The sequence below is a fragment of the Parabacteroides distasonis genome (assembly GCF_004793765.1).
Lineage (GTDB): Bacteria > Bacteroidota > Bacteroidia > Bacteroidales > Tannerellaceae > Parabacteroides > Parabacteroides distasonis_A.
In genome coordinates, this window is record NZ_SRYM01000027.1 from 1 (window position 1) to 50864 (window position 50864).

The following is a 50864-nucleotide window of genomic DNA, read 5'->3' on the forward strand; positions in this document are numbered from 1 at the left end:
ACACTCTGATGTTGAAACTTTATGCAAAAATATAACGATTAAATAATATACAATGGAAACAGGATCATTGCGGATAAGTGATATACGGCCGGATTTTATCTATATGATGGAACAAGCCGTGAAAGCCCCATCGGGGCATAATACCCAACCTTGGTTGTTTCGTGTGCAAAAGGATAGGATACAGATTCTTCCGGATATGAGTAAGTCCCTTCCGGCCGTAGATCCGGATAACCGTGAGTTATTTATTAGCTTAGGATGCGCCACCGAGAATCTTTGCATTGCGGCTGAGGCAAAAGGATATGCTCCGCTACCGGTTTTTTCAGGATCGGGGGAGATCACCGTGCTCTTGTCGGAGGCATCGATGATTAAAGAGACGAGTGGGCTTATCGAGGAAATTTCGGTCAGACAGACGAATCGAGGCATATATTCCGGGGAAATGATTCCATCGGATCAATTGAGCTATTTGAGGAATACGCCTTTGGAGGAAAATATCAGTCTGTATTTGTGGTCGAAAGGAGAGTGGGAGTTTGATACGCTTTCTTCTTATATATTTGCCGGGAATAACCGGCAAATGAACGATCATCTGTTTAAACGAGAGCTGAAATCATGGATGCGTTTTAATAAGAATCATGTACGAGCTACATCGGATGGCCTGAGTTATGCGGTGTTCGGGGCGCCGAACCTTCCCCGTCTTATCTCAGAGACAATCATGGGAAGTGTCTTGAAAGCCGGCATACAAAATAGGGGAGACAAGAAGAAGCTGGACTCTTCTTCTCATTTAGCCTTGTTCGCCTTACGGACAAATACGCTACCGGAATGGTTTGCGCTAGGCCGGAGTTTGCAACGTTTTCTTTTGAGAGCTACGGAAAAGAATATTGCTTTCGCCTTTTTGAACCAGCCTTGTGAGGTGCGTGATCTTTCCAGTTTACTGGCGAAAGACTTGTCTTTTGCCAGCGAGATTCCAGCCTTGATCCTCCGTCTAGGATACGCCAAGCAGAAGATGCCATACTCTCCCCGAAAGTCTTGGCGTGAAAGGATGGTTCCGTAGTGGTTAAGTCAGATAGCGAGTACCTTTGTTCATGTTAGCCTGCACGGGATATGCCCTACTTTAATGGTCTCGAAACTGGTAAAGAACGTATGGTGATCTATGGACATATCTACGCCCAGCAAGAAGAATGGGATGAATATGGCATTTCCTACGAACTCGACACGATTTATCAAGGGTGAGCTTTGCGGAATAGGGTGATTTAGGGCTAGTCCGGGCAAGAACGCCCCGATGATCGCTTCCATACCCGTTGCTTGACCTAGGAAAGATCTCGAAATACCATCGTCATCTTTCCGTTATAATTTGAAACAAAAATGATAAGAATTTACGAAGATTGCAGCGTTTTCGTAAACATTGCATCTTTTTTTATAGATAACAATAAATGTATCAGTTTTATAAGTTAAAGTATATGTAAATCTTAGTTCATTTGTATGAACTAGTTATATTTGTACATACATTGCATTGAGTTTATTGTTATAAAACTAAAAAGCGTTTAAACCCTTTGCGTAAAAGGGCGTCAAACATGAAAAGAGAAAAATATTTATTTAATGTAGAGGAGAAACAAATATGAAACCCATGAAATTGACATCTTTAGTGATGATGCTTCTGATTGCGTTTAGTGCTGCGGCTCAGGAGGAGTTCTTTGATGATGTGTATTTCTCTTCCAAAAACAAGAAAAAGAAAGAACAGGTTGAAGAGAAAAAGGTTGTTCAGCCGAAACAGAAGCCTGAAACTCTGGTTGCGGCAGCCAAGAGCCAAGCTTCTTCGGACAGCCGGGATGTGGATGAATATAACCGTCGTTATACATCAGTCGAGGTGGAGGAGCCTTATCGTGAGGATGATTCCGTCCTCTATGAGGATAGCGGTGAGAACGAGTCTTCTTCCGAACGTCGTTCGGATACTGAATATACGGAACGTATCATTCGTTATCATTCGCCGAGTAAGATTACGATCGCCGGAGCGGATCAGGTGGATTTGTATCTGAGTGACGGATATTATGCTTACGGCTATGATACGGATTACTCGAACGGTAATGCGAATGTGAATTTTAATATCAATATCGGCAACGGTTGGGGCTCGCCTTGGTATACGGGGTGGTACGATCCTTGGTTCTATAGCTATAGCCCTTGGTGGACTTATTCCCCTCGCTTCTATGGTCCGTCTTGGGGATTCGGTTGGGGCTGGGGAGGCTTTTATGCCGGTTATTATAGTCCGTGGTACGATCCATGGTATGGCCCATCTTGGGGCTGGGGTGGAGGCTATTGGGGTGGCCATTGGGGACATCACCATCATTACTATCCCGGTTACTACTCGACTCCAAGTAGACATTATTCAAACGGACGTTCCTCTTATCGAGATAATCGCTCTTATGCGAGTGGCAGAGGTTCCGGTTATACAGGTGGGCGGAGCAGTGGCTCTTCTTCCTTGAGAAATTCCAGATCGACTACAAGACCTTCGTCTTCAAGTTCCTTGAGCAATGGACGTGCGGGATCTACCCGTAGGGAATCTGCTATTTCCTCTGGTGCGGGACGTCGTTCCTCTTCTTCTGTTAGAAATTCGGCAACGACAAGAAGTAGCTCGGGCATAAGTAATAGCTCGGCGAGAACAAGGATTTCCAGAAGTAGTTCTGGAGCCGCATCTTCTTCCGGACGTCAATATTCAGCTCCGGTAACACGTTCTTCTTCCAGAAGCAGTAGCGATTTCTCAAATAGTCGCTCTTCTTCCAGTCAATTTAGAAGTTCCTCTCCTTCTCGTAGTAGTTCGGTAGGTTCTTCTTCCGGTAGCTTCGGTGGAGGTCGTTCTAGTGGAGGCTCTGTTGGTGGCGGAGGTGGCCGTGCCGGTGGGGGTCGCAGGTAAAAGTGTTAGGTTGATAAAATTAGAGATACGATGAAAAGGATAGGAATTATAATGTCGGTGCTTGCCCTGTGTGGCGGCACCGCTTTTTCGCAGTCACAGTTGGATGCCTTTAAGTATTCCCAGACGGAGTTGAATGGTACGGCTCGTTATTTAGGAATGGGTGGTGCTTTTGGTGCGTTAGGTGGTGATATTTCCGCTATGAATACGAACCCGGCAGGCTTGGCGATTTATAAAAGCTCGGAGGTGGTTACGACATTGAGTTTGTCTTCGGCCTCCGCGAAGACCGATTGGCTTGGTTCGAAGGTGGACAACAGCCGTACGAAGGTGAGTTTCGATAATATCGCTTACGTAGGATATTTCCCGACAGCGAATGATGAGGGTATCGTGAGCTGGAACGTTGGTTTCTCTTATAATCGCTTGAAGAATTATAACCGGAACTATACGATGGCTACAGGAGGTGATTTGAATACTTCTCTTTCTGATTATGTGGCCATGCGTGCGGCAGGAATGCCTAGCGGACTGTTGGGGGAGGGTAAAGACTATAACCCTTATAATAACCAAGACTTAGGTGATTGGCTATCTATTCTAGGATACAATGCCGGTTATATGGATTCATATAACGATAATGATAAAGAGTATTATAGTGCGTTCGGGGATAAAGATGCGGATGGGCAATGGAGTTCGTATTTATTGCAAGGAGGTCAATTAAAAGTTTCAGAGCGAGGTTCCGTGGATCAATATGACTTGGCTTTCGGTATAAATATATCGGAACTTGTGATGCTTGGCGCTACGGTTGCGATTACGGATCTGAACTATAGATATCAGTCATCGTATGATGAGGAATTTACGAACGGCAATAATTTATACTTAGATAATTACTTGGATACGGATGGTACCGGGTATTCATTTAATGTGGGTGCCATTGTTCGTCCCGCCGATTTTCTTCGCTTGGGTGTGGCTTATAATTCTCCTACATGGTATAAGATGACAGATCGCTATTATGGTGAGGCCGGTTCTTATCTGACCTTTATGGATAAAGGGGAGATGAAGGAGCGTAAACTGGATGCGACTACTCCTAATAATGCTTATTATGACTATGAATTCCGTTCTCCGGATAAATGGATCTTTAGTGCCGCCGCAATCTTGGGTACGACCGCTTTGATAAGCATTGATTACGAGTTGATGAATTATAAGAATATGCGTATGTATCAAACGGATGGTAGCAGTAACGTGTATACTAACCAAGATATAACGGATAATTTCAAATCAATGAATACGATCCGTGTAGGTGCGGAGGTAAAGGTTACTCCTCAATTTGCCGTAAGAGCAGGTGTCGCCTACAGCGATAGTCCGATCAAGGATAAACTGAAGAATGGAGGGAAAGAGGTCTTTACGGTTGGTACGATTCCTAATTATACGATCGATAAAGGGGTCATGAATTATACGGTAGGTATCGGTTATCGCTTTACCCCGAACTTCTATACGGACTTGGCTTGTGTATTCCGTACGCATAAGGAAGATGTTTATGCGTTCTCTAATATGTTTGCGGGAGATGATCCGAAGCCATTCCTCGAAGCCCAACCCGCCACGATGAAAACAAACACGACTCGTGTAGCTTTGACATTGGGATACAAGTTCTAATATACATATATTTTAGATCAGTAAAGTCCCCTGTTCGTACGTTAAAGGTGCGGGCAGGGGACATTCTTTTTATAATTTGAAATAAAATGTTTGTTGGTTTAAAATATTTTTCGTTCTTTTGCTTTCATAAATAACATTGTATAACAGTTAAACCCCATCGCCTATAGCATAAACATTACTCGAATAAACTAAAAATGTGAAAGTAATGAAGACTTTAAAAATGATGACCGACGAGGAATTGGTTGTCCTTTATGCAGAAGGTAATAATGCCGCTTTCGATATTTTATTAAATCGATACAAAAGTAGCATTCATTCTTACATTTATTTCATAGTACGTAACAAAGAACTTACGGAGGATATCTTTCAAGAGACGTTCGTGAAGGTTATCATGACTATAAAGCAAGGTCGTTATACTGAGAACGGCAAGTTTAAGGCATGGATTACTCGTATTGCCCATAACTTGATTATCGATAATTTCCGTCAGGAACGTAGCGAGAACACGATCTCGAATGATGAGGTAGAAATCGACTTATTTAATAATATCAAGCTTTGCGATGGTACGATAGAGGATAATATCGTGCGTCATCAAGTATTGTCTGATGTGAAGAAATTGGTAAAGCATTTGCCGGATAGCCAGCGTGAGGTTTTGGAGATGCGTTACTATCAAGATCTTAGTTTCAAGGAAATCGCCGATATCACGGGGGTTAGTATTAATACGGCCTTGGGGCGCATGCGTTATGCGATCTTGAATATGCGCCGTATGGCCGATGAGAACCGTATCGAGCTATCTATGGTGTAAAATAATTTTCTTTCCATGCAATAAGTCTTAGGTCCCTACGTTTTATTAGCAAACAAGATAAAAATAAAGGTGCCTATGAGGAAGTTTTCTACGCAATGCATGGATGATTTGGAGAAAAAAGTGAAAAGTGCCCCGGAGGTAAAAAGTTCGCCTCGAAAGCAAACGATGGATTTCTTGAAACAGTTTGCGAGGGTTTATCAAGCGGAACCGGCCGTATGTCCGGAGCTCTGTGGGTATGTGTTGAACTAAGAATTACGGAAAGAGAATCTATATTATTAGGTTCTCTTTCTTTTTTTGTGTATTTTTGCGAAAACAAAAGACAAGATTATGAAGCATTTGGTAGCACCTTCCCTGCTTTCCGCTAATTTTTTGGATTTGCGGAAGGAGGTGGAGATGATAAATAAAAGTGACGCCGATTGGTTGCATCTGGATATTATGGATGGGGTATTCGTTCCGAATATCTCGTTTGGTTTCCCGGTACTTAACGCATTAAAGCCTATGTGCCAGAAGCCGATGGATGTGCACTTGATGATCGTGGAGCCCCAGAAGTTTATCCCTGAAGTGGCGGCTACGGGAGCCTATATGATGAACGTGCATTATGAGGCATGTACCCATTTGCATCGGACGGTAGCGGCTATTAAGGAAACGGGCATGAAAGCGGGTGTCACCTTGAATCCGCATACGCCCATCTGCTTATTGGAAGATATAATCCAAGATGTGGACATGGTTCTATTGATGTCCGTGAATCCGGGATTTGGTGGTCAACGCTTCATTGAGTATTCAGTAGATAAAGTAGCCCGTTTACGGGAAATGATAGACCAGAAGGGACTGAATACATGGATCGAGGTAGATGGTGGGGTGAATTTAGAGACGGGAAAGCGTTTGGTTGACGCAGGTGCCGATGTCTTAGTCGCCGGCAATTTCGTGTTCAAATCTTCAGATCCGATACAAACAATTAAAGACTTGAAAGCTTTGTAGAACACATTAATATATCACCAAAACCTAACTATCATGATTGAGGAAATACAAAAGCGGCCTTTTGTACGGCCGCTTTTTTTATGGATAACCGGAATTTTATGCTATGCGTTTTTACCTACCTCTTTGCTCTTATATGTTTTAGGGGTTTTATCTGCTCTGATTTTTCTTTTTCTGGGGTTCTCGTGTGGGAGAGCGCATGCGGAGTTGCGATACGATTCCCGTTGGATATGGGGAGCTATAGTCTCTGTTTTGATTGTATGTTTGGCGGTTGAGGTCTGTTGGTATAGTGACCGGCGTATAGCGCTTGTAAATGAGCCTGATTCTTCTTTAGGTTTATTGGCTAGCGAGGCCCAATATTCTTTGGTAAATACGTTTGATCGCTTACGCTTGTCTGATGAGGAGAAATCTATTTTGGCTACATTGACATTGGGATATAAGAAAGCGATGAGCCGGGATACGAAAAAGCGCTTCTCTTTGGCGGGCGTGTCTCATATATTAGCGGTGAGCGGTTTTCATGTTGCCGTGATTTGTGGATTCTTATCTTTCTTTTGCTCGTTTATGCCAAGATGGGGGATAGGACGTTGGGTTCGTTATATCATTCTGGTGGGAAATCTTTGGGGGTTTGTCTTTATCACAGGATTAGCGCCCACGGCGGTACGGGCAGCCTTGATGCTATCTTTATATTTAACGGGAAGGGCGCTTAGGCGTGTTACGGATGGATATAATACATTGGCCGCCGCCGCTTTCTGTATGCTGGCCTATGATCCGTATTACCTGTTTGATATTGGTTTTCAGTTAAGCTATTTGGCTGTGTTTTTTATTTTATTCCTAGTGCCTCGTTTCAAGGAATGGATAGTGGTGAGAAATCCTTTATTGGCCATGCCTTGGGAATGGATTACGGTGTCTATAGCTGCGCAGATAGGGACTGCTTTGCTCTGTTTTTATTATTTTGGACAATTTTCGACAGTTTTCTTGTTTACGAATCTACCGGTCACTCTCTTGGCTATGTTTTTGATTCCTTTTGCCTTTTTGTGGTTAGGCTATCCGGTGGATTTCTATGGATATGACTGGATACAGAAGATCGTAGAAGGGCTGGTTCATGGCATGGTAAGGGTGGTGGACGTGTTTAGCGTTATGCCTTATGCGACGATTACGGGTCGTTTTAGCTTCTTTGAGATGCTAGGAGGTTATGGGTTTCTTGTTTTATGCTTGATATATATGAAGATACGGGAACCAAAAGTTTTGTTGGCCGCCTTAACCCTTTTGTTAATAATATCAGTAAAGATCCTTATTGAACTTTTTTGATAGCCGGAAACTAAAAAAGTCGTACCTTTGGGGTGAAAACAAAAAGATTATATGATCACTAAAATCATTCAAGAAGAGAAGATTCAGAAAGCCAAAAAATACGTAGAGAAAGGCGAGAGTTTTGTTATCGTGACGCATGTCTCACCAGACGGCGACGCATTAGGTTCATCCCTAGGTTTATATCATTTCCTATCCGCTTACGGCAAGGATAATGTAGTGGTAGTGGTACCGAACGCATTTCCCTCTTTTTATAGATGGATGCCGGGCGCTAAGGATGTCGTGATACATGAGAAATATCCGGATTTCGCCGAGAAATTGATCAAGGAAGCGGATGTTATTTTCTGCCTCGATTTCAATGAACCCAAACGTATCGAGAAACTGGCTCCGGCGGTGATCGCCTCGGAAGGCCGCAAGGTGATGATCGATCATCATTTGAACCCCGCAGATTTTTGTCGTGTGACGATGTCGTATCCGGAGATGTCTTCTACCAGTGAGATGATCTTCCGTTTTATTTGTCGTATGGGGATGTTCGATTTATTGAATCGGGATGCCGCCGCTTGTATCTATACGGGTATGATGACGGATACGGGATCGTTCACCTATAATTCGAATAAACCGGAGATTTATACGATCGTCAGCGAATTGATCAAGAAGGGGATTGATAAGGATTTGATCTATCGTAAGGTGAATCAGGTCTATTCCGAGTGCCGTTTACGTATGATGGGATATGTGTTGTATGAGAAGATGAGGGTTTATCCGGAACAACAGGCGGCTCTTATCACGTTATCGAAAGAGGAACTGGATCGTTTTCAGTACCAGACTGGAGATACGGAAGGCTTCGTGAACTTGCCGTTAAGCATAGAGAACGTAAGCTTTAGTGTCTTTATTCGTGAGGACAGCGATTATATAAAGGTATCGCTTCGCTCCGTGGGCGATTTCCCTTGCAACCAGTTTGCCTCTATTTATTTCAACGGGGGTGGACATAAAAATGCGTCCGGAGGTGAGTTCTATGGCTCTTTATCTGAGGCCGTAGCCGTGTTTGAGAAAGGTTTACAGGAATTTAATCCTAATAAATCAGAAGATTTAGGCAAACATGCGTAAGGTTTGACGAAGATTATTTACATTTGCGATTCATTCAATTAAAGACTAACAAATGAAGAAAGGTTTTAATATCCTGTTGATTCTGTGTGCCGCATTAGTTGCTATCTCTTGTAGCAAGACAAAGTCGTACACGGATATGTTGAAAGATGAGAAAAAGGCAATCGAGCGTTTGATCGATGAAAATGATTTTGAGATTTTGGACGATTTCCCTAAAGATAGCATCTTCAAGGAGAATCAATTCGTTAAATTGGAGAATGGTGTTTATTTGAATATCATAGATAAAGGAAGCGACCAAAGAGCTGTGCAATACAAGACGAAGATATTGTACCGTTGTAATATGCGCTTTTTTATGAATGCTGATACAGTTATTGGTAATTACGGGCCACATAGTAATGGAACCTTTCCTTATCCTTCAAATGGGATAAATAGTGTACCATTTACATATGGGGAGTATTCAAGTAGTAGTATGTATGAGCTGTCATATTCTTTTGTAAGTGAGGGAATACAGGAGCCCTTGAAATATGTAGGAGATAGGGCGAAAGTGAAGATAATAGTTCCCTTTAAGCGGGGAACCTATTATGACCAGTCGAAAGGTTTGCCTGTATATTATGAAATTCTAGAATATATATTTGAAGAGAATTTGTAATCAATGTTGATTTAAATTTTATGATTATGAAAAGAACTTATTATTGTTTGTTAGGATTTGTTTTAATCTTGTGTTTATCTTTAATCTCGTGTGATAATGCTATTGACTCTATGTGTCAGCAGGAATCTTCTTCTGTGGAAAAACTTGATATAGAAGTTGCAGGTGCCCATTCAATGTTGAAATTTATTTATAATGGTGTGTTGTATACATCGGAGTGTAGAATGGAAGGTGATTCAACGATCATTTTGGACGAAGAAGTGAAGCGAGTTGCAGACCAAATGGCTTTATTGCCAGAATTGTCTGCTTATGTAAATGGAGATGGTTTGATGGAATATTTTGATAATAGTTTTATTGCGGAATCATATTTAGGTAACCCTATTATATCTGCGATTAGTAGCGGTTCAATGGATGGGTGGTACCAAATACATGGTGCTACTGCTACTTTATATGATGACACAGATTATCGTGATCGTTCTTTTTCGTTTACAATTAAAGAATCTCAAAAGGGGGATTCCATAGTTGTAACTCAATTCAAAGATAAGCCTTATGAGTTTAATGATAAGGCTTCTTCGTTAAAAGTTCTCTCTGATAACACGTTTATTGGTCAAGATTATGGAGCTCCTTTTAGACGCATAGGTTTAATACTTTTTGAAGATGATAATTTTAGAGGAAACAGTATATGTTTTGATGTTGTGAATTATAGTGTTCCTCAAGGACCTATGCATATAGATAATAATGTTCGTTCTTTAAAGAACTTCCCATTATCTCCGGGATCTAGTAGAAATTGGAATGATAAAGTAACATCGTTGAAATTAAAATATTTAGGAAGAGATGGCAATTATTAAATCTATTTCCGGTATTCGCGGTACAATAGGCGGTAGCCCGGAAGACGGATTGAATCCGTTAGCTATTGTTAAGTTTGTAGCCGCTTATGCTACATTCATCCGAAAAAACACAAAAGTGGAGACCAATAAGATCGTTGTAGGGCGTGACGCACGTATCTCCGGTCCGATGGTAAAACAAGTCGTCCTGGGAACGCTTACCGGTATGGGATTTGATGTGGTGGATATCGATCTGGCCACGACTCCTACTACCGAATTGGCCGTAGCTATGGAAGGGGCTTGCGGAGGTATTATCCTTACTGCCAGTCATAACCCGAAGCAATGGAATGCCTTGAAGCTTTTGAATGAGAAGGGTGAGTTCTTGAATGCCGTTGAGGGGGCTGAGGTATTACGTATCGCTGCCGCCGAGGATTTCGAGTTCGCCGACGTGGATCATTTGGGCAAGGTAATCCCGAATACGACTTATAAGCAAAAACATATCGAGAGCGTCTTGAATCTGGATCTCGTGGACGTGGAGGCTATTAAAGCCGCTAACTTCCGTGTAGCTATCGATTGCGTGAACTCCGTAGGTGGTATCGTGATCCCGGATTTGTTATGTGCGCTGGGCGTGAAGGAAATCTTCAAGCTGCATTGCGCTCCTCATGGAAACTTCTCTCATAATCCGGAACCCATTCCGGAAAACTTGACGGAGATCTCCGATTTGATGGGACATGCGAAAGCGGATGTCGGTTTCGTAGTAGATCCGGACGTAGACCGTTTGGCGATTATCTGCGAGAATGGCGAGATGTTCAACGAGGAATACACTTTGGTCGCTGTCAGTGATTACGTATTAAGCCATACTCCGGGTAATACGGTAAGTAACCTGAGCTCCAGCCGTGCGCTTCGCGACGTTACCCGTGCTCATGGCTGCGAATATAATGCCGCCGCTGTAGGCGAGGTAAATGTGGTTGCCAAGATGAAGGCTACGAATGCCGTGATCGGTGGTGAGGGCAATGGTGGAGTGATCTATCCGGCCAGCCATTACGGACGCGACGCTTTGGTAGGTATCGCCTTGTTCCTGACTCATCTGGCAAAGAAGAAGATGAAGACGAGCGAATTGAAAGCTTCTTATCCTCCGTATTTCATCTCCAAGCAAAAAGTCCAGTTAACGCCGGATATCGACGTGGACGCTATCTTGGCGAAAGTAAAAGAGAAGTTCTCTCAATACGATATTACGGATATCGACGGTGTAAAGATCGATTTCCCGGATAAATGGGTTCATTTGCGTAAAAGCAATACGGAACCGATCATCCGTATCTACTCTGAGGCCCATACGATGGAGGAAGCCGAGGAATTAGGCGGTCAATTAATACAGATCATCAACGAGATGTGTAAATAACACCCTTTCGGGGCGTTTTAAAATATTGGGTTCAGTCTTCAGCCGAGGTAAGCTATTTATGCTCTGTTGATTTGACTGAACCCTTTTCTTTTGGATAATTCTCGGTTCGTGTAATGAATAAACTAATTGACGAAGAGTTTCGTGAAAGAGAACGAATGATTCAAGATGAATATCCGGGTAGAAGGACGGCTTGTCCGGGTATAAAGATAATTATATATAGTTACATTCTACAAACCACGGCGTGAACTGTACAGACCACGACGTGAATTATACAAACCATGCCGTGGTCTGTATGATTCACGCCGTGGTTTGTAGAATGTAACTGTATCTTACGAAGAATAAATAGGCTCTTGAATAACTATTCTAGCCGAAGTGTAGCGTTTTTATCTTATAGGAAAATAGCGGTGAATTCCTTTTCGAAATTCGGGGTGAATGCGCCTTTCCCCAAATTCTCCTTGATCTCCTCGACCGGCCAGAAACGTCCTCCGTCCAGTTCCTCGGGATCGGGGGTGATGGGGCCCTCGTAAGTGGTCCGGAAGGTGTTTACCAATTCCTTCTCTATGGAAGACTCGAATATATAACGTTTGATGAAGACAGGCGTAAAATCAGTAATGCCCAATTCCTCACGAACCTCACGGCGCAGGGCCTCTTCCACGCTTTCTCCATAATCAATATGCCCACCTACGGCCGTGTCCCATTTTCCCGGTTGTATATCCTTGTTCATGGAACGTTTTTGGAGATATAGATCTCCAGCCTTATTAAAGATATGTAAATGGATTACGGGATGTAGCAACTTACTTCCGCTATGACATTCCTTGCGAGTAGCCTTTCCGATCGTCTCACCCTCCTCGTTTACCAGAGGAAACCATTCTGTTCTCATATTTTAAATCGTTTTTATGTGGCGCGAAGATAAAGAATAAACAAGTTTGGTTCGCTGAAAATAATTACTACTTTTGCAAATAACTAATTGATAGGAGGATTAACTATGACAAAAGCGATGATGGCCTTGGAGGCCGAGAAAGCAGAACTGGCCCGTATGGTGTTGGATCTTGACGATATGGAGTTGGTAAAGAAAGCGAAAGCAGCCCTGAAGCGTATCACGACTCCCAAGGAAGACCCTTTCTTCACGAACCCGGCGAACCTTGAGCATTTCAGACGATCTGTGAAGCAAAGGGAGAATGGGGAAGTGGTAGAGTTGACAAAAGAGATGTGGGAAGAACTTTTATTGAAGTGATTATGTATGAAGTTATACCGACCAAGCAAGCCTTAGAAGATATAGAGTCTTTTAGAAGAGCCGGAGATAAGGCTAGTTTGAAGAAAATATACGCTTTGATTGAGGAACTGTATGAACATCCGTATACCGGAACCGGTAAGCCCGAACCATTAAAAGATAATTGGTCTGGCTATTGGTCCCGGAGAATCAATAAGAAAGATCGCTTGATCTATGCGGTGGAGGAAGACCGAGTCATCGTTACCGTTGTCCAAGCGAAAGAACATTATGACGATAAGTAATCAAGGCTTTAACTTACTGATAACCGCATTTAACTCCATATCTGTTAAATTATTGCCATAAGTAGCGTAATCCAAGCGGAACGTACATCCATTCTTGTATTCAGAGCAGCCATAAGCGGTTTTGCCCCGGAGGATAGAGCCTTTGTGACAGATGGGGCAAACGGGCTTTTCTGTTGGTGGAAGCTCCAATTCAGGAGCAGCCTCCGTTTTCTCTTTCTCTTTCTCTTTCTTGGCACGAGGCTTACGAGGTTTCTTTTCCTTTTTCTCCTTGGGTTTGTCTTTGGGAGTTTCTTTAGCCGCTTTAGACGTATCCTCAATCGTAATCGTTCGCCGGGTTTGGTCGGAAAGGACGTTTATGACGACCTCGTTTACCATCTGCTTCAACTCATCAAGGAAAGTACGGGCCTCATAAGTTCCCCGCTCGATCTGGCGAAGCTTTTTCTCCCAAAGACCCGTCAACTCCGCGCTTTTCAGCAGTTCCTCATGGATCGTGCCGATCAATTCCGCACCGGTAGCGGTGGGATAAAGATTCTTGCGCTCCTTCCGTATATAATTACGCTTGAACAAGGTCTCGATGATCGCCGCACGGGTAGAAGGGCGGCCGATACCGTTTTCCTTTAAGGCATCCCGCAGCTCGTCGTTGTCCACCAATTTACCGGCGGTTTCCATCGCCCGCAATAAAGTTGCTTCCGTATAGGGTTTCGGAGGCTGGGTCCAAGTCTCTTTCAAGATCGGTTTATGCGGGCCACTTTCTCCTTTCACGAAATCGGGCAATACGCCTTCTTCCTCGGTAGGTTCAGCCTCCGGATCTTTCTGCTCGGCTCCGAATACGACACGCCAACCCGGTTTGAGGATTTGCTTTCCGGTTGCCTTGAATTCCACCTTATCCACTTGCCCCAAGACCGTAGTGGTCGATATCTCGCAATCCGGATAAAAGGCGGCGATAAAACGACGGGCTACCAAATCGTACACCTTCCGTTCCGTATCCGTAAGATTGCGGGCGGGGACTCCGGTAGGGATGATCGCATGGTGATCGGTGACCTTCGAGTTATCGAACACCTTCTTGCTTTTCGGCAATTTCTGATTCATCAAAGGGGCGGTAAGTTCTGCGTAATCCACCAACCCTTTCAGGGTATTGGGTACTTTCGGATAGATATCGTCACTGAGGAAAGTCGTGTCTACACGCGGGTAGGTTGTCACCTTCTTCTCATAGAGCGATTGGATCAGCTTTAGCGTATCGTCCGCCGTAAACGCGAATTTCTTATTACATTCCACCTGCAACGAGGTCAAGTCGAATAGGCGGGGGGCGAATTCCTTCCCTTTCTTCTCGGTGATACTGGTAACAGTAAAATCCTGTTCCTTTACCTTCTCCAGAAAAGCCTCGCCTTCCTCTTTCTTCGTGAACTTACCTTTCGTGGCGGAGAAAGTCGTATTCCTGTAAATGGTCTTTAATTCCCAATACGGTTCCGGCTTGAAATTGTCGATCTCGGCTTGCCGGTTTACGATCAAGGCGAGCGTCGGGGTTTGCACGCGGCCGATCGATAATACCTGCCGGTTCTGCCCGTAGCGCAAGGTATAAAGGCGGGTGGCGTTCATCCCCAGCAACCAGTCGCCGATGGCACGGGATAGCCCGGCCTCATACAACTTATTGAATTCCGTCTGCTCTTTTAGTTTTTGGAAACCTTCCCGGATCGCCTCCTCCGTAAGCGAGGAGATCCAAAGGCGGTAGACGGGGCATTTACAACCTGCCTTTTGCATGACCCAGCGTTGGATCAGCTCTCCCTCTTGGCCGGCATCACCGCAGTTGATGACCATCTCGGCATTTTGCATCAGGCTCTCGATTACCTTGAATTGTTGCTCATACGTAGGATTCTCGATTAGTTTGATACCGAACCGGGGAGGGATCATAGGTAGCGACCCCAGACTCCAGCGTTTCCAGTTCTCCGCGTATTCATGCGGTTCTTTCAGGGTACACAAATGCCCGAATGTCCAAGTTACCTGATATCCGTTTCCTTCGATATACCCATTCATTCGTTGGGTTGCCCCTAATACTTCCGCGATTTCCCGGGCCACACTCGGCTTTTCGGCGATACAAACTTTCATCAATACATCATCCTTTCTTAAATGAACAGACAAAAATACATGATTATTTCCGAATGAGCAAAGATGTTTGTTATCGTGAGTTTATAAAGCTGTATGATGGAGTCGCTGATTTTGGTTCAATTTGTTTTTACTTTTGGGTATTTTGCATATATTTGAACCTATGTAATCGAAGTGGGAGATTAAGTCGAATGGCAGACATTGATTCAGAGAAAGAAAGAAGACTTGTGGCGGACTTGCTAGAAGGGGACGAGTCGGCCTTTTGTTGAATTATATGCCCTGTATAAGGACCGTTTGATGTGGTTTTCCTTGAAATTCCTTAAATCCCGGGATATGGCGGAAGATGTTTTTCAGGATGCTTTCGCCTCTATTTGGCAGAATCGTCGTTTCTTGAACCCGAATGTACCTTTTGGCCCGTATGTGTATACGATCGTGAAAAATCGGATCTTAAACCTATTGGCGGGACTGGATCGTGAGTTGGAGCTGAGGGATAAGATACGGTCTGCCTCATTGGATAGCACGAACGAGACGGAGGATTCGGTATTGGATGCGGATTTAAACGCATTGTTGGATAAGGCGCTTGAAGCATTGACCCCGCAACAAAAAAAGGTTTTCGATATGAGCCGTAAAGATATGAAATCCCATAAGGAGATAGCCGACAGTTTGGGCATCTCGATATATACGGTACAACAACATATCTCTACGGCCTTGAAAGTGATCTGGGCGTTTCTGGCTAAATATGCGGAGACTTATATGAAGCTACTGCTCTAAACACACACCTCCCTTTATTCATATTCCCGATAGGCACCGAACCGGGCTAAGCGATCCTCGCCGAGTTGTTCCGGTACAGGTTGCGGGGAGAGGCCCAAGCCTTCGTTGATCTGTTCCCAAAGTCCCGTACGGGTGTAAGTTTGATGCACTTTCTGGAAACGGGTGGATAGTAATAAATCCTTGGCTTCTTGATATTGCTTCTTATCAATCAGTAGCTGTACCTTTCGCTCGGCCACCCATTCATCAGAGGACGCATTTATCTTATCCAACCATTTTTCCCGTTCCGGTAAAGCCTCGGTTCCAAACTTCTTTAATACTTTATCCCGTTCGATAACCAACTGGGGATGTAGGTTCAACCACGAGGTCTCGGGGATAGCGGCGTAAGTATCTCTCGCCTTTTCCCACGCCTGCCGACGAACATATAGCCTTGCCAATAAAGCTTTCGCCAGATCGATATCCGGGATGGATAGTTGTTCGATCGCCTCCTCTACACGTTCTCTTCCAGCCAACCAAGTCCCATAGTGGAATTGCCAATAATCCCGTTCCGGCCGGGGAGATATTTGGATCGCCCAACGAAAAGCATCGTCCAGATCTTCCATGCCGGATGGAGCCCACTGCCCGTCTTCCGGATAGGGGGCGGTGGGAAGCATGGACTTATTCTTATAGGCATCGGCTAAGGCGATCCAGATGGAAGATTCATTCTTCCGGGCCCAGTCGAATAGCGGGATGCGATCGATCGGGCGAAGCCTTAATGCCGGAACCTTTAAAGAATAGATATCCAAAGGGTGATCTGTCGGTATCCAATATTCTACGTGATTCTTTTTCTCGCCGGGACGCAATTCGAGCTTGATAGATTGGTCGCTGATCGGGCCACCTTGGATTTCTACGTAAGGCTGTCGGTCGGGGGTACTGAGCATGGACCATTCTTTGTCGCCGGCTACGCCATAACTCCATAATTTGATACCGGGCGTACTGGATTCGTCGGCGATATGATAGAGCCCGCTACCCAAGGAGGGAGTGTAGGCCCCGAAAGCATTCACGTCTTTCGTTTTCCAGAAGTAGCCGGTCATCTCTTTGATATCCCGTTCATGATGGGTTCCTTCGGTTTTCCAGTCGATCGTGTCCAACGTGGAGGCATGGGATAATACGGTTCCGTTCGGGAAATCGTATTGGGTATCCGGTGCGCAAGGAAGGGCGGCGTTGGACCATGACATCCATGGATAGGCTTGCTTTCCCGGGTTGTAGTAAACAACCCTTAGGGTAAGGCATTCGTCCTTATCTCCTAAGGAATATTCTACAGACCATTGCATACCGTAATGAGATTCCCGTTCTCCGCATGTTACATATGTGCGGTCTCCCGTATGATCGATCTGATAAAGCACTGGCTCATTTTGCGTGGGAGAGTGGGAGATCGGGAAACTGACCTCGATCCCCCCGGCCACGAAATAGAAGCGGGGTAATATCCGTGTGTATTTGATTACGTCCGGCCTGTACAAGACCTCCTTGCCGCTCTCCTTGTGAGTGAGGGATATTACTTTCCCGCAAAGATCGGGGCAGATGATAGCCTTGACTTTCTCGTTCTCTAGCGAGATCATCCGGTACCTTTTAGGTACCGGACGATTTGAGGTCTCGCTATAACTCATATAGGGGTATACGCCATTCGGGTCCAAGGCGGTCGGTAGCGGGCCGGTGGGCGTCAATACGTGCGTCAGCTGTATCTGGTCGAACTCCTCGCAAACAACACCTGTTGTCTGCGAGAAGGCCGGCCCTGCGGCTACGCTTGCCATGAGTGATAGGATTAAACGATATGCTTTCATGTCTTTCCTGCTATATAAGCCCATTATTTCGCCAAAAGATCGGACAGTTGACGGATGATGAGGTTACCCTTACGTACATCCGCCGAGATCTTGTTCTCATCGAACTCTTTCTCTTTCGGGAAGATAGACAAATGTTGGTCTAGCTGCTTCAATAAGCCTTGAGCTTGAGCGTTACCCGATTGGGCGGTCAGTTCCCGTAAGATACGGACCTTCTCGAAATCCACGATACCTTCTCTCATCTTCTCGAAGCGGATGCAACTTTTGCCTCCCGGATATACCATGTAGCAATCGCCTGCTGCCCAAGAGCCATGACGTGCGTCGCGATCGGCATCTTCCGGCCAAGCGTCGTAAGCCCATCGCAAGAAGCCGTCATAACCATACGCCATTACATACCAACTGATCCAACGTCCCTCGATAGGAGGGGAGAACACGAAGTTGTTCGGGATCGGCGGGTTACAGCATACGTATACGGTGGACGTGCGTCCGGTGGCGGCCCGTGCCTTTTGCTCGGCGATGGTAGGTTCCTCTCCGTAAAGGAAAGAATAATCGTCCAGCAGTCCGTCCAATTCCTTATGCCAATTGCCGGCGTAAGTGATCTTCCAGCATGTATCATGGTTACGCACGACATGGATCGCCGCCAAGGTCTCTTCCATCGGATTCTCGTTGATTCCGATATAGGTGATGTCCAACCAGCTTTTAGCTTCCAGATGGAACTTGAAGTCCGTGAGGAAGATATTCCACATCTTCTTGAATTCCTCCGAGCTTGGCGCCCAGTTGATATAAGAATAATCGCCCGTAGCCTTGTCCTTATAGCGGTGACGGAATCCCCAAGGAATCGGGGTATAGAGGGTGATTGCCTCGTTGATGCCACATTCCATCGCTAATTCTACGTACTCGTCGAAGATCTTGTAGTCGAAGGCCCATGTGCCGTCCGCTTTCTTGATCCACTCGATCATACCCCCCTCGATCATATAGGAGTTATCGGACCAAGGAGAATGTACTCCATAAGTCGTGATGTAGGTACCACCCGCATCGGCATAATGCTTCAAATGCTGCTTGAGAAGCATTTTATGTTCTGGTGACCACGGTTCCACGTGATTGTACCATGCCACGGCCCACGGGTTCTGCCATAGGTCCAGACGGTATTTCCAGTCTTTCGGATAGGGGAGCAACTGGTTTTGCACCACGATCTCCAGATTCAATAGTTGAGGAGCCTTGCCTTTCGCCCGCACCTCCACCTGTCCTTTATACGTACCGGGAGCGGTTCCTCTCGGCACATCCACCATCATCCATACCGGACGGGTGGTTTGGGAAGGGAGATCGAAGCGGTCCAGCGTCTCGAAACGGTCTGGCATCAAGAAGCCGGATTTGTAGGGAGATTCCCCGCAGATGGCTTTTTTCTCGGCATACGGATAATTGGACAATACATAACGCACCAACTCGAAGGTAATCCGATCTTTCGGGATGATGTTTCCCTCGGTGCTCCTCAAGTCCTGCGTAGAGACACGTACTTGTTCCAACGCTTCTGACGACCATACCAATATTTGGGCATTCGCTCTTTCCCCCCTCCAAACGGTCGTAGAGTAGGAAGATGATAAATCGTTGTCATGGTTTACGGGTACTTCCTTCCGGAAATAAAGCCGGTCGGTCGATCCGAAGGCGGAATGGATACCCGCCTGATTGCTCCAAGCGGGTTCATTCACGCAAAAATCAAATGTTAACTCCGGGTCATAGTGGTGACTCCGTACAGGAACAAACGTGGAATCCATCTGCCCCGGATACTATCCAGCTCACAACTGAATAGTCCTAAGGTGGCGGATAACGTGATAATTATATTGAATCGTTTCATAATATTCGTTTTATTAAATAGAAAACCTTAGAAAGTCAAGTCGATACCAAATGAGTAGTAACGTTGGAACGGATAGTTGAAACCTCCGGTGTCAGACTCTGGGTCCCAACCGCCTTTTACCCCGTGTATCTCGAATAAGTCTTGTCCGCTTACATAAAAACGAGTCCGCTCAATACCGATCTTCTGCAATAAGCTTTTCGGCAGGGTATATCCGATCTGGATGTTCTTTAGGCGTACGTAAGCGGCGTTGATCTTTTGCATCGTAGACGCTTGGTAGTTCCAATGCCTGATATCGCCGTGGGTCAGATGAGGATAATATGCGTCTTGACGATCCTCATTCCAGGTTTGCCCGTAATAGAACTGAGGCGGATATCTCCACCAGTCGCTCCAAGGCATGGAGAACTCACCTTCACGGAACAAGGTACGTTTAGCGACTCCTTGGAAGAATACGCTGATATCAAAGTTGTTCCACTTGGCACCCAAGTTTAATCCGAATGTATATCGGGGAGTGGTTGAGCCGACATACTTAGCGTCGCCGTCGTCCCCTTCCTTATCACCGTAAGTGGAGATTTTCCCATCGCCATTCAGATCCTTGAATTTGGCATCGCCGATACCGATATTAGAGGGTACGCCTTCCAGCTTCTTGTAAGCGTCCAGATCCGCTTGGTCCTTGACTACACCATCATATACATAGGCGAAATAGGAGTTGATGGGATATCCTTCTCTCGTCTTATTCAAGCCTAGCTCATAAGTGTCCGAGCCTCCGTATTCCACGAGTTTGTTCTTAGCGTCGCTCAATTGGAATTGTGCGGAATATTCGACATTACCGATTTTGTCCGTCCAGTTTAAGGTAAGCTCGAAGCCATTCGTACGCAATTTGCCCGAGTTCGTATCCGGGGGAGTTGCCCCTAGCATACTGGGATAAGTTACGGGGATCAACATATTATTGTTCATCTTCACGAAGTAGTCGAAAGAAAATCCTAAGCGGGAGTCTAAGAAAGCGGCATCAATACCTGCGTTGATATTCTCCAAGATCTCCCATGTGCGATTTACGCCGGCTAAGACATCCAGCCCCATCGCTTGTGTTTGTGAACCGCTGCCGAAAGGATAGGTCAATTTAGTTCCCCAACCGTCGTCCCTGAATTTTAGCAACTGGATATAATCGTATAGACGAATACCTTCTTGATTACCTGTTTGTCCGTAAGAAGCTCTTAGTTTCAATTCGTTGAATACCTTAGAGCTCTTTAGGAATTCCTCTTGAGAGATACGCCAGCTAGCGGATACGCCGGGGAACATTCTCCAACGGTTACCCGGGGCGAAGCGGGAGGAACCATCGTAGCGGAAGTTTGTCTCCAAGATATACTTATTCTTGAAGCTGTATCCGATACGGGCGAAAGCCGAGCTTGTCGCCCAATGTTTAGCTTTGGCGTCGTTCTTCATATTTCCGGTGCCACCAAGGTTGAGTTCCCATAATTCGTCTGTGATGAAATTATCTCGGCGTGCCATGAACATACGGACCTCTTCTGCCTCATAAGCCATACCTAACATGGCATCTAAATGATGATCCAGTCCGAAGTTCTTATTATAATTCAAGTAAGCCGTATAATTTTGATAGATGGTCTCCTCGGTCGTACGATCTACAGCGGATTGTTCGGGACTACCTGCTCCCGTATAATAATTGATGTCACCGTCCCATGTATAGAGCGGGATGGCTTTCGCTATATCCTCGTTATTCTTGTTTTTGTAGTTTAAGCCCACTTGAGCGTTAAACATGAGTCCGTCCGTGATATCGGCGATCAATCTAAAGTTACCGTTCATCTCCCGGGTATTGAACGTGGCGGTCTCGCTTTCCTTGGCCAGCGCTATTGCGTTGCTCCAGCCTCCTTGCGTGAAGAACTCTCCGTTGGCGTTATAGATCGGGAAGTTCGGCATATCAAACATCGCCTCGCCGATCACCCAAGCGCCATTACTTCCTATGTCCGTACGTTTCTGGTTATCCAAAGATACCTTTGTCTCTAATTTTAGCCACTTTGCCAATCGATAATCATAATTCATACGCAGATTGTATTTGGTATTATTATCGTCTGCGTATTTTACCACGCCAAATTGTTTGCTGTAGCCGGCGGATAGGTAATAGTTAGACTTCTCGCCTCCACCGGAGATTGTTAGGTTATGGCGATGTTGTACGCCATTGGTCTGCAACTCGTCCATCCAGTCCGTGTTCGTGAAAAAGAGCTTCCAGCCGGGTTGGGTGGGATGGTCGATAGGGTTCGGATCGTTCGCTAAGATGCGATCCAGAAGCTCTTGGGTGTAGAGTGGGGCGGCACCGTTGTGTATGTTCGCCTCGTTATCCATAATCGCCATCTCATAATTTGTCGGGGCTTTCATGATTCCGGTCATTTTCGTGATCGCCAAGTTCCCGTTGTAAGTAAGTTTCGGTGCTCCGCTCTTTCCTTTCTTAGTCGTGATTAATACAACACCTCCGGCGGCACGGGAACCATATATGGAGGCTGAGGCATCTTTCAATACCGAGATAGCCTCGATATCCTGCGGGTTGATCATATTCATATCCCCGGGGATTCCGTCGACCAAGACTAGCGGGGTATTCCCTCCGTTCGTGGAGGAGGCGCCACGCACGTTCAAGTCGAATTCCTCGTTACCCGGTTGTCCGGATGTTCGCTGAACGACCATACCGGGAATTTCTCCTTGCAAGGCGGACAGGACATTTGTAACCGGCTTAGAGTCGATTACCTCGGAGGATATTTTCGAGATCGCTCCGGAAAGATTGCTTCGTTTCTGTGTTCCGTAACCGATCACGACTACCTCATCAAGCTTCTGGGTGTCTTCCTTTAGCTGGATATTGATGGTTTTGTTGTTGCCTACGGCCACTTCTTCCGATAAATAGCCGATGTAGGATATGAGTAGGATCGATTTACCGTTCGCCTCGATGCTGTACTGACCGTTCAGGTCGGTAACCGTACCGTTTGACGTACCTTTTACCACGACGTTCGCTCCGATGATCGGTTCACCCCGTTCATCCGTAATGATACCGGTCACTTTTCGGTCTTGCGTCACCGGAACGAAGGGGTTGCCTGCGTTTCCAAGGCTGACGGCTATCGTGTTATTCTCCCGTTTAAAATAAAGATTGGCTTGTTGGGTGATCTCGTTCAATACGCTGTTGATGGGAGCGTTCTTGAACTTTAGGTTAACCTGTACGTTCCGGTTCGCGATGGCTTCTCCATAGAAAAACTTTAATCCTGTTTGCTTCGACAAATCATCGAAAACTTTTTGTATGGGTTGGTTTTTTACTTGAATCGTTATTCTTTCTTTCTGATTTTCTTGCGCTTGCAGAGGTTCGGGGGAGCCTAACGCTAAAAAAACTAAAATAATAGAACAACACATCCAATTATACCTAGTAATAGTTGGAAAGTTCATAATTTTGTATGTTTAAAGGTTGTTTTTATACACTTTTAAAAACAGGCCGATTTATGTAATCTCCAAGGGGGTTCAATCCAAGGGTGTACATATCGGGAAGGATAAAGGGAGATCGAAGGTCAGAGGTCGGTTTCCCTTTTTATGTAACTATGCTTAGGTCGTATCTTTCATGGCAAATCGATTTTAAGGTTAATAACTCGTTTTGTATAACACGATCCGGCTTCCTTCCTTCCGGTATCGGATGCCGGTTGAATATTGAATTGCGTTCAGTACGGCTTCCAGACTTTTATTGTCGTGCTCGCCATAGATGTAATCGTCGAATACGCTATTCGGATCGAGTACGATCGCTTGGTTATACATCCGTTCCAGATCATGTACAACGCTACTGATAGGTGTCCGGTTGAAATAAAGGCCACCTTGCAACCAGGCCGTTACTTTTTGGGCATCCTCATTCTTTTTAAGGATCTCTCCATTTGTGTTATTCACGATTACCTGTTCGTTCGGTAATAGGCGCATTACGCTTTCGGGCATATCCACCTCAACTTTTCCGGTCCGGACGCTGACGGCCATCAATTCATCCTCTTGATAGGCCTTTACGTTGAAAGAGGTTCCGAGTACTTTTACGTCGGCTTTTCGGGTCCGGACGATGAAGGGCTTGCTCTCGTCTCTCATGACATTGAAAAAAGCTTCTCCCTCCATTTCGACCAAACGGATGTCAGAGGTAAATTCCGTTGGGTATCGCATGACGGTACCGGCGTTTAGATGAACGATCGTGCCGTCGGGAAGGGTGACTTGCTTATGTTCGCCATGATTGACGCTTATTTTCGTTAGGAGATGTTCGCTGGCAGATGTATGTTGTTCCGTTGGATGACTTAGGTATAGTTTCGCTCCGAATCCGATGGAAACGATAATCGCTATGCTCGCCGCGTACTTGATGAAAGTGGATAGGGAGATTCTTCTTTCTCTTTTACGTGTCTTATCCAACAGGTCTTGCGCCTCCTTCTTATAAAGCAGATGATCATGGGAACTGGATTGAGGTAAGTATTGCGCCTTGTTCCAGACCCGGTCCATTTCACTTTCTAATTCAGCCCGCTCGGTTATGGATGCGGCTAGCTTCCGTAAGGTCTCTATATCGTTCCGTGTATAGAGTCCATTTACATATCGGATTAATAAATCATTTATATGTTTGTTTTCTTCTTTCATTATTTCTCGTGCTATATTAATAGTACAAAGAAGTCCGGGAGAACTGGGATGTCATTAACTTTTATTAGTATATGATTTTAGTATCTTTGCGAAACGATATGTGATGCTAAATGAAAGAGAAACAAATTATAAAGTCATTGAAAGAAGGAGATAGGGAGGCTTTTTCGATGTTGTATAAACAATATTGGGAAAAGGTTTATCATTTCTGCGGGCTTTATTTAAATAGCCGGGAAGTGATCGAGGATGTGGTACAAGAGGTGTTTATCAAGGTCTGGGAGTCGAGGGAATTTATCCGGGAGGATGATAACTTCAAGGGGCTTCTGTTTATCATCACCCGTAACTTGATCTTTAACCAACACCGGAAGAACGTGAACGAGGATTTCTATAAAATGACGGTCTTGTCCGCTATGGAGACCTCTTACGACTTAGAGGAAGAGATCACCGCCTATAACCTGGGGGAGTATATCGATCATTTGATAGAGGAATTGCCGGAAAGACGCCGGATTATCTTCAATCTAAGCCGGAAGGAGCATAAAAGCTATAAAGAGATAGCCTTGCAACTCAGTATTTCCGAGAAGACCGTTGAGAACCAGATCAGCGAAGCCTTGAGGTTCCTGAAGAAAAATATCATGTTACTTATCTGGTTTATCTAATTTATCTAGTTGCCTTGACTGAATCCTTTATGCCTGCTGCAACCCGCCTTGCAGTAGTACTGCACCGCACGTGCAGTGACGCTGCAACAGGCGTGCAGTAACACTGCAAGGCGGGTTGCAGTAATCTTACACATAAGTTTTGAGATTTTTTTATCATCCAATAGGGGGAAGAGAGCCGTGGCGTGTATTTATAAATAGAACAAGAATAATAAACATGAGCGAAGATACGAGAACGATATTGAAGAAGTTGATGAAGGATGCTCTGGATGAGAAAGATCGGCAACATTTGTTGTACGACTCAAAGGTGGAAGAGCGCATGCGTTGCCAATGGGACGAGCCTGCGGATCGCGTGAATCCCGTGGTGGGAAATCGTATGTGGAAACGAATCATAGCCCGGACAATGGCGACAAATGGTGTCCGTAAACTTTGGCTCTATAAGATTACGGCGATAGCCGCCTCCATGTTGCTGCTTTTAGGTGTAGGAAGCGTAGTTCATTGGTCTCATACGAAAGAAGATCAATATATATATGTAATGGCCTCCGGTGTCCGTTGCATAGAGTCGGTTTCCTTATCGGACGGCACGACCGTGAGAATGGGGCCGAATAGCCAATTGATCTACCCAAAGAGTTTCGATGGCAAGACCCGTGATGTGGAATTAAAAGGGCAAGCCTTCTTCGACGTAGCGAAAGACCGGGAAAGACCATTTACCGTGCATACCAAGAACATGGATGTAACGGCCTTGGGCACGGCCTTCGAGGTTTTCAATTATGATTCCGAGAGCAGGTTGGAGACGATCCTGTTGAACGGTAAGGTGAAGATCGGTTTGGGAGATCCCAATGTGAAGAACAGGCATGAGGTGATATTGAATCCGAATGAGATGTTGGTTTTCGACAAACAGGCGAATACCGTGAGAGTTAAGACGGTTAACGCCGAGGACTATTCGGCTTGGCGTAACGGTGTCCTCAGTTTTGAGAACGAACGCTTGAGTATGATCCTTACCCGTCTGGAGCCTTGGTTCGGGCGGAAGATAAAGTGCCCGAAAGAGATAGCGGAGAAATATCGGTTTACGTTTAAGGTACGGGATGAGTCTTTGGAGCGAATCTTGTTTATGTTAAGCAATACGTCACCCATTAAATACAGAGAGAAAGACAATGAATATGAACTATATATAGAGGGAGATAAATGAGTGTCTAATATTAAATTTTAAGAGATATGTTTGTTAACAGTTCTTGAGTCTAATAAAAAAACAGGAAGAAAAACTAGGTTTCTCCTCCTGATCAAATGTTCTTGACGGCAGGCGTTAGGAGTTGAGAGGCCGACACACCTGCTAATTTATTCATCAGAAACATTACAAAGTTATGAAAAAAATCAGAAAAGTAAACCGAGTCATGAAGATAAGTGCGTTGTTATCCTTGGCTTTCGCATGTACTGTATCCGCTTCTACCTATGGACAGAATTATAAGCTTTCCATGAATAAACAGGATTGCAGTATATCGGAAGTGCTAAAAGAAATAGAGAAAAATAGTGAGTACACGTTCTTCTTGAATGATAATCAAGTAAATGTAAATAGGAAAACGAGTGTAAAAGCAAATAATGCCTCGTTAGAGGAGGTCTTAGAGCAAGCCTTGAAAAATACGGGATACCAATATGAGATTGTAGACCGGCAGATTATAATTAAGTCAAAGAGTGTTTCAAGTGTCTCACATCCGAATGCCTTATTCCAGTCTTCGCCACGAAAGATTACCGGGCAAGTAAAAGATGCCTTGGGAGAACCCATTATCGGGGCGAATGTTGTCGTTAAAGGAACTACGAACGGAACGATTACGGATATCGATGGAAACTTCAGTCTGGAAGTACCGGACAATGCGATCTTGGTAGTTTCTTATATCGGTTATACGGATCGTACGGTCGAGGTCGGTAATTCTTCGAAAGTAATGGTCAGTCTGTCCGAGGATACCCAGAAGTTGGATGAGGTTGTGGTCGTAGGTTACGGAACGCAGAAGAAAGTGAATTTAACGGGAGCGATCTCCTCTTTGGATGCGGAGACATTGGAGAATCGCCCGATCACCAACTCGACCCAAGCGTTGCAAGGTACGCAAGGTGTTTACGTAAATCAAGCGGGCGCTCAGCCGGGAGCGGACGGGGCGACGATTCGTATTCGTGGTCAGGGAACCTTGAACGATAATAATCCGTTGATTTTGGTGGATGGCATCAAGTTCCCGTTGGAAGCGGTAAATCCGAATGATATTGAGAGTATTTCCGTATTGAAAGATGCGGCTTCTTCCGCCATCTATGGTTCTCGTGCGGCGAATGGTGTTATCTTGGTGAAGACAAAAGGAGGAAAGAAAGGTAAGTTTACGGTAGATTACAACAACTATTTCGGTGTGCAACAAGCCACTTATCTGCCGGATTTCGTGTATGATCCAATTGTCTTTATGGAGCAAAGAAACCAGGCGCAACGCAATGAGGGAAAACTTACGGTAGATTACTCAGATGAGTTGATCGAGGAGTATCGTCAAGGAATGAAGACGGATCCGATCATGTACCCGCAGAATAACTGGCTGGATATCATGTATAACAACGCCTTTATCATGGAGCATAACATGCGTTTCTCAGGAGGTGATGATAAATATACGTATTCTGTATCTTTAGGCTATGGCGATCAGAACGGAGTGTTACGTGGTACGGACGCAAATAAGTATACATTGGCCGTGAATACGACCGCGCAGGTAAATAGCCGCTTGAAGATTGGCGCTAATATCAATGCGCATTACCAGATTCATAACGCTCCGGTATCCGGTGTAGCAAACTTGGTAGAGATGACTTATAAAGCGCAAGCTTTCCACCCGACTTATACCGCTGATGGTCGTTATGCGGATACATTCATTCGTACTCCGGGACACAATATTTATCGCCATCCATTAGCTCTGGCTGATGAGGGCGAGAATAAACATAAAGCCTTGCGTATGTTGGCGAATTTGTCCGCCGAGTATAAGTTGCCGTTTGATATCGTGTATAACTTGAACGTGGGTTTGAATAAGTATGATTATCTACAATCTCGTTTCGCTCCACAGGTATATGAGTATCAATTGAAGACAAATGAGGAGAAGAAGATCGTTTTTGACGGGCAAAATACAAGAAATGCCTATAAGAAAGACAGGAATGATTTGTCTGCTACCATATTCAATACGTTGTCTTGGGGAAAGAAATTCAATGATGTTCACGATGTGAAGATCTTGGCCGGTTACAGTTATGAGAGCGTTGACAAGACGGAATTCTCAGGGAAAATAGAGGGTTTCTTGGGTAATGATCTGCATGAGTTAGGAGCTGGATCTAGTAATTCTTTAGCGGATGGAACTTCTTCCAGATCGGTTTTGATGTCCTATTTCGGTCGTGTGAATTATGGGTTCAAGGATCGCTATTTGCTGGAAGGTAATTTCCGTTATGATGGTTCTTCTCGTTTTGCGAAGGGTAATCGTTGGGGTGTATTCCCATCTTTCTCAGCCGGCTGGCGTTTGAGCGAGGAGGAGTTTATGAAAGATCTTCCTTGGGTATATAATTTGAAATTACGTGCTTCGTGGGGACAACTCGGTAATGAGCGTATCGATTTATTCCGTTATGTGGACTTGATGAATCTGGATGCTAAATATTCATTGAATGGTGAGATCCAGACAGGCGCAGCTGTTACGGCATATAATGATCCGAACATTACTTGGGAGACTACGACGATGACGAACGTCGGATTGGATGCTTCTTTGTTTAATGGTAACTTCGATTTCTCATTTGAGTATTTTGATAAACGTACATCTGATATCTTGAGAAAGGTTATTTTGCCTCAACAGGTGGGTAGCTTGGATGGCCCGATCCGTAATATTGGTGAGGTTAGCAATAAAGGTTTCGAGTTGAATTTAGCCTATCGGAATAATATCGGGGATTTCCGTTATGAGGTAAATGGAAATATGACCTTTATCAAGAATAAGATCGTAAGCCTGAAAGATCAGACCATTATTGATGGAATGTTTATTTTGGAGGAAGGAAAGCCTATCGACTCTTATTATATGTTGCATGCGATCGGAATCTTCCAATCAGAAGAGGAGATCAAGAACAGCCCGTATCAGACAGCCGCTACTAAACCGGGTTATTTGAAGTTCGAGGATGTGAATGGAGACGGTAAGATCACCGAGGATGACCGTAAGATCTGTGGAGGTGTTATTCCGAAGATCACGTATGGTTTCAATATCAATTTGGGATATAAGAACTTCGATTTGGCAGCGTTCTTCCAAGGTGTTACGGATGTCTATACATATGGAGACCGTATCGGTGCTACCCCATTGTGGTTTGGTTGCGGTTTGCCGGAGCAATGGCTGACGGATGCTTGGACTCCGGAACGTGGAACGAGTGCTACGTTACCTATCTTGACTACGTATGAGGGGTGCTTGAATGAGAACTTCCGTACGAATGACTTTTGGCTGAGAAATGCTTCCTATTTGCGTTTGAAGAACTTGCAGTTGTCTTATAATGTCCCGGCTTCTTTCTTGAAAAACGGTGTTATCAAGAGACTGAAGATCTTTGCTAATGCGCAAAATTTGTTTACCTTCTCTCCGATGAAAGATTTTGATCCGGAGAAAGATTTGAAGGGAAGTAATTGGTATGCTTATCCATCTGTTCGGACATATACGGCAGGTGTTAATGTTACATTTTAAATAAAGGTATAGTTATGAGACATAAAATATATAATATGATATGTGTAGCTGCCGCATGTATGTGCTTGGCTGCTTGCGATAGCTGGCTGGATGTAGATCCTTCCGATCAGTATTCTACGGACACATTCTGGAAAACGAAAGAACATGCCCATGCGGGATTGATGGGATGTTATAATGCGTTGATGCCTTGGCGTTCTTTACATACAATGGAGTTTGATATGTTGACTGCCAATGCAATGCCTTATAATGAGGCAAATGGTACTCAAGCTATAGGAAAAGGAGAACATCTGTCTACTACGGCGTTAATTGGTTCTTTGTGGAAGAACTGTTATACGGGTATTGGGCGTGCGAACACGTTTATAGCGAATATGCCTACCGTAGAAATGGAGGAAAAGGCTAAAAATGAGATGATCGGAGAGGCTAAATTCTTGCGCGCTTTTTTCTACTTGAATATGGTAGATAAATTTGGAGGGGCTCCTCTGATCACAGAAGCTCCTAATGCGGATACACAAGCGGAATTGCCGAGAAATTCCAAGGAGGAAGTAGTGGATCAAATTCTGAAGGATTTGGATGAGGCTGCGGCTGTTTTACCTAAGAGTTATTCAGGATCGGACTTAGGCCGTGTTACGAAAGGTGCGGCTTTGGCTTTGAAAGCACGTGTTTTATTGTATAATTCTCGCTGGGTTGAGGCGGCTAAAGCAGCTAAGGAGGTGATGGACTTGGGAGAATATAAGTTGTTTGATGATTATCGTCACTTCTTTAGTGAGGCAAATAAACACAATTGTGAGGTAATTTTCAATATTGAGACGAGGATACCTGAGTTCTCTACGAACTATGACCAAGATATTTGGCGTTTAAATCGTCCTGCTCCTTTAAAAGAATTAGTTGATACATATTTGTGTATAGATGGCAAGACGATAGAGGAATCGCCACTTTATAATCCGGCTCAACCTTATGAAAATCGAGATCCTCGTTTGTTAAAGTCTATTGTTTGTATTGGTTATCCTTATTTGGGAATGACAATTACTAAAGAAAATGTAGCGACTACTGGGTTTGGTGTAAAGAAATATACCTCTTATGAAGATGATGTAACGATTCCTTTAGTAGAACGTTCCGCTTTTAACTTTATCTTGATTCGTTATGCGGAAGTTTTATTAACGTATGCTGAGGCTCAGAATGAGGCAAATGGACCAGATCAATCAGTTTATGATGCTATTAATCAGTTGCGTAAACGTCCGGATATCAATATGCCGGAAGTACCAAAAGGTTTGACGAAAGACCAAATGCGTGAGGTAATCCGCCGTGAACGCCGTATCGAGTTGGCCTTTGAAGGACTCTACTATTCGGATATCTTGCGCTGGAAAACCGCCGAGAAAGAGAATAATGGAATGATGCATAATTATGAGGGAATAGAAGTCGTGAAACGTTCTTTTAATCCGAAACGAGATTATTTATGGCCGATCCCTTATAACCAAACAGTCTTGAACCCTAATTTGGAGCAAAATCCGAACTGGGATTAATTCTTGGATAAATTAAAAACTGTTATCTTTGAAGTGCCAAACATAGGATGGCACTTCAAAGATAATATATCAATAAATAATATCATGAAGAATAAACTAATGTTACTGACGGCCGCCTCAGCTTTTTCAATGGCAGGCATAGCCGCTGATTACACGAATATCGTCCTGATTAATTTGGATGATGTGGGGTACGGAGATTTTTCTTTTAATGGGGCTTACGGATATACCACTCCGAATATCGACAAAATGGCGGCGGAAGGCGTTCGTTTTACCCACTTCTTGGCGGGACAGCCGATCAGTGGAGCGTCTCGTGCCGGCTTGTTGACCGGTTGTTATCCGAATCGTATCGGTTTCGCTGGTGCTCCGGGACCGGATTCGAACTATGGAATTCATCCCGATGAGATGACGATTGCCGAGGTATTGAAACAGAAAGGATATAGTACCGCTATCTTCGGTAAATGGCATTTAGGCAGCCAAAAAGAGTTCCTTCCCTTGCAAAATGGCTTCGATGAGTATTATGGCTTGCCGTATTCTAACGATATGTGGCCTTTCCATCCGCAACAAGGTGAGATTTTTAATTTTCCCGATTTACCGACTTATGATGGAAATGAGATTATCGGTTATAATACGGACCAAACACGGTTGACTACGGATTATACCACCCGTTCTGTTAATTTCATCAAGAAGAATAAGAATAAGCCTTTCTTCTTGTATCTGGCCCATAATATGCCGCATGTTCCATTGGCTGTCTCCGATAAGTTCAAGGGAAAGAGCGAGCAAGGCTTGTATGGGGATGTGATGATGGAGATCGATTGGAGTGTAGGTGAGGTACTCAAGACATTGCGTGAGCTTGGTTTAGAGGATAATACATTAGTGATCTTGACTTCCGATAACGGACCATGGACCAATTATGGAAATCACGCTGGTTCCGCCGGTGGTTTGCGGGAGGCTAAGGCGACTACCTTTGACGGAGGAAATCGTGTTCCTTGTATCATGTATTGGAAGGGGAAGACCCAGCCGGGCACTACTTGCAATAAGTTGGCTTCTAATATCGACCTTCTGCCTACTTTCGCCGAGATCAGCCAGGCGCCGCTGCCTACTCGTAAGATCGATGGCGTTAGTATCTTATCATTGATAGAGGGCAAGAAAGATGCGAATCCTCGTGAATCTTTTGTCTATTATTATAACAAGAATGACTTGGAGGCTGTCACGGACGGTATGTTTAAGCTAGTATTCCCTCATAAGTATGTTACTTACGGGGCTTATGAGCCGGGTAATGACGGTCAGCCGGGTAAGTTGACGAATTTGGAGATCATGAAACCTGAAATGTATGACTTGCGTCGTGATCCGGGAGAGCGTTATAATGTGATCACCCAGTATCCTGAGGAAGCTGCGAAATTGATGAGGATCGCCAACCTGAAACGTCATGAGTTAGGGGATAACCTAACGCGCGTAAAGGGAACGGAGCGTAGGGAACCGGGTCTAGTACAAGGGAAAAAACGTCATGACCTATGAAACAGTCGATCATTAGTATCGGAGTGACTGCCTGTTGTCTTTCGGGAAACGGGCAGTTTCTCTTTGCCGCCGATAAACCGGCGCAAGAGGAACGTCCCAATATATTGTTTATCCTATCGGATGATCATACTTCCCAATCGTGGGGTATTTATGGGGGTGTGTTGGGCGAGTATGCCCGCAACGAGAATATCCGCCGCTTGGCTGCTGAGGGTTGCGTGTTGGATAATTGTTTTTGTACGAACTCGATCTCTTCTCCGAGTCGTGCGGCGATCTTGACCGGGGCTTATAGTCACGTGAACGGTGTTTACACATTAAGTGATTCTTTTGATTCGGAACAGGATAATATCGCCAAGCAAATGCAAGCGGGAGGTTATCAGACCGCTTTGGTCGGTAAATGGCATCTGAAAACGCAACCGAAAGGTTTCGACTTCTATTCCGTGTTTCATGACCAGGGCGAGTACCGGGACCCTACTTTTATAAATTGTACGGAACCTTGGCCGGGGGAACGCAATTTCGGGGAGCGGGTACGCGGTTTTTCTACGGATATCGTGACGGATAAGGCGATCCGCTGGATGAAAGAGGCCGATAAGAACCGGCCTTTCATGATGTGTTGTCATTTCAAGGCTACACACGAGCCTTGGGATTTCCCGGAACGGATAAGGCATTTGTATGACGGTGTTGTTTTCCCGGAACCGGAGAACTTATTTGATTGGGGGGCAGAGACGAATGGACGTACTTTCTCCGGACAACCTTTGGAGGAATTAGCCCGTCGTTGGGATGTGGCATCACAAGATCCTGATAAATGGTGGTGCCGGTATCCGGAGTTGCCCTTTACGACGAGGGGGATGCACCGATCTGCCGCTCGCGGTGCCGCTTACCAGAAATTGGTGCGAGACTATTTGCGTTGCGGGGCTACGATTGATGATAATATCGGGAAGTTATTGAAAGTGCTGGACGATATGGGAATCGCCGATAATACGATCGTGGTGTACGTATCCGACCAAGGTTATTTCTTAGGTGAGCATGGTTTCTTCGATAAGCGTATGATGTATGAGGAGTCTCTACGTATGCCTTTCGTGATCCGTTACCCGAAAGAGATCCCGGCGGGGACTCGCAATAAGGATATGATCTTGAACGTGGATTTCGCTTCTTTGCTGGCGGATTATGCGGGCGTGAAAACCCCGAAGGAATCGCAGGGTCATAGTTTCCGCGATAATCTGAAAGGAAATACTCCTAAGGATTGGCGTAAGGAGATGTATTATCGTTATTGGACCCAACATTCGAACCGTCCGGCTCATATGGGTATCCGTAATGAACGGTATAAATTGATGTTCTTCTATGGCGACCGTCTGAACATGACCGGTTCGGAGGATAAGACCACTACGCCCGCATGGGAGTTTTACGACCTTCAATCCGATCCTCGTGAGAATCACAACGCTTACAACGATCCCCAATACGCCGAGATCATCCGGAAAATGAAGGAGGAGATGCTGAAGCTGCGGAAAGAGGTCAAGGATGAGGACACGAATACTCCTAGGATGAAGGAGATTATGGATGCCTTTTATTGGTAAAAGGGAATGCCTATATTGGTATCGCCTCATGCCACTACTCTTGAGGGCTTGAGGCGATACTGTTGTAGCCTTACGCCACTATTGCCATCGCCCCTCGTCAATACTTGTACAGGACAGCGATGTTTTTAATATATATGATTATCTCTATTTCGTTAACTTATAAGCCTCTATCACGCACTCCAAAGCGCAGGCGTTTGCTGCCGAGCTTTCCTTGTGGAAAGGGCCGTACCAATAACAACCGAAGCTTTTGGATGTGGGGTCATAATCTTTCGTGATGATGGATTCTGCGTTTTTCAAGATGAAATCTTTATAAGCCTGATTCTTTGTCACTTCATACAAGAAGGCTAAATGACGGATGAAGATACCCTTAAATTGGACCCCGTCGTTGCTATCATCGATCTCGGGCTTCATTTCACGGAGAATACCCTCATTGGTTACCAATCGCTTGGTAATGGTAGCGTTGGCGATCTTTTCCGCTAGCTCCAAGTAAGATTTATCGTTGGTTTGGAGATACATCTCGGCTAAGACGGCGATAGCTACGCCTTGGTTATACGTGTAGTGGGCGTTGCGGTTGGGGGTACAATCGTCTTTCGTGCCATCCTCGATTTGGTAGATGTCCGTATTGATCATGCCGGTTCGCATATACCAATCCACGTTCTTCTTGAACCAGTCGAGGTACGCCGGATTTTGGGTCGCTTTATATAATCGGATAGCTGTCAGGGAGAACAGGTTGTTCGCTATGGAGTTTTTGTAATGTAAAGGGTTCTTTTTCCAGAAGATGCCACCTCCGCAAGCGTCGCTCCAGCCGGTCGTCATATCATCGAATATGATCTCGGCCATATCTAGGTACTTTTTCTCTCCGGTCAGTTTGGAGGCCTCGATCCATGCCAATGCCCACCAACCCTCGTCATCGTAATAATCGTTGATGAAGTTGTCGCAATAACGGGGAGTGCCGATTGAGTCTACACCTACTTGGTAATGACGGGCTTTCTCGAATACATCCTCTATGACAGATGGGATGGCCAGATCTTTGGTTACGGCACCGTAGCGAATGGTGGCGGTTAATACGTTCGCCGAGTTCCACCAGCCAGCTGTTTCCCAAATACCGGTCGTGTCGTTTCTCCAGCTTAGGGAGGTTTGTACGCTTTCTCGCATCTTTCCCTCAAAAGGGGAAGGTTTGCTACAGGATAGCATGAAAAATACAAGCAATACGCTTGTCAGGAAATGTTTGTACATACGTATTTATTAAAATAAGATTAGATTAAGCCACAAAGATAAATGATCTTTTTGAAGTTTATTTAAACTTTGTACCTTTGTCTGACGGAATCTAAGATACTTCAATATTAATCATAAAAGAAAAACACGGTAAGATGAAAAAACAAATCTTATTTATTTGTTGTGCGGTGATCGCATACTGCCTGAGCGCCTGTAATACGGCACCTCAGCAAGTGCCTTTGAAAGAGAAGAATCTGCCAAAGCATGTAATCTTGATTGGTTTCGACGGCTTGAGCGCCCATTGCTTGAATAGTGGGGCGGATATGCCTACTTTCCGTAAGATGATGGCGGAAGGTGCCTCCACATTAGAGAATCGTTCGATCCTGCCTTCGTCGAGTGCTTGTAATTGGGCTTCCATGTTTATGGGAGCGGGGCCAGAGTTGCACGGATATACGGAGTGGGGATCTCGTACGCCAGAGCTTCCTTCCCGTGTCGTGAATAGCGACAACCGTTTCCCGAATATCTTCGGCATGTACCGGGATAAGGCTCCCGAGGCCGAGATCGGCTATATCTATGAGTGGGAAGGCATGAATTATCTGGTGGATACCTTGGCCATGAGCTTCCGTAAGCATGCCCCGATGTCGGCTGAGAACCCGAACGGATGTACCCCGGTAGCCGTTCAGTATATCAAGGAGAAGAAGCCGAACCTTTGTGCGATCATATACGATCAGCCGGATGGTACCGGACATGGCAAGGGATGGAGTTCCCCTGAATATTTTGCGATGGTGAATCATTTGGACAGTTGCTTGACGCAAGTGATGGACGCTGTTCGTGAGGCGGGTATCATGGATGATACGGTGGTTATACTGACGGCCGACCACGGCGGTATCGAGACCGGTCACGGTGGCAAGACGATGAACGAGATGCAAACCCCGATCGTTTTCTATGGAAAGAACGTAAAGAAAGGCTTCAAGATCCCGGAGAGTACGATGGTATATGATATCGCTGGTACGATCGCTTATTTATTGGATGTGCGGCAGCCGCAAGTGTGGATCGCACGTCCGATCATGTCTGCGTTTGATAATAATTAAAAATATGGATCATGAGGAAGATACTTTATTCTTTTATTTTAATCTTTTGTGCGTTGTTTGCGTTACAGGCGGAGACAATGGTGGTTGCTACATATAATTTGCGTAACGCTAACGGCAGCGATTCCACGAATGGTAACGGTTGGGGACAACGCTATCCCTACATCGCCCAGCTCGTACAGTTTCACGGGTTCGATATCTTTGGTACCCAAGAGGGCAAATATCCACAATTGCAGGACTTGAGGCAAGCCATGCCTGGATACGATTATATCGGCGTGGGACGTGACGATGGTAAGCAGGCGGGAGAGTATTCGGCTATCTTTTACCGCACGGACAAGTTCGAGATTTTGGAGCATGGCGATTTTTGGTTATCCGAGATCACCAACCGCCCGAATAAAGGCTGGGATGCCGTTCTTCCCCGTATCTGTACGTGGGGTGAGTTCCGTGATAAGCAAACCGGTTTCACTTTCTTGTTTTTCAACCTTCATATGGACCATATAGGCGTACAGGCACGTACTGAGAGCGCCAAGCTGATCTTGAAGAAGATCAAGGAGTTTCCCAAGAAACTTCCCGCTATCCTTACTGGTGATTTCAACGTGGACCAAACAAGTGAGTCCTATGAGTTTTTAGATGGTTCCGGTATCATGCGTGATTCTTATGAGATCGCTGATTTCCGCTATGCCCCAAATGGTACCTTCAACGGTTTCCATCCGGACCGGAAGACCGAGAGCCGCATTGATCACCTTTTTCTTACGAAAGAATTTGAGGTGAAGAAGTATGGAATTTTAACGGATACCTATCGCTCCGAGGTGAAAGAAAGCATTCAGAAGGAGCAAAACGGTAATTTCCCGAAAGAGGTATCATTGAGCAAATATGAGGCCCGTACCCCTTCTGACCACTTTCCCGTAATGATCGTTGTGGAAGTCAAAGACTGAGGTTTTAGAAAAATTGGTTATTATTAACCCCGTAATCTTTATCAAATTTGTTTAGATCTTGTTATATAATCAGAATATTGACTAAAACGATCTAAACAAATTTGGTATGATACGTAAATTATTGATTCGTGATTTGACTCTTTGCGATGGTCAGCAATCGGCATTCGCTACAAGAATGTCTCAAGTGCAGATAGACCGTGTGCTTCCTTACTACAAAGATGCGGGCTTTTACGCCATGGAAGTATGGGGCGGGGCGGTTCCCGATTCCGTGATGCGTTATTTGGGTGAGAATCCGTGGGACCGTTTAGAGATCATCAAAGAGAAAATAGGTAATACCTCAAAGCTATCCGCTCTTTCCCGTGGGCGTAATTTATTCGGTTATAATCCTTATCCCGACAAGATTATAGAAGGCTTTTGCCGGAACTCTATTCGTTCTGGTATTGATATCATGCGTATTTTCGATGCTTTGAACGATGTGGATAATGTAAAATCCACGATCCGTTATGTGAAGAAATTCGGGGGGAAGGCCGATTGTGCCATCTGTTATACGATAGATCCTCACCATTCTCCGGTAGAACGTATAAAAGCCGCCTTGCATGGACGGCCCTTGCATAAGCCTGTTTTTACGAATGAGTATTTCTTAAACAAGGCCCTTCAACTGGAGTCGCTGGGCGCTGATATGATCACCCTGAAGGATATGAGTGGTTTGATACCTCCGGCTCGTACGGCGGAATTGGTGCGATTGTTCAAGAAGAACTTGAAAGTACCAGTGGATTTCCATACGCATTGTACGCCCGGCTACGAATTGGCGTCGGTTGTATCTGCCATTATCAATGGGGTGGATATCGTTGATACGAATATATGGAACTTCGCCGGAGGACCGGCCGCTCCCGCCGTGGAGCTGGTCTATATCTTCTGCAAGAAATTAGGTATAGAGCTGGATCTTGATATGGATGCGATTGCTAAGATCAACAAGGAATTATTGACGATCCGCAAGGAACTTTCTGTGTTCGATACCGCTAAGAAATTCCCGAGGCCTTTTAATCCTGTAGAGAATAGTTTCCCCGCTGAGATCGACCGCTTCTTCAACGATGCCATCGAGGCCGCTCGGAAAGATAAGGAGGACGATTTGCTGCTTTATTGCCATGCGATCGAGGAGTATTTTGATTTCCCTGAGCCGAATGAGTTGGTGAAAAAAGCGCAGATCCCGGGAGGTATGTATACGAATATGGTTGCCCAGTTGAGGCAATTGGGGCAGATCGACTTGTTGGAGAAGGCGATGTCGCTCATTCCGCAAGTAAGGATGGATGCCGGCTTGCCTCTGTTGGTGACGCCTACGAGCCAGATTATCGGGGCGCAAGCGGTTTCCTGTGCGTTGGATGAGCTGAAAGGTCGCCCTATGTATAGTAATCCTTCCAATCAGTTTATCGCCTTGGTAAAAGGAGAGTATGGCAAGACACCGATTCCGGTAGATTCTGCGTTTCGGTTGAAAATCGCCGGCGTACAAAATGAGGTGCCTTACGACGGTTCCCATTATGTGATGCAAGAGAATCCGGTATTGGAGGATTTGGAGGTACTATTGGCTGAGAATGAGAAAGAAATACTGTTGCTGGAGTTATTCCCGACGGTAGCCCGTACATTTTTAACTAAATGGAAAGAACAAAAAGCGAGATCGAATGTTTGATAGTAGAAAGTCTTCAAATTTGGCATCCGTCATCTATTATATGTACGTTGCCGTTTAAACGGTGATACGAAAAGGCTCTCCGAATGGTAAACGAACCATGGGAGAGCCTTCTTTTATTATAAAGTGACTTTTTTGCGGACTTTACAAAGGGATCTTGTCTATACGCCGTTGGTGGCGACCACCCTCAAAAGGTGTATCTAAGAATATTTCAACGATTTTCTTAGCCTCTTCTTGACTGATAAAACGACCGGGCATTGATAACACGTTTGCGTCGTTATGCTCACGTGCCAGCTTAGCGATATCCTCTTGCCAGCATAAGGCAGAACGGATACCCCGATGCTTATTCAAGGTCATACTAATGCCATTTCCCGTACCGCAGACAGCTATTCCCGGATAAACCTCGCCGGCTTCTACGGCCTTGCCCATCAGATGGGCGAAATCCGGATAATCGCAACTGTCAGAGGAATAAGTCCCAAAATCTTTGTAAGATAATCCCCGTGCGTCGAGGATTGTCTTTATATATTCTTTCAACTCAAAACCAGCGTGATCGCTACACAAACCTACTATACCCATCTTTATGCCAATAATTCTTTTACTTGGTTATAAACATTCTTGGCCGTGAAGCCTAATTTCTCATCAAGTACCTTGTAAGGAGCGGAGAAACCGAAGGACTCAAGTCCCCATACCTTACCGTTAGGACCTACCAACCCTTCCAGATTAACCGGAAGACCAGCGGTTAAGCCGAAAATCCTGCTTTCTGTGGGAAGGATAGATTCTTGGTACTCTTTGCTTTGTGAACGGAATAGACCTTCGGAAGGAACGGAAACGATACGAACCTTTATGCCATCGGCACGAAGTAGGGCGGCACCCTCGACCAAAGTCGATACCTCGGAACCGGAAGCCAAAAGAATTACATCCGCATTAGCGTCTTCATTGACGATATAGGCACCCTTCTCCGCTTGCAAAGCCTCTTGATAACGGTTTTCCTTGGCGGGAAGATCTGTGATATTCTGACGGGAAAGAATCAATGCTGTAGGAGTGTAAACGTTCTCCATCGCTAGTTTCCATGCGACTGTTGTCTCCACAACGTCTGCCGGACGAAGTACCAACATGGAGCTATGCCCCTTATGATTCTTTAATTTCTCTAATAAACGAACTTGAGCTTCTTGCTCTACCGGCTCGTGCGTAGGTCCGTCTTCTCCAACACGGAAAGCGTCGTGTGTCCAGATGAACTTAACGGGCTGCTCCATCAATGCGGCCATACGTAACGCAGGCTTCATATAATCGGAGAATACGAAGAATGTACCGCAAGCGGCGATCACGCCACCATGTAAAGACATACCGATACAGATACAAGCCATAGAAAGCTCGGCTACACCCGCTTGGAAGAAAGCTCCGCTAAAGTCGCCTTTCACGAAAGCATGGGTCTTTTTCAAGAAACCGTCTGTTTTATCGGAATTGGAAAGGTCGGCGGAAGCGACGATCATGTTTTCTACATGGGTAGCAAGCACTCCTAATACGGTAGCGGAAGCGGCACGAGTCGCTTGATTCGCTTTCTGCTCGATAGCGGCCCAGTCGATTTGAGGAGCCTTTCCGGAGAACCATTGCTCCATTTTAGCCGCTAAGTCCGGGTGAGCTTTCGCCCATACGTCTTTAATGGCGTAACGCTCAGCGATGATTACTTCCAGTTCTTTCGCACGTTTGGCATATAATTCTGCTACTTCAGGGAAGATCGTGAACGGATGTTCCGGGTCACCACCTAGGTTCTTGATCGTATCTGCGATGGAAGCTCCTGCCGCAGATAAAGGTTGCCCGTGAGTAGATACCTTATTCTCGTAACAGCTGTTATCAGCGCCGACAGCACCTTTACCCATAATGGTGTTACCGATGATCAAAGTCGGTTTGGAGATCTCGGCTTTAGCCTCTTTCAAAGCCTTACGGATCTCGTTTACGTCGTTACCGTTTATTTGAATGACTTTCCAGCCCCAAGCCTCGTATTTCATGGCTACGTTCTCTGCGTCAACGTCTTCTACCTTGGTAGATAGCTGTACGTTGTTTGCGTCGTAGAACATGATCAGGTTGTCCAGTCCTAAAGTTCCGGCGATACGTCCGGCACCTTGTGAGATTTCCTCTTGGATACCTCCATCGGAAATATATGCGTAAATAGTCTGGTTCATTACTTCCTCACCCAGACGTGCTTTCAAGAATTTAGCCGCGATAGCCGCACCTACCGCATAAGTATGTCCTTGTCCTAGCGGGCCGGACGTGTTTTCGATACCACGCATAACGTCTACCTCTGGATGTCCCGGAGTAACGCTTCCCCATTGGCGGAACTGTTGAAGTTCATCCAATGTGAATTTGCCGCTTAAAGCCAGTACGGAATAAAGCATCGGAGACATATGTCCCGGGTCAAGGAAGAAACGATCGCGTCCTTCCCATTTGGGATTCTTGGGATCGTATATTAAGAACTCTGAGAACAGTACGTTAACAAAGTCTGCACCACCCATAGCGCCACCCGGGTGTCCGGAGTTCGCTTTCTCCACCATTGACGCAGCCAGTATACGGATGTTATCAGCTGCTTTGTTCATTACTTGAATATCGTTCATTTTATCAGATGAATTATTTATTTGACCGCAAAGATACAACAAAGAAGCGAAAGTGAGTGCGAAATGGGGAAAGAATGTTGTCTGTTAGCGATTTAACAGTATTTGCCAAGATGTTACAATACCATCAAATGCCAATGAAAAGCCAAGAAATGACAAAGTTTCGTTACTATACCATTACTTTGATTCTTGATTTCAATGGAGTATATTGGTTGCTGTAACTGATTGAATAGCAATGTTTGTTAAGCGATTGCAGTTGCAAATATAGGAAAATTTCTCATATCTTCGTTCCTGTTTCGCTTCGGCTGATTCTTTTGCACCGATACGCTGTGTTTTGCCTATCGTCACTCAACTCTACAAGTAATAATTTCGCAAACAAAAAAGTAGAGTTATGAGCAGAAGCACTTTCAGAGTATTATTCTATCTCAAACGCAATGCCCCGAAAAAGAACGGGCTTGTGCCTGTGATGTGCCGCATCACCGTAAACGGCAAGATTTCCCAATTCAGTTGCAAACTGGATGTAGAGGAAAAGTTATGGAATGTCAGTCTCGGCAGAATGTCGGGAAGAAGCATTGTTGCACAAGAAACCAACCGAATGTTGGATAAAATCAGAATAGGCATCAACAAGGCTTATCAAGAAATTATGGATAGGGATGGTTATGTGTCTGCAGAGAAGGTCAGAAATGCTTTCTTGGGTATGGGACAAAACCATAAAACCCTGCTTGCTGTATTTCGACAGCACAATGAAGATTACGCCAGACAAGTGGGCAAGATGAAAAGCCAACGCAGTTATTGGAAGTATTGCACCGTTTACGACCATTTGGAAGAATTCATCAAGCATCGCTACAAGGTAAGCGATATTGCCTTGCGTGAGCTGTCCCCGGCATTCATCACCGACTTCGAGTTGTTCCTCCGTACTGAGAAGAATCATTGCACCAATACCGTATGGTCGTATATGATGCCGTTCCGCAGTATTATATATACAGCCATCAACAACGGTTGGTTACAACGCGACCCGTTTTATGCTTATCGTATTACAAAGGAAGAAACCAAAAAAGGATTCTTAACCAAAGAAGAAATCACGATGCTTATCAACGGAACATTCAAGAAGAAAAGTTACGAACTGATTAGAGACCTTTTCATTTTCTGTTGTTTCAGCGGATTGAGTTGGAGGGATATGTATAATCTCACAACCGACAATTTACAAACATCATTCGATGGGCATTTATGGATTAAGACCAATCGACAAAAGACGGGAACGGAAACCAATATCCGATTGCTCGACACTGCCAAACATATCATCGAGAAGTATCAAAGTCTGGCGGAAGGCAATAAATTGTTGCCTGTACCCTGTTATGCCAATTGCCGACATGGGATAAAGGCTGTGGCTAAACTATGCGGAATTCAAAAGAACGTCTGTTGGCACTCGTAGAGACACTATGATATGTCTTTTCGTTTGAAAATGAATGGCTTGCAGAAACTTATTTCTTGACAGGTAACGATTTAGAAACGAGCGAAGTTCTGTATTCTGTTTTGTTCTGCATTACATCAAAAGAACGCCATCTTGAACGCAAAAGTACAAATTTTATTTGGGAATCCAGATAGTTGGAGAAAGAAATTGCTCATAATCGGAAAAATTCCATAGCACAGATCTGTCTCCGTGTATATTCGCAGAACTTCTTCGGGGTTTGTTTGCCGTTTTGACGAGTAGGCGCTATATTTTTTCATCCTTTTATGGACTTATTTCTTTTTGGATGATACACTTCTTCTTCTTACGTTCTTATTTCCCAAATATTTTAGGTACTTTTGCAATTGGATTTGGGTGACCATTTCCAATAGATTCGAAATAATAGGAGCGTTATGCTACTCTTGTAAGTGCGAAGCCTGAGAAACTGAAACACGAAATCAACAAGAATTGGCATGGCAGTTCCCACGTTATAGCGTGGGCTGCTTAACCATATCTGTTGATTAAGGTTTTCTCAGGGCCTGCACTTTAAGACGTGGTTACTGGCAGTGCCACGCTTCTCGTTATACTAATGCAATATAGGGTGAATTATGAACAAGAAGCAAGAGGACAGAACCATTATTTTGGATAATGGAGAGATTGCTAAAGCGACTTTTCCTGTTGTCGTTTCTGCAAGTCGAAGCACTGATATACCAGCATTTTATTCCGATTGGTTTTTTGAACGTCTGCAGAAAGGATATTCAGCATGGACCAATCCATTTAATGGGAAGAAGAGTTATGTGTCTTATGAAGATACTCAGTTCATTGTCTTTTGGTCGAAGAATCCCCGTCCGCTTCTTAATCATATTGACTTCTTAAGAGAGAGAGGTATTGGATGTTATATACAGTACACGCTCAATGATTATGAGGAAGAGAAGTTAGAACAGGGCGTACCTCCGCTTGTTGAACGTATTGAGACTTTCAAACTGCTTGTTGCCAAGCTTGGGATGGGTGCGGTTGTATGGCGATTTGACCCCCTTATTCTTACAGACAAGATTGACATGGATAAGCTTTTGCGGAAGATAGAATATATAGGCGACCAACTTAGAGGATATACCGAAAAACTTGTTTTCAGCTTTGCAGATATAGTTTCATACCGCAAGGTTAAAGCTAATCTTGAACGTAGCCATGTTAATTATATTGATTGGGCAAATGAGCAAATGATAGAATTTGCGGAGAAGCTCGTTCATCTTAACAAAGTGAAAGAATGGAACTATATTCTTGCTACTTGTGGTGAAGCTGCTGACTTGGATGGAGTGGAACACAATCATTGCGTGGATGACCGTCTTATGGTGCGTTTCGGATATAAGTCTAAGAAATTGATGGATTTTCTTGGTGCGAAAATAATAAATTCTAAACATAGTTTATTCTCTGAGATGGATACAATGGAAATACCACAAGGTGCAATCTCACTTGACAATGGCACATTTGCAACCATTAACAAGAGCAACAGAGACAAAGGACAACGTATAGCATGTGGCTGCATGAAGAGCAAAGACATTGGCGAATACAACACATGCCCGCACTTATGTGAGTATTGCTATGCCAATGCCAGCAAGGAAATGGCTGTTGCCAACTGGCGGCGGCACCAATTGAATCCTAACAGTGAAACGATAACTGGAAAATAAGATGTACGAAGACAAGATAAGGAAGTATCATCCTCTCACAATAGAGCATATAATCCAGATGGCCGAGGCCGACCTTCCTCTAAAATATCGTTCAATGCCATGGACTTATCAAGACGAGGCAGGCAGAAATCTTGAACGTGGCACGGCGATACTCGAAACAGAGGAACTCTGTTCTGCCTATATGGCGGCCTATGGTCGTATGCATTGCCACAAACTCAACTATGCTTTAGACAAATCACAAGGGAAAGGAAACTTCCCTTATGGTGAAGTGCGGAATGGCGTTGAGATTTTCGACTGGGGATGTGGGCAAGGACTAGGCTCTTTGGCTGTTATTGAAAATCTGAGAAGGGAGGGACTGCTGTCTTGCCTTAAAAAGATAACACTGGAAGAACCTTCTGACATAGCACGTGAAAGAGCTCTGTTACATGTGAAGCAGGCACTTGATGATGATTCCTGCACAGTGGTAGAGACTTGTTCCGAATATCTTCCTTCGGACGATGCTTCGATTAGAGCTATTCAAAGCATCAATGTTGAACAGCCTTGTGTTATTCATATACTTTCAAATGTTCTCGATATTGAGTCCGTAAGCCTTAAAGGGATTTCCAAACTGATAACCTCTTCTGGGGCAAGGCATATTGTTCTGTGTGTCGGCCCTGCAAATCTCAATGAAAGCCGAATCAATGCCTTTAAGAATTACTTCAGAGATAATGGCATACGGGTATTTACTGACTTTAGAGAAACCTACTTCGGCAAACATTCGAATGGAAAGGCCTATGGATGTCTCATCAAGAGTTTTATATTCTCGCTAAAATCCCAAGAAAGCATTCTCCACAAATACAATTGTTTTGCCCCATTGCAATTCTTTGCATGCTATGCAGAGACGATGCCTGAGAAAAGAATCTCCAATGAAGGTGCTTTTGAGATAATGGCTCCGTTTGACATGACTGTGCGTAGAGGTTTGAATCCCGTTTTTGCACTTGTCAGCAACCTTATATCAAGAGGTATCCCGACGTACGCAAGTGAGCGCATTACAACTGCTCTTATGCAGCGAGAACAGACTGAGAGGGAAAAGGCACTAAAGGTAATAGCCCGAATACAGAAGACCATTATAGAGGCGTTGATAACCGGACGGATTGACCGTTTGTCTGAAGAATGGAAAATCCTTATCATAGATGATTGTACAAACATAGCCAATATCGCCGTTGAGGATTTTGCAGAGCTCTATGGGAATCTCATTGCAATGACAGAGAAATACGATGGCATGCTGTTGCCGAAAGTGAGTGTAGTTGATGTCCGTTCTGCAGCTCCTGACGAAGTTTATGATATGGTTATCGACGTGTCGGTTGACAAGTTTGCAGACCCTGAGCATGTGGCATTCTCAAAGTACAGGGCTAAGAATGATTGCTATTTCATTGTCCGCTCTTCCGAATCCGTCTACGAACCACGCATATTGTACACAACGGAACGTATTGAATATAAGTCGCTTGCGAAAAAGGAACCCAGCGGGAAATACATTCAGAACGAGACAACAGTGTCTCATCTTCGTTATTTCTTACAACTTATTTTCAGGAAACAGGATTTTCGTCCTGGTCAATTACCTATTCTCAATAGAGCCTTGAGGTTGAAGAGTGTAATTGGTTTGCTGCCGACAGGTGGAGGAAAATCTCTGACTTACCAATTGGCTGCAATGCTTCAACCCGGCGTAACATTGGTTGTCGACCCATTGAAAGGCTTAATGAAAGACCAATACGATGGCCTGCTCAAGACTGGCATTGATTGTATATCGTATATCAATAGCGATGTTACGATGTACCATGAGGAGGCCCATAGGCGTGAGCAGGCCCTTACTGGTTCTCAGATACAAATTATGTTTCTCTCCCCTGAACGGTTAAGTATCTATCGCTTTAGGGAGGTTCTGCGCTCCATGCGCGAGTCAAACGTCTATTTCGCATATGGAGTTATAGACGAGGTGCATTGTGTCTCGGAGTGGGGGCATGATTTCCGGCTTGCCTATCTGCATTTAGGTCGTAATCTATACAATTATGTGTTGCCAAAGGAGGTAGAAGGTACGGACAATCACATTTCTCTCTTTGGCTTGACTGCAACGGCTTCGTTCGATGTGTTGGCAGACGTGGAGCGTGAACTCTCCGGCAGTAATTCATATTCTTTGGAAGATGATGCAACGGTCAGATTCGAGAACACCAATCGGCTGGAATTGCAGTATAATGTTTATCCTATTGATGCTACAAACGCATCAAAGGCATGGGAAGTCGGAGACCTTAAGGAAACGGCTCTCATTGATGCAATCAATGACGCAACTGAAAAAATACAGGAGATACAAAATGAAGATGATATAAGTTATATAAAGGATCATTTCATTGAAAGAGAGAACCTTACTGATAGCGAAAAGGTATCTGCAATCAGGAATACGAATCTCTACACACACGTAGATAACTGCTGGTGCAAAGCGCAATACACAGATACTGCTGGAATTGTATTTTGCCTTCGCAAATCAGATAATGAGTATACGAACCTAAGTGTCCCCTCTGTCTCCAGGAAACTTAGGGCATACCGTGTCAGTAATTTCTCCACCTACAAAGGCGGGGACGATACTTCATGCCAAGATGATTTTCTGCTTGGGAACACACAGCTCATGGTGGCCACAAAAGCCTTTGGTATGGGTATTGACAAATCTAATGTACGCCTTACTTTCCATCTGAATTTCCCCAGTTCGTTGGAGTCCTTTGTACAGGAGGCAGGACGTGCAGGAAGAGACCGAAAAATGGCATTGGCAACCATAATGTATTCGCCTAAAAAATTTTGGAGTAAAAATGCCAGAACAGATGAATGGAAAGAATACTCTGCTGACTATATAAACAATAAGTTTTTCTATGACAGCAATTTCCTTGGCGAAGACTTTGAGCTGTATGTGATGGAATTACTCATGAGCAGGTTATACGTGCAGATAAGTAACGAGGAAATTCCTGGTATAGAAACTCGCAAAGTTGGACAAAGTAAAGGTATACTTCAATTCATCAACAGATACTCTAAAGGCACTATTCTTACATATTATGTGTCATATAATGAAGATAATTATGTCCTTGATGAATATAATAAATGTCTGTATGAAAAGAACATGCCATTGTTCAATACTCCAAATGCCAAAAACCTAAAAACTAAGCAAGGTTTCAAATTTGTATCCAATTTCGGGTCTACCAATTACAAAGATGCTATCCAAAAGGCTATATACCGAATGTGTGTGATTGGGCTGATCGACGACTTCACCGAAGATTATTCGGCACAAATATTTCGTATCACAACAATCTGTCAGGACAGTTCCTGCTACTACGAACACCTCCGTTCATATTATCGTAAGTACTATTCCGAAGACAGGGTAGAAACGATGATAGATGAAGTTATGCAGATGGCTAAAAAAGAAGATGTCATCATGGCTTGTCTAAAACATCTTACAGCCTTTGTTTACAGAAGTATTGCCGACAAGAGAGCCCGAGGTATTTTGGATATGGAGCAATTCTGCAACATGGCTATCACCTCAAAAAAGGATTGGAAGGAAACAAATGAAGACTTAAAGGACTTCATCTATTACTACTTCAATTCTAAATATGCCAGGGAAGGATTTGTTACATACGACGCAAGTGTGAAAGCGGAAGTTCCTTTTTCCCTAAAGGATGACACCGATAGCGACAAGCATTCAGAAGCGGGGACCACGAGTTTTGAGCTGGTCAAGAAATATATGCGGGTAGTTGATGCAGACATTGTAAATAACGATGCCCAGAAAGACAATGTGAAGCACCTGCATGGTGCTGTCCGCCTTATTCGTCGGGCTGCTGCAGAAATGAATCCTGTCCTCAATCTGCTGAACATTTTCTGTATACTCTTCCTTGGTCAACAAGATAATGAAATGTTAGAAGAGGAAATTTGTAACGATTATGAGGAAGTCATTGAATACTATACTTCAAAAAACAACTTAATGTTACTTGATGAGTATGCAGATCTGCTCATAAGTCATGCAGCAATTGATGAATCCAGGAAGGATTATCTTCAAAAACTTTCCTCTTATATTCAATTAAAAAGACATCTAAATAATTTAAAAAACATAGTATCCAAATACCAATAATATGATTGACGAAAAAATAAACAAAACTCTAACCGAATTAGAAGTTAATCTTCGGAATATAGAATCTGCTCGCAGACAAGTTGAAAATACAATCAACTCATACGATGGATTAAAAACGATAACGGCAAATTATGTAAAGAGCCTTTCTACTATAAAAGACAACTTGGATGCACTTATTGCCACTATTGGAGAGGATTATAAGAATAATACCGAATCGTTTAGACAAGATTGCAAAGAAATCGAAACTTCATGTAATTCCTTAGTTTCAAAGATCAACGATGCTGTAGATAATATAAAAGGTGAAGTGTCTTCACAAATAGACAAATTCCATAAAAAGTTCATGTATGTAATTATATGTAACGTGATTGTCTGGTTTACCATACTAATACTCTTCTTTATAAACAAATGATCAATTAATATCCCGATTCATTACGATATAGATATATTGGCGAGAATTAAAGTACGTTTCCTTCGTCCCACTCATCTGCATAGATGCGGTAATCCGTCCTTAGTTGACGGATTACACGCTTATGGATGATTTGGTAATAGATTGTGCCTTCCTTACCTATGGTCGAGGAAGGTCTGAACTTCACTTTTATCGAGGCCATATAATCAACCTTGTCTTGATTGCTCCCACTTGGCATACATCTCCCTCGAAAGCTCCACAATCTCCCGGCTCAGTTTCACAAGGTCGATGGTATGTTTCTCCAGCTTGTAGAGCAACGCCATCGCCTTCTTCTCCGAAAAGTGGATGCGCAACTCTTTAACGACCTGATTGTAGTTCGTACCGATGGCACGGAACTGGGCGTGGAAGTCCGACAGTTTGGTGTAGTAGTCCACCAGCGTCTTGTCCACTTTCAGCACCTTGAACTTCTGCCCGAAGAAATGCGCCTTCAGAAAGACGGCTTTCGCATACACGTTCGATTCCTCGTACATCGTCAGGAACCTGTTCCATTCCACATCGTCGAAGCGCACCATCACGCAGTGCGTCTTCGGATTCAACTTGGGATTTCTCCCGTACTTGCTCTTCTTTTTCATTCTCTTATTCTTTTAATTTTATGGCTTGTCCATTGTTTAATCTTTGATTAAGGAACCCCGAAATTATCCGACTGCGGAGGATAATTCTACCCACGGCGGTGAAGGTGTTTTCAGTTACTTAGAATTATTCGGGTAACTGAAAATATACCTTGCTGTGTCTTTGAGGACACAATAATCCTCCGCTTGTCGGATTGGTTTGTGAGTATAATAACTCATTTGGAATATCGGTCAAGCCGATGGAGTATATCCACCGACTTGATTGGTTCTACCGTAATTCGCTCAGAGTTTGCGCCACTGCTCGATGTCCTCCCGGTAGGTTTCAAGGTGCAGGCGGGCGAGGTTCTCGATAAGTCCCGATGCGCTCATGCCACGCCCGCCGAGACGGCGGACAATCCCGTCCAGACGGTCGCGCACCTCGCCGCTGACAAACACGGGCTTGCGGTCGGTTATCTTAGGAACTTGCAGGTAAGCGGTACGGTACTCGTCCAGCGACAGCCTGCGTTGTTTGCTGCTGACACGCTTCTGCGGCACTGCCACTTCTTCGGGCGTTCCGCTTGACGATTCATCCACCGTAGCTGTTTCCGCTTTTTTCGTGATGGTCTTGACGAGTTGTGCCAGATGTCCCGACTCCAGACCGATGTTCTTGTAGAAGTCGTCCATAGACTTTTCACTACGGGATTCCCTGCGTCCCATTCTTTCCACGATTTCACGAGCCTGCTGCTCACTGATACTTGGTTCTCTTTTCATTGTCATAAAACAGGTTGATTAAGTTATTACTGTGGTCTTGGTC

Annotated in this window: 37 protein-coding genes and 3 pseudogenes; 27 read left to right on the forward strand and 13 right to left on the reverse strand. The window is 44.6% G+C overall.

The window, feature by feature from the left end:
- Positions 1–52 precede the first annotated feature (52 nt).
- Complete coding sequence (locus E5342_RS10550) at positions 53–1048, forward strand: Acg family FMN-binding oxidoreductase (RefSeq protein WP_135959342.1); 996 nt, start codon at positions 53–55, stop codon at positions 1046–1048.
- A 47-nt stretch (positions 1049–1095) separates the two neighbouring features.
- Here E5342_RS10550 and E5342_RS10555 read toward each other — a convergent pair.
- A pseudogene (locus E5342_RS10555) lies at positions 1096–1314 on the reverse strand (cation:proton antiporter); the annotation flags it as partial.
- Positions 1315–1612: 298 nt separating this feature from the next.
- On the opposite strand from E5342_RS10555, the gene E5342_RS10560 reads away from it, so the two are divergent.
- From E5342_RS10560 to glmM, 10 genes are all read left to right on the forward strand, one after another.
- Positions 1613–2902, forward strand: a complete 1290-nt coding sequence (locus tag E5342_RS10560; protein ID WP_135959343.1) for a hypothetical protein — start codon at positions 1613–1615, stop codon at positions 2900–2902.
- 30 nt (positions 2903–2932) lie between these two features.
- Positions 2933–4543, forward strand: a complete 1611-nt coding sequence (locus tag E5342_RS10565; RefSeq protein WP_135959344.1) for an OmpP1/FadL family transporter — start codon at positions 2933–2935, stop codon at positions 4541–4543.
- A gap of 205 nt (positions 4544–4748) precedes the next feature.
- A complete protein-coding gene (locus tag E5342_RS10570; protein ID WP_121735193.1) occupies positions 4749–5342 on the forward strand; it encodes an RNA polymerase sigma factor in 594 nt (197 codons plus the stop codon).
- Positions 5343–5417: 75 nt separating this feature from the next.
- Complete coding sequence (locus E5342_RS19355) at positions 5418–5591, forward strand: hypothetical protein (protein ID WP_168354476.1); 174 nt, start codon at positions 5418–5420, stop codon at positions 5589–5591.
- A gap of 78 nt (positions 5592–5669) precedes the next feature.
- A complete protein-coding gene (gene rpe, locus E5342_RS10575; protein ID WP_135959345.1) occupies positions 5670–6320 on the forward strand; it encodes a ribulose-phosphate 3-epimerase in 651 nt (216 codons plus the stop codon).
- Positions 6321–6569: 249 nt separating this feature from the next.
- Positions 6570–7625 (forward strand): ComEC/Rec2 family competence protein, encoded by a 1056-nt coding sequence (locus E5342_RS10580; RefSeq protein ID WP_246867094.1) that lies wholly within the window; start codon positions 6570–6572, stop codon positions 7623–7625.
- 51 nt (positions 7626–7676) lie between these two features.
- Positions 7677–8726: a DHH family phosphoesterase gene (locus E5342_RS10585; protein WP_121735196.1), complete on the forward strand. Its 1050-nt coding sequence runs from the start codon at positions 7677–7679 to the stop codon at positions 8724–8726.
- A 52-nt stretch (positions 8727–8778) separates the two neighbouring features.
- The gene (locus tag E5342_RS10590; RefSeq protein ID WP_121735197.1) at positions 8779–9372 is read left to right on the forward strand and encodes a DUF4827 domain-containing protein; all 594 of its coding nucleotides are present in this window, start codon (positions 8779–8781) and stop codon (positions 9370–9372) included.
- A 26-nt stretch (positions 9373–9398) separates the two neighbouring features.
- The gene (locus E5342_RS10595; RefSeq protein ID WP_135959347.1) at positions 9399–10217 is read left to right on the forward strand and encodes a hypothetical protein; all 819 of its coding nucleotides are present in this window, start codon (positions 9399–9401) and stop codon (positions 10215–10217) included.
- Positions 10204–11592 carry a phosphoglucosamine mutase gene (gene glmM / locus E5342_RS10600; protein ID WP_121735199.1) on the forward strand — a complete coding sequence of 463 codons (1389 nt, stop codon included), beginning with the start codon at positions 10204–10206 and terminating at the stop codon, positions 11590–11592. Before E5342_RS10595 ends, glmM begins: the two co-directional genes overlap by 14 nt.
- A gap of 388 nt (positions 11593–11980) precedes the next feature.
- On the opposite strand, the gene E5342_RS10605 is transcribed toward glmM, so the two are convergent.
- Positions 11981–12472, reverse strand: a complete 492-nt coding sequence (locus E5342_RS10605; protein WP_121735200.1) for an NUDIX hydrolase — start codon at positions 12470–12472, stop codon at positions 11981–11983.
- Between the two features lie 105 nt (positions 12473–12577).
- On the opposite strand from E5342_RS10605, the gene E5342_RS10610 reads away from it, so the two are divergent.
- The gene (locus E5342_RS10610; RefSeq protein WP_121735201.1) at positions 12578–12826 is read left to right on the forward strand and encodes a hypothetical protein; all 249 of its coding nucleotides are present in this window, start codon (positions 12578–12580) and stop codon (positions 12824–12826) included.
- A gap of 2 nt (positions 12827–12828) precedes the next feature.
- Positions 12829–13104, forward strand: a complete 276-nt coding sequence (locus E5342_RS10615; protein ID WP_121735202.1) for a Txe/YoeB family addiction module toxin — start codon at positions 12829–12831, stop codon at positions 13102–13104.
- On the opposite strand, the gene E5342_RS10620 is transcribed toward E5342_RS10615, so the two are convergent.
- Complete coding sequence (locus E5342_RS10620; protein ID WP_121735203.1) at positions 13105–15207, reverse strand: DNA topoisomerase 3; 2103 nt, start codon at positions 15205–15207, stop codon at positions 13105–13107.
- A 188-nt stretch (positions 15208–15395) separates the two neighbouring features.
- Between E5342_RS10620 and E5342_RS10625 the strand changes: the two are divergent.
- A pseudogene (locus E5342_RS10625) lies at positions 15396–15975 on the forward strand (RNA polymerase sigma-70 factor).
- A gap of 14 nt (positions 15976–15989) precedes the next feature.
- Here E5342_RS10625 and E5342_RS10630 read toward each other — a convergent pair.
- The 4 genes from E5342_RS10630 to E5342_RS10645 form a co-directional block, all read right to left on the reverse strand.
- Positions 15990–17792, reverse strand: a complete 1803-nt coding sequence (locus tag E5342_RS10630) for a DUF5107 domain-containing protein (protein WP_121735204.1) — start codon at positions 17790–17792, stop codon at positions 15990–15992.
- Positions 17793–17815: 23 nt separating this feature from the next.
- Positions 17816–19561: a DUF4091 domain-containing protein gene (locus E5342_RS10635; protein WP_135959348.1), complete on the reverse strand. Its 1746-nt coding sequence runs from the start codon at positions 19559–19561 to the stop codon at positions 17816–17818.
- A gap of 107 nt (positions 19562–19668) precedes the next feature.
- Complete coding sequence (locus E5342_RS10640; protein ID WP_135959349.1) at positions 19669–23076, reverse strand: TonB-dependent receptor; 3408 nt, start codon at positions 23074–23076, stop codon at positions 19669–19671.
- A 189-nt stretch (positions 23077–23265) separates the two neighbouring features.
- A complete protein-coding gene (locus E5342_RS10645) occupies positions 23266–24279 on the reverse strand; it encodes a FecR family protein (RefSeq protein ID WP_121735206.1) in 1014 nt (337 codons plus the stop codon).
- 110 nt (positions 24280–24389) lie between these two features.
- Between E5342_RS10645 and E5342_RS10650 the strand changes: the two genes are divergently transcribed.
- From E5342_RS10650 to E5342_RS10675, 6 genes are all read left to right on the forward strand, one after another.
- Complete coding sequence (locus E5342_RS10650; protein ID WP_121735207.1) at positions 24390–24932, forward strand: RNA polymerase sigma-70 factor; 543 nt, start codon at positions 24390–24392, stop codon at positions 24930–24932.
- A 214-nt stretch (positions 24933–25146) separates the two neighbouring features.
- Positions 25147–26118 carry a FecR family protein gene (locus tag E5342_RS10655; RefSeq protein ID WP_121735208.1) on the forward strand — a complete coding sequence of 324 codons (972 nt, stop codon included), beginning with the start codon at positions 25147–25149 and terminating at the stop codon, positions 26116–26118.
- A gap of 172 nt (positions 26119–26290) precedes the next feature.
- Positions 26291–29635, forward strand: coding sequence for a TonB-dependent receptor (locus E5342_RS10660; RefSeq protein ID WP_236651514.1), 3345 nt, complete (start codon positions 26291–26293; stop codon positions 29633–29635).
- Between the two features lie 14 nt (positions 29636–29649).
- Positions 29650–31155 carry a RagB/SusD family nutrient uptake outer membrane protein gene (locus tag E5342_RS10665; protein ID WP_135959350.1) on the forward strand — a complete coding sequence of 502 codons (1506 nt, stop codon included), beginning with the start codon at positions 29650–29652 and terminating at the stop codon, positions 31153–31155.
- Positions 31156–31239: 84 nt separating this feature from the next.
- Positions 31240–32670, forward strand: coding sequence for a sulfatase family protein (locus E5342_RS10670; RefSeq protein WP_121735211.1), 1431 nt, complete (start codon positions 31240–31242; stop codon positions 32668–32670).
- Positions 32667–34241: a sulfatase family protein gene (locus E5342_RS10675; protein WP_135959351.1), complete on the forward strand. Its 1575-nt coding sequence runs from the start codon at positions 32667–32669 to the stop codon at positions 34239–34241. The genes E5342_RS10670 and E5342_RS10675 overlap by 4 nt, the downstream gene beginning before the upstream one ends.
- A gap of 144 nt (positions 34242–34385) precedes the next feature.
- On the opposite strand, the gene E5342_RS10680 is transcribed toward E5342_RS10675, so the two are convergent.
- Positions 34386–35477: a glycoside hydrolase family 76 protein gene (locus E5342_RS10680; protein WP_135959352.1), complete on the reverse strand. Its 1092-nt coding sequence runs from the start codon at positions 35475–35477 to the stop codon at positions 34386–34388.
- A 134-nt stretch (positions 35478–35611) separates the two neighbouring features.
- On the opposite strand from E5342_RS10680, the gene E5342_RS10685 reads away from it, so the two are divergent.
- From E5342_RS10685 to E5342_RS10695, 3 genes are all read left to right on the forward strand, one after another.
- Complete coding sequence (locus E5342_RS10685; RefSeq protein WP_135959353.1) at positions 35612–36547, forward strand: alkaline phosphatase; 936 nt, start codon at positions 35612–35614, stop codon at positions 36545–36547.
- 11 nt (positions 36548–36558) lie between these two features.
- Complete coding sequence (locus tag E5342_RS10690) at positions 36559–37479, forward strand: endonuclease/exonuclease/phosphatase family protein (RefSeq protein ID WP_121735215.1); 921 nt, start codon at positions 36559–36561, stop codon at positions 37477–37479.
- 106 nt (positions 37480–37585) lie between these two features.
- Positions 37586–39163 (forward strand): carboxylase, encoded by a 1578-nt coding sequence (locus E5342_RS10695; protein WP_135959354.1) that lies wholly within the window; start codon positions 37586–37588, stop codon positions 39161–39163.
- Positions 39164–39304: 141 nt separating this feature from the next.
- Here E5342_RS10695 and rpiB read toward each other — a convergent pair whose 3' ends face one another.
- Complete coding sequence (gene rpiB / locus E5342_RS10700; protein ID WP_121735217.1) at positions 39305–39736, reverse strand: ribose 5-phosphate isomerase B; 432 nt, start codon at positions 39734–39736, stop codon at positions 39305–39307.
- A 2-nt stretch (positions 39737–39738) separates the two neighbouring features.
- A complete protein-coding gene (locus E5342_RS10705; protein WP_121735218.1) occupies positions 39739–41769 on the reverse strand; it encodes a transketolase family protein in 2031 nt (676 codons plus the stop codon).
- 388 nt (positions 41770–42157) lie between these two features.
- Between E5342_RS10705 and E5342_RS10710 the strand changes: the two genes are divergently transcribed.
- The 4 genes from E5342_RS10710 (at position 42158) to E5342_RS10725 (ending at position 49445) form a co-directional block, all read left to right on the forward strand.
- On the forward strand, positions 42158–43198 hold the full coding sequence (locus E5342_RS10710) for a site-specific integrase (protein WP_135959355.1): 1041 nt from the start codon (positions 42158–42160) through the stop codon (positions 43196–43198).
- Between the two features lie 623 nt (positions 43199–43821).
- On the forward strand, positions 43822–44898 hold the full coding sequence (locus E5342_RS10715; protein ID WP_135959356.1) for a DUF1848 domain-containing protein: 1077 nt from the start codon (positions 43822–43824) through the stop codon (positions 44896–44898).
- Between the two features lies 1 nt (position 44899).
- Entirely contained in the window at positions 44900–49036 is a 4137-nt protein-coding gene (locus tag E5342_RS10720) for a DEAD/DEAH box helicase (protein WP_135959357.1), read from the forward strand.
- 1 nt (position 49037) lies between these two features.
- A complete protein-coding gene (locus tag E5342_RS10725) occupies positions 49038–49445 on the forward strand; it encodes a hypothetical protein (protein WP_135959358.1) in 408 nt (135 codons plus the stop codon).
- A 61-nt stretch (positions 49446–49506) separates the two neighbouring features.
- On the opposite strand, the pseudogene E5342_RS10730 reads toward E5342_RS10725, so the two are convergent.
- The 3 genes and pseudogenes from E5342_RS10730 to E5342_RS10745 all read right to left on the reverse strand — a co-directional run.
- Positions 49507–49644, reverse strand: a pseudogene (locus E5342_RS10730) (site-specific integrase); the annotation flags it as partial.
- Positions 49645–49648: 4 nt separating this feature from the next.
- Positions 49649–50074: a conjugal transfer protein MobA gene (gene mobA, locus E5342_RS10735; RefSeq protein WP_135959359.1), complete on the reverse strand. Its 426-nt coding sequence runs from the start codon at positions 50072–50074 to the stop codon at positions 49649–49651.
- A 279-nt stretch (positions 50075–50353) separates the two neighbouring features.
- Positions 50354–50821 (reverse strand): DUF3408 domain-containing protein, encoded by a 468-nt coding sequence (locus E5342_RS10745; RefSeq protein ID WP_135959360.1) that lies wholly within the window; start codon positions 50819–50821, stop codon positions 50354–50356.
- Positions 50822–50864: the final 43 nt, after the last annotated feature.

Coding starts and splice junctions, on each gene's coding strand:
- E5342_RS10550 (WP_135959342.1), top strand. CDS start 53: ATGGAAACAGGATCATTGCGGATAAGTGATATACGGCCGGATTTTATC.
- E5342_RS10560 (WP_135959343.1), top strand. CDS start 1,613: ATGAAACCCATGAAATTGACATCTTTAGTGATGATGCTTCTGATTGCG.
- E5342_RS10565 (WP_135959344.1), top strand. CDS start 2,933: ATGAAAAGGATAGGAATTATAATGTCGGTGCTTGCCCTGTGTGGCGGC.
- E5342_RS10570 (WP_121735193.1), top strand. CDS start 4,749: ATGAAGACTTTAAAAATGATGACCGACGAGGAATTGGTTGTCCTTTAT.
- E5342_RS19355 (WP_168354476.1), top strand. CDS start 5,418: ATGAGGAAGTTTTCTACGCAATGCATGGATGATTTGGAGAAAAAAGTG.
- rpe (WP_135959345.1), top strand. CDS start 5,670: ATGAAGCATTTGGTAGCACCTTCCCTGCTTTCCGCTAATTTTTTGGAT.
- E5342_RS10585 (WP_121735196.1), top strand. CDS start 7,677: ATGATCACTAAAATCATTCAAGAAGAGAAGATTCAGAAAGCCAAAAAA.
- E5342_RS10590 (WP_121735197.1), top strand. CDS start 8,779: ATGAAGAAAGGTTTTAATATCCTGTTGATTCTGTGTGCCGCATTAGTT.
- E5342_RS10595 (WP_135959347.1), top strand. CDS start 9,399: ATGAAAAGAACTTATTATTGTTTGTTAGGATTTGTTTTAATCTTGTGT.
- glmM (WP_121735199.1), top strand. CDS start 10,204: ATGGCAATTATTAAATCTATTTCCGGTATTCGCGGTACAATAGGCGGT.
- E5342_RS10605 (WP_121735200.1), bottom strand. CDS start 12,472: ATGAGAACAGAATGGTTTCCTCTGGTAAACGAGGAGGGTGAGACGATC.
- E5342_RS10610 (WP_121735201.1), top strand. CDS start 12,578: ATGACAAAAGCGATGATGGCCTTGGAGGCCGAGAAAGCAGAACTGGCC.
- E5342_RS10615 (WP_121735202.1), top strand. CDS start 12,829: ATGTATGAAGTTATACCGACCAAGCAAGCCTTAGAAGATATAGAGTCT.
- E5342_RS10620 (WP_121735203.1), bottom strand. CDS start 15,207: ATGAAAGTTTGTATCGCCGAAAAGCCGAGTGTGGCCCGGGAAATCGCG.
- E5342_RS10630 (WP_121735204.1), bottom strand. CDS start 17,792: ATGAAAGCATATCGTTTAATCCTATCACTCATGGCAAGCGTAGCCGCA.
- E5342_RS10635 (WP_135959348.1), bottom strand. CDS start 19,561: ATGGATTCCACGTTTGTTCCTGTACGGAGTCACCACTATGACCCGGAG.
- E5342_RS10640 (WP_135959349.1), bottom strand. CDS start 23,076: ATGAACTTTCCAACTATTACTAGGTATAATTGGATGTGTTGTTCTATT.
- E5342_RS10645 (WP_121735206.1), bottom strand. CDS start 24,279: ATGAAAGAAGAAAACAAACATATAAATGATTTATTAATCCGATATGTA.
- E5342_RS10650 (WP_121735207.1), top strand. CDS start 24,390: ATGAAAGAGAAACAAATTATAAAGTCATTGAAAGAAGGAGATAGGGAG.
- E5342_RS10655 (WP_121735208.1), top strand. CDS start 25,147: ATGAGCGAAGATACGAGAACGATATTGAAGAAGTTGATGAAGGATGCT.
- E5342_RS10660 (WP_236651514.1), top strand. CDS start 26,291: ATGAAAAAAATCAGAAAAGTAAACCGAGTCATGAAGATAAGTGCGTTG.
- E5342_RS10665 (WP_135959350.1), top strand. CDS start 29,650: ATGAGACATAAAATATATAATATGATATGTGTAGCTGCCGCATGTATG.
- E5342_RS10670 (WP_121735211.1), top strand. CDS start 31,240: ATGAAGAATAAACTAATGTTACTGACGGCCGCCTCAGCTTTTTCAATG.
- E5342_RS10675 (WP_135959351.1), top strand. CDS start 32,667: ATGAAACAGTCGATCATTAGTATCGGAGTGACTGCCTGTTGTCTTTCG.
- E5342_RS10680 (WP_135959352.1), bottom strand. CDS start 35,477: ATGTACAAACATTTCCTGACAAGCGTATTGCTTGTATTTTTCATGCTA.
- E5342_RS10685 (WP_135959353.1), top strand. CDS start 35,612: ATGAAAAAACAAATCTTATTTATTTGTTGTGCGGTGATCGCATACTGC.
- E5342_RS10690 (WP_121735215.1), top strand. CDS start 36,559: ATGAGGAAGATACTTTATTCTTTTATTTTAATCTTTTGTGCGTTGTTT.
- E5342_RS10695 (WP_135959354.1), top strand. CDS start 37,586: ATGATACGTAAATTATTGATTCGTGATTTGACTCTTTGCGATGGTCAG.
- rpiB (WP_121735217.1), bottom strand. CDS start 39,736: ATGGGTATAGTAGGTTTGTGTAGCGATCACGCTGGTTTTGAGTTGAAA.
- E5342_RS10705 (WP_121735218.1), bottom strand. CDS start 41,769: ATGAACGATATTCAAGTAATGAACAAAGCAGCTGATAACATCCGTATA.
- E5342_RS10710 (WP_135959355.1), top strand. CDS start 42,158: ATGAGCAGAAGCACTTTCAGAGTATTATTCTATCTCAAACGCAATGCC.
- E5342_RS10715 (WP_135959356.1), top strand. CDS start 43,822: ATGAACAAGAAGCAAGAGGACAGAACCATTATTTTGGATAATGGAGAG.
- E5342_RS10720 (WP_135959357.1), top strand. CDS start 44,900: ATGTACGAAGACAAGATAAGGAAGTATCATCCTCTCACAATAGAGCAT.
- E5342_RS10725 (WP_135959358.1), top strand. CDS start 49,038: ATGATTGACGAAAAAATAAACAAAACTCTAACCGAATTAGAAGTTAAT.
- mobA (WP_135959359.1), bottom strand. CDS start 50,074: ATGAAAAAGAAGAGCAAGTACGGGAGAAATCCCAAGTTGAATCCGAAG.
- E5342_RS10745 (WP_135959360.1), bottom strand. CDS start 50,821: ATGAAAAGAGAACCAAGTATCAGTGAGCAGCAGGCTCGTGAAATCGTG.